Here is a 57671-nt window from a genome sequence, read left to right as displayed (position 1 = left end):
TAATAAAGTACCAGCGCAACTGGAGATACTCAGTACAGAATTTCGTTAAGAAGCCAGCAGTGTTGCGTTCTTTTTTTAGCGCAGCTGCGGTATTATTGGCCGGCTTTTTTGTTACTAGCCGGCACCGGCCGAAGCCATATTTGTCAGGAGAATAACCATTATTACGCGAGTGTTAGATTTTTGCCGCCGCACCTTTGGTGGTAAAGCCAAGCCCAGCACAGCCCGTAAGGCTAAAACGGTGAAACCGCAGCAACAAGATGCGGCGCCAGACAAACGTAACCAACCCGTTCCTGGCGCCAGCCAGTTGCCGGACGTCGTGCGCATTGGCCGTGACAAGCATGGTATTTCACGCAAAGATATCAGCCCTAACGCTTTAAAGGTGCTGTACCGCTTAAAAGATGCCGGTTTCGACGCCTACCTGGTTGGTGGTTGCATCCGCGATTTACTCATGGGCATTCAGCCAAAAGATTTCGATGTGGTAACCAATGCCAAACCGGAGCAGGTCAAACAGGTTTTTCGCAACTGCCGCCTGATTGGCCGGCGCTTTCGCCTGGCACACGTGGTATTTGGCCGTGAAGTGATTGAAGTCGCCACCTTTCGTGGCCATCACAGTGGCAGCGAAGATGAAGACGATACCGCACCTAAGCTAAAAACCGCCAGCCTAAGCGACCACGGCCAGATATTACGTGACAATGTCTACGGCACTATAGATGAAGACGCCGAGCGTCGTGATTTTACCCTCAATGCGCTGTATTACTCAGTCAGCGATTTTGCCGTGTATGATTTTGCCAACGGCATGCAAGCCATCAGCGAGCGTAAAATTGAACTGATTGGCGATCCGGAAACTCGCTACCGGGAAGATCCGGTCCGCATTTTACGCGCCATTCGTTTTGCTACCAAACTGAATATGCAAATCGCGCCGGCTGCAGCAGAGCCGATACCGCAACTGGCGGTGTTGCTGAAAAATGTACCGGCACCACGGCTATTTGATGAGCTGGTTAAGATGCTGCTGGCGGGCAAAGGCTTTGACAACTTTATGCTGATGCGCGACACCAAGGTGCTAAAGCAACTGCTGCCTCAACTAGACAAACTGTTAAAACAAGAGCCCGAAGGCAAAGCTTTTACCCTGGCAACCCAGGCTTTACAAAATACCGATGAGCGCGTAGCGGCCGATAAGCCGGTGACGCCGGCATTTATTTTCGCCGCCCTGTTGTGGTATCCGGTAGAAGTACGGGCGCAAGCCCTGATGACAGACGGGTTAAGCGACATAGATGCGATGAATATTGCCATGACAGAAGTGCTGGACGATATACAGCGTACTATCGCGATCCCGAAGCGTTTTACCCTGGCCATGCGCGATATTTGGGCACTGCAAAGCCGCTTAAACAAAAGGGCCGGCCGCCGTGCATTTAAATTGCTGGAGCAACCTAAATTTCGTGGTGCCTTTGATTTTCTACAGTTACGTGCCCGGGCCGAAGGCGGCAGCCTGATTGAACTGGCGCAGTGGTGGGAACGCTTCCAATTTGCTGATGAACCAAGCCGGCTGCAGTTAATCAACCAACTGGGCAAAGACGGCATTGACAAAGGCCCGCGCCGCCGGCGTAGCTATAAACGCAAACCGACGGCTGAATAATGGCATCACAGCGCTGTTACATTGGCTTAGGTGCCAACCTGCAACAACCCATGGCACAGCTGCAAAGTGCTGTACAGGCACTTTCGCAGTTAGCCCACTGCAAGCTGGTCGCCGTTTCCGATTTTTACGGCTCAAAGCCGATGGGGCCGCAAGACCAACCCGATTATGTTAATGCGGTAGCCGCTATCGACACCACACTGACAGCAGAGCAGTTATTGGATGCGCTGCAACAGATAGAACAACAACAAGGCCGTCAACGTAAGGCCGAGCGCTGGGGCCCGCGTGCACTGGATTTGGATATTCTGCTGTATGGTAAGCAGATTATAAATACCGAGCGTCTGACCATACCGCATTATGGCCTGCGCGTACGTGAATTTGTGCTGTATCCGCTTCACGATATTGCACCGCAACTTAGCCTGCCGGACGGTACTGTATTATCCTCTTTACTGGCGCAGGTGCCGTTAAATGGCCTGCAAAAACTTCACAGCAGTTGCAGCTAATCGCACTTTGTGCGATCTTGCGCGTCCTGCGTTAATGGTCGGATGAGAAGATTATGGCTAAGATCACCACTGCCGTATTACAGAAAATGAAGCAGCAAAGTGACAAGATCACCATGCTGACGGCCTATGATGCCAGCTTCGCGAAGTTATTTGCCGAACAAGGCGTCGACGTACTGCTGATTGGCGATTCCTTAGGTATGGTGCTGCAAGGCCACGGCGACACCCTGCCGGTAACCATTACTGATATTGCCTACCATACCCGGGCTGTGCGCGCCGGTGCACCCGAAGCGTTTGTCATCGCCGATATGCCGTTTATGAGCTACGGCACCTTAGAGCAGACACTGCAAAGTGTGGTGCCGCTGATGCAAGCCGGCGCCAATATGGTAAAACTGGAAGGAGGCGACTTTTTACTGCCTACCGTAAAAGCCTTAACCGAGCGCGGCGTACCGGTATGCGGCCATTTAGGTTTAACCCCCCAGTCTGTGCATATTTTTGGTGGCTATAAAGTGCAGGGTAAAACTGACGCGGCTGCCGATGCGATGGTTGCTCAGGCCAAAGCCTTACAAGATGCCGGCGCCCAGCTGCTGGTTCTGGAATGCATTCCAACCAAGCTGGCAAAACGGATCACCGACACGCTAAGCATACCGGTTATCGGTATTGGCGCCGGCAACGTTACCGACGGACAGGTACTGGTAATGCATGATTTACTCGGTATCAGTAGCGGTTATATTCCAAAGTTTTCGAAAAACTATCTGGCGCAAACCGGCGAGATCAGAAGCGCGATCGCGGCCTATGTCAGCGAAGTTAAAAGCCAGACCTTCCCTGCCAGCGAGCACAGTTTTTAAAGCCGATGAAAATACTCAACTCTATTGCTGCGCTGCGGGCACAAATCAGTGCCTGGCGGCAAAACGGCGAACGTATCGCCTTCGTACCCACCATGGGCAACCTGCATAACGGCCATTTAAAACTGGTTGATGTGGCCAAAGGCCGTGCTGATCGGGTAATTGTAAGCATCTTTGTAAACCCAATGCAATTTGGCAAAAACGAAGATCTCGACAGCTACCCGCGCACGCTGGAGGCTGATTGCGCCGGGCTGACCGCCCATGGCGCCGATGCGGTATTTACCCCAACGCCAGCGATGATGTACCCGCGTGGTCTGGAGGTACAAAGCTTTGTTGAAGTGCCATTGCTGGGCGATTTACACTGCGGTGCCAGCCGCGCCGGCCATTTTCGCGGCGTATCCACCATAGTGTGTAAGTTGTTTAACCTGGTACAGCCGGATATTGCCTGCTTTGGTCAGAAGGATTATCAGCAACTGGCGATTATCCGTCAGATGGTAACTGATTTGTCCATGCCGATTGAGATTATCGGCGTGCCGACCGAGCGCGCAGCCGATGGTCTGGCGCTGAGTTCACGCAATGGCTATCTTAATGCTGAACAGCGTGCGCTAGCACCCAAGCTTTATCTGCTGTTGCAGCAGCTGCGTAGCAGCATTCTGGCTGGCAACCATGATTACCGGGCGCTGGAGCAACAGACGAAGCAACAGCTCAGTGCTGAGGGTTTTAAGCCGGATTATATTGATATCTCAGATCAAAACGATCTGACATTGGCCACCACCGCACAGCAGGCTAAAGTGATTTTGGCAGCGGCCTGGCTGGGCAGCACCCGTCTGATTGACAACCTGGAAATCTGACCGACAAGCGCCTGCCCGGCGTTTTCTTACGCCGGGTGTAACGGCCACACTAGCAGCAATACCGGTAAACTTACCGCTACTACTAATACATCCAGCGGCAAGCCCATGCGCCAGTAATCAGTGAAACGAAAACCGCCCGGCCCAAGAATTAAGGTATTGTTTTGATGGCCAATTGGCGTTAAAAACGCGCACGATGCGCCCACTGCCACCGCCATTAAAAAGGTGTCCGGATTAACACCAAGCTGATTAGCGGCGCCCAGTGCAATAGGTGCCATCACAGCTGCTGTCGCTGCGTTATTCATTAAATCAGTCAAAATAAGTGTGCTGATCAAAATAACCGCCAGCCCTACTACTGGATTGCCCTGAGCCAGCGTATCAAGCAACACTGCGGCAATCAGGCCCGCCGCACCGGTACTTTGCATAACGCCGGCAACGGGCAACAAACACGCCAGCAGCACTATTACCGGCCAATCTATAGCGTCATATACCAAACGCCAGGGTAAGGTGCGCAGAGCCATGGTGGCTAACACACCGGCAGCAAAAGATACTGCCGCCGGCAAAATCCCCGTTGCAGCCAGCACCACCGCCAACAGCATAATCACTGCCGACATTAAGGCATTGCGCTTGTTTGGTATCCTAAGCTCACGCTCGGCCAGCGGCACACAGCCCGTATTATTGGCAAAATCCTGTAATACATCCGGCGCACCCTGCATCAGCAACAAGTCACCGGCTCGCAATGGCAAAGAACGTAACCGTGCCATCGAGCGCTGACCATGGCGAGATACTGCCAGCAAGTTAATACTGTAGCGGGTGCGCAATAACATATCGGCGGCAGAGCGGTTAAGCAGGCTTGACGAGGGTAAAACGGCAAGTTCCAACAACACAATCTCGTCAGGTATACGTTCCTTTTCCGGCTCTTTTTCCACAGCTTGGTCCGCGCCCTCCGTCGTCAACTGTTCTGGATCGTCCACTGCTGCCGAGTGTTGTGCGGAGTCAGCCTGTTCAGTCTCCTCCTCAGCTGTGGGTTCGCGTTTTGCTTTCGCGTGTGCCAGCTCGAGCCCCAGCTCTGACAGCACTTTAGTCAGTGCGTCAGCTTCGGCTTCAATGATCAAAATATCCAGTGCACGCAAATAACGGCCCGAACTGGGTGCAGTTACCCGCACGTCATTACGGATCAATCCCACTACCTGTGCATCAGCCTGATCCAGCACCGCCTCGACTTCGCGCAATTTCATGCCATCGGCTTTACTGCCTTCAGCAATTCGCACTTCTGTAACATAGGCGCCAGTTTCGAAGCCTTCAGTGCCCGCTTGTTTGCGTTTTGGCACCAGGCGCCAGCCCAGCAGGATAATAAATGCCAAACCTACAGCCGTCACTGCGGCGCCAACAGCAGTAAAATCAAACATATTAAAGCCAGCCGAGCCCTCAGAAGCGCGTATACCAGAAATTATCAAATTCGGCGGAGTGCCGATTAATGTCATGGTACCGCCAAGAATTGAGGCAAACGCCAGCGGCATTAACACCTGGCCGGGAGAAAGCTGTAAGCGGTTTGCCAGTTGAATTGCCACCGGCATCAGCAAAGCCAGGGCACCAACATTATTCATAAAGCCCGACAGCAATGCAGCCAGCAGCGTTAGGGCCGCAATACTTAAGCTAGGGCCGGCTTTGGCGGGCAACACCAAACGGGTTAACACATCTACTGCGCCAGAACTTTGCAGCGCCCGGCTTAGCACCAACACACAGGCAACGGTTATCACCGCCGGGTGGCCGAAGCCATTGAAGGCGCTTTGCGCGTCAATAAGACCGCTAAAGACACACGCCAGCATAGCACCGAGCGCTACCATGTCATGGCGCCAGCGGCCCCATAAAAACATGCCAATAGTGACCAGTAAAATCAGCATAATAATGCTTTGCGCCGTGGTCATACTGCACTCCGGGAGTTAGTTAATTGATCGCAGCTGCATGTTGCTGGCCACGCTCATTCGAGCACTACGACATAACATCTAGACAGAAAAAATGTCACAGATCAAGCTATAAGGCTATAACTCTGATCTGCAGTGAGGACATTTAAAACAAAGGTGGGCAGAGCCTGGCAGTACATCAGTTTTGTATTTAGTGCCCAGCTCCTGGCTCAGAGCACTAAAACTAAAGCAACCTAACACAGTGGCATTGCAAGTAAGGTCTTTATACCACCAGCTCTTTCGCCAGCTGTAGCAGTTTCGGGTAAAACTCTTTATCGAGCTGGGCAATTTGATCCTGCTCTACCAGCACATCATGCAAAATTTGCTCGGTAGTGAGTGGGTTAGCCAGCACCACACGGAATACTATTGTTTCCTGGCGCTGGTAGCCTGCCGGCGTTAAGCGGGTACGGGAAACAAATGACTTACCCTCTTCACGCTGACGTTTCTGAATAAACTTAGTTAAGCCGTTTAACAGCTCGTTAAAGCGTTGCAGCTGCTCGGGATTGGCACCCGCCATGGCTTTTTGTACCTGCGCCGGCACATAACGGTAGGTAAGCAAACACAATTCTGGCTCGGTGATCAGTTCAAAATCAATGTTGTGCGCAATTAAAGTGGCAAAATAACGCGCTTTTTCCAGGCTGCGGTTGATCAAAATTTCATAACCGTCACGGCCAATCACCTGCAGGCAGGCATGCACCAGCATCGCCATACCGGGGCGTGAGCCCTCCAGCGTCTGACTGCCCAAATCTTTTGAGCCTTTACGCAAAATATACTCAGCGTGATGCTCAATAGCGTGCGCAGCGGACGGGTGTTTAAACACCACCATACCGGCACCCATCGGCACGTACATTTGTTTGTGCGCATCTATGGTTACCGAGTCGGCACGCTCTATGCCAGCCAGCAGATGGCGATACTTGTTGGACAACAGCGTAGCGCCGCCCCAGGCCGCATCGACATGAAAGTGGCATTGATACTGCTCGGCTAAATCGGCCAGCTGATTTAGCGGGTCCACATTACCGGTTTCGGTAGTGCCAGCCACGCCTACAATCGCCAGCACACGGATGTTAGCCGCTTTAAGCTGCGCCATTTTGTCAGCCAGTAAGGCAGTATCAATTTTGTTGTCGGCGTCGGTTTTCACCGCTATTAACGACTCGCGGCCAATACCCAACACGTCTGCAGCTTTACCCAACGAATAATGCCCGCGTTCGGATACCAATATTGCCAGACCGTCATAACCGTAATGTTTCATCGCCTTAAACAAGCCTTCACGGGCGATGCCTTTAAAATCACCGTCAGGTTTTAGCAACCGGTTACGGGCTATCCACAGTGCAGTAATATTGGCGATGGTACCGCCGGAGCAAAAGGCGCCCAGCGAATGGTTAGCGCTGTGCATCCATTTTTTATAGAAGCCGTCGCCCTCGCCATACACCAGATGGTGCATCATGCCCAGCACCTGACGCTCCATCGGCGTAAAAGCTTTGGAGGTTTCAATCTTCACCAGGTTCTGGTTTAGCCCTACCATCATTTTTGACAGTGACAACACAAAATAAGGCAAGGCCGACGTCATATGGCCGATAAAACTTGGCGCTGCAGTATGTACCGAGTGCGCTACCAGCTTTTGCATCAGGCTTTCAGCGTAATCGGAAACAAAGTTTGGCATTTGCGGAATATGGTGCGCCTGAAAATCGCGCTCAATTTGCCACAAAGGTTTTTCTACCGCGACGATACTTTCGCGCAAAAATCCGGCCAGATTCTGTGACAGATTCTGCTCAATAATGCTGAGGGTTGAATCGGGCGCTTCCGGCACCGTGAAGATGCGCCATAAGGCCTCTTCTGAAGCGGTTGCCTGGCGTTTACTGGATTCTGTCATGCGCTTGCTACTCTGCATACGGTTTCAGCGGTTACTAAAACAGCCGGAAAATGGCGCTCACTTTACTGCAAGCGCCGAAAAATGTCTGCAAAAAAGTGCTGTGCCTAACTACGCAGGCCAATGCCACGGTTAATCAGGTACATGGCATAACTAAACAGTACTACGATAAAGCCCACAACCACCGCCAGCGCCAACCACAGGCTGACATCGGTAACACCTAAAAAGCCGTAGCGAAATGCATTAACCATGTACACCACCGGATTAAGCGCCGCAACATGCTGCCAAAAGCCGGGCAACAGAGTTAACGAGTAAAACACACCACCCAAATAGGTCAACGGCGTCAGCACAAAGGTTGGAATAATGCTGATGTCATCGAAGGTCTTGGCATACACAGCGTTAATCAGGCCGCCGAGGGAGAACAGCATCGAGGTTAATGTCACCGTCAGCACTATTACCGCCAGATTGTGAATTTGAATAGTGACAAAAAACAATGATAACAGCGTCACGATCAGCCCTACCAGCATGCCACGCGCCATACCACCGCCAACGAAGCCCAACACAATAATGTAGTTGGGCACCGGTGCCACCAGCAGCTCTTCCACGTTGCGCTGAAACTTAGCACTGAAAAATGATGACGCCACATTGGCATAAGAGTTAGTGATCACCGACATCATAATCAGGCCGGGTACAATAAACTCCATATAGCTAAAACCACCCATATCGCCGATGCGGGAACCAATTAAGCTGCCAAAAATAACAAAGTACAACGTCATGGTAATAGCCGGTGGCACCAGCGTTTGTATCCAAATTCTTAAGAAACGGTTGGTTTCTTTATCGAGGATGCTTTTAAGAGCCACCATATAGTTAGCTTTAATCATTTTGCACCTCCGCGGCCATTTTCCACTAAGGATACAAACAGCTCTTCCAGCCGGTTAGCTTTATTACGCATTGATAACACCTTAACATCCTGCGCGCTGAGCTGAGCAAAAATGCCATTTAAGCCCTGCGCTTTTTCCACATCCACTTCAATACTGTGGTCATCCAATGCCCGCCAGTTAACGCCGTCCAACGTCAGTTGTGCCGGTGTTGTGGCTAAATCCAGCACAAAGGTTTCACGCGTCAGCTTAGCCAGTAATGCCTTCATGTTAGTGTTTTCAATAATCTGGCCTTTATCGATAATGGCGATATTACGGCACAGGCTTTCGGCTTCCTCCAGATAATGGGTAGTGAGAATAATCGTCACGCCCTGCTGGTTAATGGTGCGCAAAAACTCCCACATCGAGCGGCGCAGTTCTATATCTACCCCAGCGGTGGGTTCATCCAGAATCAGCAGTTTTGGTTCGTGCATTAAGGCGCGGGCAATCATTAAACGCCGCTTCATGCCACCGGATAGCTCTCGGGCGCGGGCCGTACGTTTTTCCCACAGGCCCAGTTGGCCCAGGTATTTTTCCGCCCGTTCCAGCGCCAGTTTTTTCGGCACACCATAATAGCCGGCCTGATTTACCACTATCTGCAACACGGTTTCAAACTGGTTAAAATTAAATTCCTGCGGTACCAGACCAAGCTGGCTTTTGGCTGCTTCCAGCTGGTTGTCGATATCATATTCAAATACCTTAACGCTACCGGCTGATTTATTGACTAACGAGCTGATAATGCCAATAGTGGTACTTTTACCGGCACCATTTGGCCCTAACAGCGCAAAAAAATCGCCCTGCTTTACCTGCAAGTCAATACCGCTTAATGCCACAGTGCCACTTTTGTATACCTTATGCAGGCCTTTAATATCTAAGGCTAAACTCAATGCTGCTCTCCTGTGTGTTCTGTACTGCCATAACCCCAACGGTTAAGTAACTGGTGCGGTAACCTAAGATGGTCAAGAATACGCGCCACCATAAAATCGACTAAATCACTGATCTGTTTCGGTTGATGATAAAAACCCGGTGCCGCCGGCATAATAGTCACACCGAGCTTGGCCAGCTTAAGTAGGTTTTCCAGGTGGATAGCGCTAAGCGGGCTTTCGCGTGGCACTAAAATTAACTGGCCGCCTTCTTTAATCACCACATCCGCCGCCCGCTCTATTAAGTTGTCACTGGCGCCGGTGGCAATTGCCGATACGGTGCCGGTAGAACAGGGGCAAATCACCATTTGTCGCGGAGCCGCTGAGCCGGAAGCTACCGGAGAGAACCAGTCATCTTTGCCGTAGACGTTAAGCAAGGCGGCATCGCAGCCAAAATGTGCCAGCAACATTTGTCTGCATTTGTCCGGTGCAGCCGGCAGTTTAATATCATGCTCTGTAGCAAAAACCACTCTGGCGGCGCTGGATACCAGCAAATGCACTTTGATGCCCTGCGCCAGCAGCAATTCTAATAAGCGCCAGCCATAGGGCGCACCTGATGCACCGCTAAAGGCCAGCGTGATCTCATTTGCAGTTTTCATCAGTGTTCCCATTTACGCTTTAGTGCACTAATCAGCTTGTCGTGAATACCACCAAAGCCGCCGTTACTCATAATCACAATACTGTCACCCTGCTCTGCCTGGTCGCTAAGCAGGCTAACCAGTGCATCAATGTCATGCGACAAAGCGGCTTTAGGTGCTAAGGCGCGCGTTAAGGCGTCCAGTGACCAGTTGGCATTGGCCGGCTCATACAAAAACACCTTATCGGCCAGCGCCAGCGCCAAAGGCAGTGCCGCCTGATGTACGCCCATGCGCATGGTATTAGAGCGTGGCTCCAGTACGGCTAATACCCGGCTTTGGCCTACTTTATTGCGAATGCCTTGTAAGGTAGTGCTGATAGCGGTGGGATGATGGGCAAAATCGTCATACACCTTTACTCCGGCGATGTCGGCTTTTAGCTCCATCCGCCGTTTGGGTGCAACAAAGCGCGTTAGTGCCTCCAGCGCAATGGCTACCGGTACGCCGGCATGGCGCGCCGCTGCAATCGCCATTACCGCATTATCGACATTGTGCTGGCCACTTAACTGCCAACTTAGCTCACCAAGCTGTTTATCCTGATAATACAAGGCAAAGTGGCTGCCATCGCTGCTTAGCAATTCGGCGCGCCAATCCGTACCATAGCTTTGCCGCTCGCTCCAGCAGCCCATATCCAGAGTATGTTTAACCGCTGGCGTATCTTCCGGTGCCAGCACCAGGCCATTGGCCGGTACCATACGCAGCAGATGATGAAACTGGCGCTGAATTGCCGCCAAATCAGGGAAAATATCAGCGTGATCGTATTCCAGGTTGTTTATTACCAGGGTTCGTGGCCGGTAATGCACGAATTTGGATCTTTTATCAAAAAAGGCCGTGTCGTATTCATCTGCCTCGATGACAAAAAAAGGTGACTCGCCAAGCCGGGCAGAACAATCAAAGTTTTGCGGAATGCCACCAATCAAAAATCCCGGCGCTAAGCCCGCACATTCTAAAATCCAGGCCAGCATAGTACTGGTGGTAGTCTTACCATGGGTGCCAGACACCGCCAGCACCCAACGGTCAAATAGCACCTGCTCTGCCAGCCACTGCGGGCCAGAGCTGTAACGCAAATTGGTATTTAATACATACTCTACTGCCGGGTTACCGCGGGATAACGCGTTGCCGATAATAACCAAGTCTGGTGCCGGCTCCAGCTGCTGCGGATCCCAGCCTTGCGTCAATTCAATGCCCAATTGCTCCAATTGCGTGCTCATTGGCGGATAAACATTGACATCAGCACCGGTAACTTTATGGCCCAATGATTTTGCGATAGCGGCGATGCCGCCCATGAAGGTGCCACAGATACCCAGAATATGAATATGCATACATTGTCCTGAAAATTAACCTGCGCCATTGTAACAAATAGCAACCGCAACGCAGTAACACCTGCAATTTGCGCAGAAATTCTTTAAAATACGCCAGCCTCTACCGCTTTAGCAAAAATAATTACTGAGAAGGAACCACCAGCATGCGCCGCATCTCGCCAGTACTGCAACAGGACGGAGTCGACAGCGACCTGATTTCACTGATTAAAACTATCCTCGCCGCCTGCCGGGAAATCTCGTTTCGTGTCAGCCAAGGCGAACTGGCTGGGGTATTAGGTTCTACCCTGGGCGAGAATATTCAAGGGGAGACCCAGAAAAAACTCGATATTATTGCTAATGAATTACTCAAAGAAGTGATTCTGGAAACCGGCGTAGTCAAAGCTATCAGCTCAGAAGAAGAAGACGACACCGTTGCCGGTAACCCGCATGGTAAATATTTGGTAACCTTTGACCCGCTGGATGGCTCCTCCAACACCGACATCAACAGCTTAATCGGCACCATTTTCTCTATATTACCGGCACAAGCAGATAAAGCAGCTGATGACGCCAGTCAGTTTTTGCAGCCCGGCAGCGCCCAGCTGGCCGCAGGCTACGTATTGTATGGCCCTTCTACCATGTTGGCGCTAACCACAGGTAAAGGTACCAGACTGTACACCTTAGATAAAACCTATGGCGGCTTCCTGCTTACTGAAGAGCAGGCTGCAATTCCGAAATACACTGCAGAGTTTGCCATCAACATGTCGAACCAACGTTATTGGCAACCGGCAATGCAGGCTTATATTGCTGATTTACTGCAGGGCAAAGAAGGTCCGCGCGGTAAAAACTACAATATGCGCTGGATAGCCGCCATGGTGGGTGATGTACACCGGGTACTGTGCCGCGGCGGTATTTTTGCTTACCCGCGTGACACTAAAGATGCCAGCAAGCCGGATAAACTGCGACTAATGTATGAAGCCAACCCGATGAGTTTTCTGGTAGAACAGGCCGGCGGTATCAGTTCTACCGGTTATGAGCGCATTATGGACATAGTACCGACCGATATTCACCAGCGCGTGGCGGTGATACTTGGCTCAAAGCACGAAGTAGAAAGCTGCATTGCCTATCATCAGCGATAGCCATTTTTATTACCGGCGCTATAATAAGCGCCACTTTCAACCAGGCTTTTAACATTTAAGGACCAGGCCATGAGCTTAAGCGATGTTGCAGCAGGTAAAAACCTGCCGGAAGAAATTAACGTTATTATTGAAATTCCGGCCAATGCCGACCCGATTAAATACGAAGTAGACAAAGATACCGGTACCGTATGGGTAGACCGTTTTATGGCTACACCGATGTTTTATCCGTGCAACTACGGCTTTGTAAACCAGACGCTGTCGCTGGATGGTGATCCGGTAGATGTTTTAGTACCAACCCCTTATCCGTTGGTACCAGGCGCAGTTATTAAATGTCGTCCGGTAGGCGTACTGTTTATGTCGGATGAATCTGGCGAAGATGCCAAGGTTATTGCAGTGCCGGTAAGCAAGCTTACCAAGCTGTATGACCACATTCAGGACATTAACGATGTCGATGAGCTGCTGAAAAAGCAAATTCAGCATTTCTTTGAGCGTTACAAAGAATTAGAAGCTGGCAAATGGGTAAAAGTAAATGGTTGGGGCGATGCAGCCGCTGCCAAAGCTGAAATTATGACCTCATTTGAACGGGCAAAAAAATAAGCTGCCCGCAGTTTAAGCAAGCCCGGCGAATGCCGGGCTTTTTTTTAAGCGCAATCAAAGCTAACAACAACAAGCATTTGCACAAATTAAGCACTATACTGCGGTTAAGCTACATCTAATAATAACGTTCCAATATCACAGAGGCCTGCAGTATGGATGTGTTACGACGTCTGTCTATCGCAAAGAAGATCTACTTAATTCCACTCATCGGTACCTTAAGTTTTATTATTTATCTGGTTCTGGCCAGTAATACCGCTCTGAACAACGTTCATACGCTGGAGCAAACCCGTGACGTGCAGTTTCCGGTGTTACAGGCAGCACAAAGCTCGCTGGTATTGCTGGAGCGGGTTAAAGACTCGCTCGCCAGTGCTGTCACCACCGGCGATGAAGAAGCGCTGGGTGGCGCGGCCAATTTCAGTAAGCAGTTCAGCCAGGATTTAGGCCGCATTGCCGAGTTAAACCGCGACTATGCCGGGGCGGTCAGCAATGTTAAGCAAAGCTACGACGCTTACTATCAGGTAGCGTATAAAGTGTCACAAGAGATGATCAACAACACGGCAGATTTCTCTACGCTGGGTCAACGTTCAGAGAAAATGAACGCTGATTACGACACTACAGCGCGCTTGCTTAGCCAATTCCGTGACCAGCGCTTACAACAATTTACCGCCAGTATTGATGATGCCAGCGAGCAAGCCGGCACCCTAATTACAGTTGGTATTATTATGGGCGTGATCACCACATTGGTGTTGTTTGGTACCGCTTTTCCGGTCGCTCAAGGTATTCACAACAGCCTGGGCAATATGATTAGCTCGTTGCAAAGCCTGGCAAAAGAAGATGGCGACCTAACCGCTCGCATTAACAGCAATAGTAAAGATGAACTGGGCGATTTAGCGCACTGGTTTAATACTTTTATGCAAAAGCTGCAGCATGTGGTGAAGGATATCGTCAATACCGCAGTGCCACTATCTGCCCTGGCAAAAGACTTACGAGAACTAACCGACGATACCAATAAAACCATTGCCCAGCAGCGTCGCGCCGCCGATCAGGCCAAACATGCGGTTGATGATATGAGTGCCAGCGTGGTGGCTGAAGTTAACAGCGCCAACGAAGCCGCTGCTGCTGCCACGCAATCCAATGATGCCGCCGGTCAGGGCCAACAAACGGTAATCTCCACTGTACAAAATATCCAGCAACTGGCCGGCAATGTACAAGAAGCTTCTGATGTCATTATGCAGCTGGAGAAAGATGCCAATCAGGTTGGTACTGTGCTTAGCGTAATTAAAGGTATCGCCGAACAAACCAACTTACTGGCGCTAAACGCGGCAATTGAAGCCGCCCGTGCCGGTGAACAAGGCCGCGGCTTTGCTGTGGTCGCCGATGAAGTACGTACCCTGGCATCGCGCACGCAAAAATCCACTGAAGAAATTCAGCGTACCATTGAGCAGCTGCAAAGTGCGGCGCGTCTGGCCGTACAAAAGATGCAACAAAGTACCGCCCAGGCCGATCACAGTGTGCAATCAGCCAATCAGGCCGGTGATGCATTGCAACTGATCACAAAAAGCATTGCGCAAATCCGCCTGATGAACCAGCAAATCGCCGATGCTACTGACGATCAGCAAAAAATGGCCAGTAATATCGTGCACCATGTCGATGAAATTTTTACCAACACAGAGCACAGCTCTGAAAGCGCAGGCAATATCGCTAAAGCCAGCAGTGAACTGGCTGCGCTGGCACAAAATCTGGAAAACATTACTAAACTGTTCCGGGTCTAACCAGCAGCGATATCAGCAACATAAAAAAGCCGGCATTTTAGCCGGCTTTTTCAATTTCAGGTTTTAAGCTGTTAGCAATAATAATTATCCGGTAAAGCAATACGCGCCACACCTGAGGCTACAGCTGCATCGGCTACCGCCCGGGCCACTCTGGGAAGCAGGCGTGGGTCCATTGGCTTAGGAATAATATAAGACTTACCAAAGCTAAGCTCAGCTACCTTAGCTGCTGTAAGCACCTCCTCTGGTACCGGCTCTTTGGCAATAGCGCGGATAGCATTAACCGCCGCCAGCTTCATTGCATCGTTAATCACACTGGCACGCACATCCAGCGCACCCCGGAAAATAAACGGGAAACACAATACATTGTTAACCTGATTCGGATAATCAGAACGGCCGGTGGCCATAATAATGTCATTGCGCGCTGCGTGTGCCAGTTCAGGTTTAATTTCCGGATCAGGGTTCGAGCAGGCAAAAATTACCGGCTTGTCTGCCATTAACTGCAGCGCTTGCGGTGGCAACACATCCGGGCCGGACACACCAACAAACACATCGGCTCCGGTTAGCGCATCTTCCAGCGTACGTTTGTCGGTATTGTTAGCAAACAGCAGCTTGTATTGGTTTAAATCGTTGCGCCGGGTATGAATGACGCCTTTGGTATCCAGCATATAAATATGCTCGCGCTGGGCACCGCATTTAATTAGCAGCTCCATACAGGCAATGGCGGCAGCACCGGCGCCCATACAAACAATAATGGCACTTTTAATATCTTTGCCCTGAATTTCCAGCGCATTTAACATGCCAGCCGCAGTAACGATGGCAGTGCCATGCTGATCATCGTGAAATACCGGAATTTTACAACGCTTAATCAGCTCTTTTTCAATTTCAAAGCACTCAGGCGCTTTAATATCTTCCAGGTTAATGCCGCCAAAGGTATCGGCGATATTGGCAACAGTGTTAATAAACTCTTCTGTCGTGCGATGCGACACTTCAATATCAATGGAATCAAGATTAGCAAAACGTTTAAACAACAAAGCCTTACCTTCCATTACCGGCTTAGATGCCATAGGGCCTAAATTACCTAAACCTAAAATGGCGGTACCATTGCTGATAACGGCAACCAAATTGCCTTTAGCGGTGTACTTGTACACATTGTCGATATCAGCGGCAATTTCGCGCACCGGCTCGGCGACGCCCGGGCTATATGCTAACGCCAGATCAGTCACCGTTTCGGCCGGCTTGCTGATCTCGATACTAATTTTTCCGGGTCTGGGCTCTGCATGGTAACGCAGCGCCTGCTGTTTGAAATCTGCCATGGGTATTTTCCTGCTGTCTGTAGGGCTAAGCGTATAGTTATTGTCGTGTCGTTACGCTGTGGGAGGCTTATTCTAAAGAGCGCAGGCACAGAAGAGAAACAGAATCAGTCTGATCGTACCAGCGCAAAAACCATCTGGACACCATACCACTTTAGTCGTAACTGTAACTGTTATAACAATAAAACCACTCAGCGCCAAGAGACGTCCGGCCATCTAAATTCCAAATGTGGCACAGTGCTGCATACAGATGTTAGTGCGGCCGCATAATCATGCGACTACGGCCGGACTGTAGTGGCCAAACAAGGATAGGTATTGGCCAGTCAAGTTTTTCTATCTATATGATAGTAAACAGTTATTGGCTTGTTTATGCGGGTTATGTTGTTGCAGGCAAAGGCACAGCTCAACAAATAAAAATATTTTTTCGGTCAATACTGATTATTTGCGTAAAAAACAGCCGGAAAGCAGGCATAAAAAAAGCACCCGCAGGTGCTTTTTTCCGTTTCGCTGACGCTATACCGATTAACGGTTGCCCAGTACAGAGAAACGCTTTTTGAAACGGTCAACACGGCCGCCTACGTCTAACACTTTCTGCTTACCAGTGTAGAACGGGTGACAAGCTGAGCAAACGTCCAAGTGGATGTCTTTGCACAGTGCTGATTTAGTTTTGAAACTGTTACCGCAAGTACAGGTTGCAGTAATTTCTTTATATTCAGGGTGAATACCTGGCTTCATGGCTTACCTCGTTAGGCCGTATCGCAATCTGGTCAAAAATTTGCCAAACACCATACGTAATTACAGTTAATTTAGGGCGCGTAGCTTAATGGATAGCGTGCTAAGTTGCAACTGCTTAAACACTGCGCGACAGTAATTTTGTTTTACTTGGCATTTCAGCACGCTGTCCTTACACTGAGCGCTTCGATAAAACGGGGGCCCATTGTGACCACAGTACGAGTGGCATTGCCAGTACCACTAAGGCAACTATTTGATTATAAAATAGAACCTAACCATAACGCGCAGATTGGCTGCCGGGTACTGGTGCCCTTTGGGTCGCGTAAACTGGTCGGCATTGTCTGGCAACTGGCGCCAGAAGACAGTTTTACCGCCAGCCGCCTGAAAACAATATTACAGGTACTGGATAGCCAACCTGTACTGCCGCCACAGCTGTGTCAGTTACTTAGTTTTGCCGCCGATTATTATCACTATCCATTGGGTGAAGTGCTAATCAGTGCCTTGCCGGCTTTACTGCGTGAAGGCCGCGAACTGACATCGTTTCAGCCAAAAGCCTGGCAGCTGACAGAAGCTGGCCGTCAGCTCGACGCTGCGACATTAAAGCGCGCACCGAAACAGTTAGCCTTATGGCAAGCGTTAGCACAGCACCGCCTGAGCGAGTCGTTAATGTTGCAACAGTTCGGCCGGCCTGCGGCTAAGCAATTGTTGGATAAAGGCCTGGCAGAGGAAGTTTGCGTGCCGGCCACGCCTTTTACCCCGCCTGAGGCAACCGCAACCGGTTTAAAACTGACCGCAGACCAGGCAATGGCCGTGGCGGCAGTCAATCAGGCGTGTGGCCGGTTTGAACGTCTGCTGCTTGAGGGGGTTACCGGCTCGGGTAAAACTGAGGTGTACCTGCAAAGCATTGCTGGCCTGCTCAATGCCGGTAAGCAGGTGTTACTGATAGTACCTGAAATCGGTTTAACACCACAGACACTGGCACGGTTTCAGGCCAGGTTTGACGTGCCGGTACTGTGCTGGCATTCGGCACTAAGCGATGGCGAACGCCTGCATTGCTGGCTGCAAGCCAGCAGCGGTGCGGCTGCTATTGTCATTGGCACCCGTTCAGCATTGTTTTTACCCTTTTATCAACTCGGGCTGGTGATCATTGATGAAGAACATGATCAGTCGTTAAAACAGCAGGACGGCTTTCGCTATCACGCCCGCGATCTGGCAATAAAACGCTGCGCCATCCAGCATTGTCCAATCTTACTGGGTTCAGCAACACCCAGTCTGGAGAGTTTGCACAACGCTCTGAGCAAAAAATTTATTCATTTACCCCTGCCCGACCGCGCTGCCGGCCAGGCGCTGCCAAGCTTTACCCTGGTAGATTTAAAGCAACAAGTGCTGCAATTTGGCCTGGCCGGGCAAACGCTGACGCAGATACGGGCTGAATTAGCTAAAGGCCTGCAAGTTATGCTGTTTTTAAACCGGCGCGGCTTTGCCCCGGCGCTGAGCTGTCAGGAGTGTGGCTGGCTTACCGAGTGTCACCGCTGCAGTGCTTTTACCACTTACCATAAACAAAGCCGGCAGTTGGTATGTCACCACTGTGGTGCCAGCAAAGCCATACCACGCCAGTGTGGCGGTTGCGGCAGCACCCAGTTAAAACCGCTGGGCCAGGGCACAGAGCAGTTAGAAGAAAGCCTGCAACAGCTGTTCCCTGATACCGCCATTACCCGGCTCGACCGTGACAGCACAAGACGCAAAGGCGCGCTTAACGAGGCATTAAGCGATATTCATCAACATGGTGCCCGGCTTATTGTCGGCACCCAGATGCTGGCCAAAGGTCACCATTTTCCTAACGTCAGTCTTGTGGTAATCGTCGATGTCGATGGCGCTCTGTACAGCAGTGATTTTCGTGCGCCAGAACAACTGGGGCAATTACTAACCCAGGTTGCCGGCCGTGCCGGGCGTGGCAGCAGTGGCGGTAAAGTGCTATTGCAAACCCACTATCCACAGCATAGTTTGTTGCAGGATATTATTCAGAATGGTTATGCCGCCTTCGCCCGCACTGCACTGCAAGAACGTGAAATGACACGGCTGCCACCTTATCAGTTTCTGGCTATGTTTAGTGCCGAAGCACACCAGTCAGAATTGTGCCAGAGTTGGCTGCAACAACTGGCAACCATTGCCGCTGATAACACTGCCCTGCAAATACTTGGCCCTATACCGGCCCCGCTGGAACGCCGGGCCGGCAAGTATCGCTGGCAGTTACAACTGTACAGCCCAAATCGCCCGGCGCTGCATCAGATGCTGGATATTATGCTGGCGCAACTGACACTGTGGCCACACAGCCGCAAAGTTAAATGGCAACTGGATGTCGATCCAACAGACCTTAGCTGACAATAGCCGGGCTTATGTTTCTTTTTTCGCTTAACCTTGTAGAATAACGCCAGTTGCCAGCAGTCAGAGCCTCAAGCACCTTATGCCGCAAAAAGATTATGTAAAAGCCAGCCGCCCCAAAGCCAGAACCAGCAAACCGCGCCAATCCGGCGCCGGAAGAGCGGCGGCTAAAACTGCCCCCACAGCAAAGCCCTGGTTATTGCTGGCTATTACCAGCCTGTTGATTGGCGGTTTTATTTATTTTCTATGGTTTTTAAACCAGCAGCCTGCCGTTGAAGTAACGGCCGCACCAGCGCCACCGAAAACAGTTAAAAAAGATGACTTACCGGTAAAACCCACCGAAGAGCCGTACCAGTACATTAAAGAACTGGAAAACAAAGAAGTAAAAGTCGAAGTCACTGAACAGCAAGCTGCCGGACCTTATCAGATGCAATGTGGCTCCTTTAGGGTGCAAACCCAGGCCGAGACGATGAAAGCCCAGATTGCTTTTGTCGGTTTTAGTTCTGAAATCCGCCGCACCGACGGTAACAATGGCGTTTGGTATCGGGTGGTGCTGGGGCCTTACGAGTCTAAACGCCAGGCCACCGCCGATCGAAACCGGTTACGCCAGCAAGGTATAAATACCTGCCAGATCTGGAACTGGTCTTGAAATCCAGCAGTCTCAGCCACACTTAAGCCCTAAGTTAATCACGCCACAGGGCTTATTCATGACCACTATTGTTTCTGTACGCCGCGATGGCCACGTTGCCATCGGCGGTGACGGCCAGGTTTCACTCGGCAACACTGTAATGAAGGGCAACGCCCGCAAAGTTCGCCGCCTTTATAACAACAAAGTCATTGCCGGCTTTGCCGGTGGCACCGCCGATGCTTTTACCTTATTTGAACGTTTTGAAGCCAAACTGGAATTGCATCAGGGCCATTTAATGCGCGCTGCAGTAGAACTAGCCAAAGACTGGCGCACCGATCGCATGCTGCGCAAGCTCGAAGCGCTGTTAGCGGTGGCCGACGCCAATACCTCGCTGATCATTACCGGTAACGGCGATGTGGTGCAACCCGAACACGATCTGATCGCTATTGGCAGTGGCGGCCCTTACGCCCAGGCTGCTGCAACCGCCCTATTACAAAATACTGAGCTGAGTGCGCGGGATATCGTAACAAAAAGTCTGACCATCGCCGGTGACATTTGTGTGTACACCAACCAGCATCAGACCATTGAAGAATTATAAGCAGGTAGATTATGTCTGACATGACCCCAAGAGAAATAGTGCACGAACTGGACCGGCATATTATCGGCCAGAATAAAGCCAAACGCGCCGTCGCCATAGCACTGCGTAACCGCTGGCGCCGTATGCAGCTAGACCCGGCTCTGCGCCAGGAAGTCACACCCAAAAACATTCTGATGATAGGCCCAACTGGCGTAGGTAAAACAGAAATTGCCCGCCGCCTGGCAAAACTTGCCAATGCGCCTTTTATCAAGGTCGAAGCAACCAAGTTCACCGAGGTGGGCTATGTCGGCAAAGAAGTCGAAAGTATTATCCGCGACCTGACTGACAGTGCAGTAAAGATGTTTCGCGAGCAGGCGATTGAGAAAAACCGTTTTCGCGCCGAAGAAGCGGCCGAAGAGCGCATTTTGGATGTGTTGCTGCCACCGGCTAAAGAAGCCTGGGGTGACAGCGACAATAAGCCGGCTACCGACAGCAGCACCCGTCAGGTATTTCGCAAAAAACTGCGTGAAGGCCAGCTCGATGACAAAGAAATTGAGCTGGATTTAGCCCAGCCAAATATTGGTGTAGAAATAATGGCACCGCCGGGCATGGAAGAGATGACATCTCAGCTGCAAAGCATGTTTCAAAGCCTTGGCAGTGAAAAAAAGAAAAAGCGCAAACTGAAAATTAAAGACGCCTTTAAGCAACTGATTGAAGAAGAAGCCGCCAAACTGGTTAACCCGGAAGAGCTTAAAACTCAGGCACTGGAAGCGGTAGAGCAAAACGGCATCGTGTTTCTGGATGAAATAGACAAAATTTGCAAACGCGGCGAAACCAGCGGCCCCGACGTGTCGCGCGAAGGTGTTCAACGTGATTTGCTGCCACTTATTGAAGGCTGCACGGTAAACACTAAACACGGTATGGTTAAAACCGACCATATACTGTTTATTGCCTCCGGTGCTTTCCAGATGAGCAAACCCTCTGATTTAGTGCCAGAGTTGCAAGGCCGGCTGCCTATTCGGGTTGAACTTGAAGCCTTAAGCGCTGCCGATTTTGAGCGTATCCTGACCGAACCTAAAGCCTCGCTTACTGAACAATCTATTGCCATGCTGGCCACTGAGGGCGTTAACCTGAGCTTTAGCGCTGACGGCATTACCAGCCTGGCAGCAGCGGCCTGGCAAGTAAACGAAACCACTGAAAATATTGGTGCGCGCCGGTTATACACAGTAATGGAACGCCTGCTGGAAGAAATTTCCTATGACGCCGCTGATCATGCCGGCGAACATATTCAGGTTGATGCCGCCTATGTGGAAAAACACCTGGGAGCCCTGGTTAAAGATGATGACTTAAGCCGGTTTATTTTGTGATAAACAATGCCATCGCAGTACAGGTGAGCAAGTTGCACTATCACCAACAACGCCGTGTGCTGGACGTTACGTTCAGCAGCGGCGATTGTGTCAGCTTTAGCGCTGAATTTCTGCGGGTCTATTCGCCATCAGCTGAGGTTCGCGGCCATGGCAAGCCCAAACTGGTAAGCAATAAAAAGCAGGTAGCAATACAAAAATTGCTACCTGCCGGCCATTATGCGGTAAAACTACTGTTTGATGACGGCCACGATACCGGCCTGTACAGCTGGCAATATTTGTGGCAACTGGCACAGCAAAAAGACAGCCTGTGGCAACAGTATTTGCAACAACTTGCCAGTGCCAACGCTACCCGCGATGCTGCCATCACGGTGCGTGTGCAATACTAACAACGGCTCAGGCCTGAAACCGCTCGACGGTCTGGCGTAACCGTGCCGCTTGCTGCGCCACCTCTTCACTGATGGCGGCATTATGTCTGGCATGTCCAAAGGTTTCATCCGACAAGTCACGGATCTTCACCACGTTTTTGTTTACTTCGGCAGCCACATGGCTTTGCTCTTCAATTGCAGCAGCAATCTGGGTGGTCATATCCATAATGTTGGTAACGTCAGAAGTGATTTCGCTAAGCAAAGTCATGGCAATGCCGGCCTGTTCAGCACTCTCACTACCTTGCTGGCGGCAACCTTGCATGACTTGTACTATGTCGTTGGTACGGCCCTGTAAGCCATTAACTATGGTCTCAATTTGCCGGGTTGATTCCTGCGTACGCATTGCCAGGCTGCGCACCTCATCGGCAACCACAGCAAAACCACGGCCCTGATCACCAGCCCGGGCGGCCTCAATGGCAGCATTTAGCGCCAGCAAATTGGTTTGCTCGGCAATAGCTCGAATAACATCCAGCACCGAGCCAATGGTTTTACTGTCTTTTTCCAGCTCAGCTACCACTGCTGTAGCATCCTGTAACCGCGTTGATAAGCTGGTGATCCTATCTACCGTTTGCTGCACTTCACTGCGGCCACTTTGCGCATTCTGGTTCATCGCTTCGGCTTTAGCTGCAGTGGTTTCGGTATTACTGGCAATTTCATTGATGGTAGCGCCCATTTCCGTCACCGCTGTTGCTACCATGTCTGTTTCGTTTTGCTGCATTTGCATGCCACTACTGGTGTCAGAGGTCGATTTAGCCAGTTCATTGGTGGCAATATCCAGCATTTCCAGCGCCTGGTTTACCGTTTTAATCAGATCCTGAAAATCGCTCAGCATGCTGTTAAAGTCAGTTGCCAGTGCAGTCATCTCATCTTTACCTGCGACATCAACCCGCATGCGAAAATCATTCTGTGCGCGGATCAGGCCAATGGTTTTGCATACTTCCAGCACTGGCCGCAAAATGCTGCGACTGGTCATCGCCACCAGTACTAATACCGCTGCCAGCACTACGGCAAACACTAATAACGCCAGTTGCTGAGTGCTGTTTACTGCTGCACTTACAGCCTCACTGCTTTGGGCCTGCAGCGCTTTAAGACTTTCTTCTGTGCTTTGAATAGCGCTGCGCATCTTGCCGGTAACGCCTTGCGTTTCATCCAGCCCCATCTGCTGGTAAGCACTAACCACAGCGTCAAAGCTGCGCTGATACTGTTGCGCAAAGCGGCTGCTGTCGCTGTCAGCGGCTATTTTTGGCGTTAACTGCTGCATAGTACCGGCAAACTGCTGCTGGTAAGCCAGGTCTTTGCGTATTAAGAAGTCCTTTTCAGCCCGGCGCAATTGCAATAACAACACCATCAGATCATCCCGCGCCAGGCCGTCAAAACGCTGTTCTAATTGATGCACCGCAGCGCGCAGTTCGCCCATGACGCCATCCTGCGGCGTCAGCCCCAACTGTTGCTGCTGACTCACCAACTCATTAAAGCTTTGCTGATACGTTTGGGTTAGCTGCGAAAAACGCATTAATGGCGCATCATCTATCGCATGTTGTTGCAACAATGCCTGTAATGACGAAACCCGGCTTAACATACTCTGCAAATGATCAGCATGGCGCTGTTGGTATTTCAGCTCAGTGCGCATGACAAAGTCTTTTTCATGCCGGCGCAACATCAATACGTCAGCCGCAATTTGCTCGACCAATTGCTGGGTCGACGCCAGGCTGGTCAATTTGCTGCTTTGATAAAATAAGATCAGCAACATCACTACCATTGCGGCTACCAGGGCTATGCCATTGATAAATAACCGCTGCTTTATCGACAATCGCCGTAATCCGTTCATATACTGCTACCTGTTTTTGTTAACATCCAGTATTGATGATAGAACACGCACGGCAATCTGCAGCCTAATTTTTGCAATGATTTCAGTGTTTATCGCTTAGTTGAGCAAAAAAAGCCCAATCGTCGCCGCAGCCGTTCCCAGCACTGCACCAGCTAACACGTCCAGCGGAAAATGCACGCCAAGCAAAATACGCGAAAGGCCTATGCCGCCTCCCCACAACAGCGCCAGCGGCAACCACAACGGATAACAACACGCCACGGCAACTACTATGACAAAGGCCCCGGCCGTATGGCCAGAGGGTAAACTAAATTGATCGGAAGGGGTAATATGCGGTTGGGTAAATGCCGTCAGCACCTGTGCCGGCCGGGCACGGCGTATACTGTTTTTCAGCAATAAGTACAGCGGTAATTCAAGCGAAAATGCTACCAGCAGCAGCAAGCCAAAGCGGGCAGCGTCAGCCACATCCGCCGCCAGCAAACTGAGTACCAGCAGTAAATATAAAGGCCCATCAGCCGTTTTTGACAGCCAATAGCTACCGCTACTGCAAAACTTTGACGAACTGCGGCTAAACAAGCGGCAAAATGAAATATGGTCCCAGTGTTCCAGTCTTTTCAGTAACATCACTGCACCCCGCCATTACATGCACTTGATTTAGCCTAGCGCGCTGTTATGACGTTACTGTGACAAGCTGGCTTGTTGCTTTTGAAAATACATCAGCGCCTCTGCCTCTGCCAGAGGTTTGGCAATGTAGTAGCCTTGTACTGCATCGCAGGACATGTTTTTTAGCAGTTCCTGCTGTATTGCTGTTTCTACCCCTTCGGCCAGAATACGTTTACCCAGGCCATGCGCCAGTGTGATCATGGTTTTTACGATCATCATATCAGAGTCATTACCGGCCATATCCATCACAAAACTGCGATCAATTTTAATTTTATCAATTGGCATACGCCGTAGGTACGCTAATGAAGAGTAGCCGGTGCCGAAATCATCAATTGATACCCGGATCCCCATCTGCTGCAACTCAACAATATGGTTGGAGCCTTTTTCCATATCGTGCATAGCGGCATTTTCGGTGATTTCCAGCTCCAGCATTTCCGGCGAGATCTGGTATTGCAGCAACAGCTGCTGAATATGCTGCTTTAACCCTTCCTGCTGAAAATGCAACGGCGACATATTCACTGCCAGCGGCAACTGTACCTTAAGCTGCCGCCAGCGGCTGATGGTGTCAACGGCTTGCTGCAGGATCCAAAAATCCAGTTTCCGGCTTAAACCCAGTTGCTCAACAAAAGGCAAAAACTGGCCTGGCATCAAAAAACCTTTCTGCGGATGTTGCCAGCGAACCAGCACTTCAAAAGCATCCAGCGTATTGTCGCGTAAATTCAGCTGCGGCTGAAAATACAGCAGTAATTCATTGTGCTGCATGGCATGCAGCAATTCCGTTTCCCAGCTAATTAGCCGCGCGGTCTCATCTTCCATCCCGGCCTGATAAGCCAGGCTCTGACGCTGAATGCGTTTAGCCTGATGAAAAGCAATATTGGCTTTTTGCAGTAAGCCTTCAGCACTGTTACTGTCACTGACAGAGCAGGCGATGCCTATGGTGCAGGTCAGTTGTAGCTGGCCAACGGCTAGTTCAAAGTTTTTCTCTACCAGTTGCTGCAAATGACGTACCGCAAATTGCAATTGGGTCTCAGTGTGCATATCACTAAGCACCAACGCAAAAATATCACCACCGGTTCTGGCTACCAGGGCCGGCTTTAAAATGCTCGACTCAAACCGTTTGGTAAGTTGTATCAGCACCTGATCACCTTGTTTTAGCCCGACAGATTCGTTAACGGTTTTAAATTTGTCTAAGCCCAGCATCAGCAGATACACCGGTGTGCTGTCAGACGCTGCCATGCGTTCCTGCAATTGCAGCAGCAACGCATCGCGATTTAACGCGCCGGTAAGCTGATCGTAACGATTAAGATAGCGGGTTTTAGCTGCCAGTTGCAGGTTGGTGGTGCGCTCGTGCTCTTGCTGCCAGATCAGCAGCGCCAGGCCAAGGCCAAACAGCGAAAACAGTTCAGCACTTTTAAAAATAAGGATCGCTCGGATACCGGCCTGTTGCTGCGCGCTAACCAGATACCAGACCACAAACACTATATACACGCCGGCCCAAACCGCCATCATAATAGCCGCTAAACGCTGGCCTACCGAATTACCAATCCGGTACAGCACTATGACAGTAGCCGTAAGTAACAACAGCGCAATAACCAGCAAGCGCAGGTGTGTTTGAAAATATTCCTGCCACTGCGCCATATTGTTGCCAAACACAAAAGCCAGCACACTGACCACAGCCAGCATGCAGCCTAGCAATGTCAAACGCCGGCCAGACCAAAGGCGCAACATTGCCGCATCGCTAACCCGGGTTTCCAGCATGCCGCGCAGTAAATACAGCGCGAATAAATAACTGGTCAGCAGAATGCCGAACTGCAATAGCGTATCGGCCACTACAGGTGCCGCCAACGCCCATTTGGCAATAACTAACAGCTGATACAAAGCAAACATCAGTAGCGACAAAAACCAGAAACGGATATAGGGTTGCTGGTACACCCGACTGAAATGAAACAGCAAATAACTGAGCAACAACGCCACGCCGGCTTCGGTTATATATACAATCAGACGGCTAAACAATTCAGAGGTCACAGCCAGTATCCTCAGTTGTGGTTGCAGACACCATAGCAAATTTAGCATTAACACAGACAACACGCTGTAGCGGAAATCTCAATAATAATAAGTGTTTGAGCTTAGTACGGAGCCAGCTATACTGTCAGCTTAGATGCCGTAACTGCCGGAGCACACCATGGAATACAATACCTCAGAATTATGCGACCTTTATGCCGATCAGGTAGATGTGGTTGAACCACTGTTCGCCAGCTATGGTGGCAGACGCTCTTTTGGTGGCCAAATCCATACCGTTAAGTGTTTTGAAGACAATGGCCTGGTACGGCAGCTGTTAAATGATCCCGGCGTAGGCAAAGTACTGCTGATTGACGCCGGTGGCTCGGCCAGGCGGGCAATAATTGATGCGGAGCTGGCGTCGCTGGCTGCGGGTAATGGCTGGGAAGGTATAGTGTGTTATGGCAGCGTACGTGATCTGGACCTGCTGGAAGATTTTGACATCGGTATTCATGCCGTCAACGCCATTCCGGTAGGTGCAGACGATAAAGGCTTTGGCGAAACTGAGGTGCCGGTTAACTTTGCCGGTGTTACTTTTTTACCCGGCGATCATCTGTATGCCGACAGCACCGGCATTATCATTTCGCCGGACGCGCTGGATATCGAATAACAATGCTGACACGTTTTAGCGCTGCCAAAATGCAGCACTTTGTAGCGCCACGCCCCGGTGAATTGCGACTGGGGCAGCAAGTTAAATTACCCGATGCTACTGCGCCACTACAGACGCTACTACAACAGGCCGCAGCAGATGGCTGTAAATATGTGCTGTTAGGCGTGCCGGAGGACATTGGCCCCCGGGCCAATCTTGGCCAGGCCGGAGCAGTAGATGCCTGGCCAGCCTTTCTCAGCAAGTTCATGAATTTGCAGGCTAATCAGTTTATTGATGCCTCACAGCTGCTGTTATTAGGTGAAATTGATTGTGACGATTTGCAGCAGCAAGCTGCTAACTTATCCGTGCAGGAGCCTGAACAACTTAACCAGTTGCGTCAGCTAGTCAGCCTGCTGGACCAACGGCTACAACCTGTTGTTGCGGCGGTATTTGCCGCCGGGCTATATCCGCTGGTTATCGGTGGTGGCCATAACAACAGTTACCCGCTGCTGGCAGCCCTTAAGCAAAGTAGCGGCAAAACACCAAACAGTGCCAATCTTGACCCGCACTCGGATTTCAGACCGCTTGAAGGCCGCCACAGTGGCAATGGCTTTAGCTATGCGCATCAGGCTGGCTGTTTAGCGCAGTATTATGTCCTTGGTCTGCATGAGTTAAAAAATTCAGCGACAACCTTGCAGCAACTGCAACAAGCCGGTGCTGAGTTCAGTAGCTATCAGCAGATCTTTGTCCGCCAGCAGCTCAGTTATCAGCAAGCGTTGGATCAGTGCATAGATACGGTCATTAAAGGTGACGGCGATATAGGCATTGAACTGGACACCGACAGCATCAGCCTGATGCCGGTTAGTGCCTTTACCAACTGCGGAATCAGTGTACAAGCGGCAGAGCAGTTTGTTTATCAGCTGGCAAAATTACCGCGCAGCCGCTACCTGCACCTGGCAGAAGCCGCACCGGCGCAACATCCGGCCGGTAAAACAGCCGGTATGAACGAAGCCGGACAAGTGCTGTCAGCCTTAGTGTTTGCCTTTATGCAGGGTAAACAGGATCAGCCGCAGGCTATTTAGCATTTTGCTGATACCATTGCTTTAACCAGACAGCAAAACCGCTAAGCTCAAATGGCCGTGAATACAAAAAACCCTGGCCGCGCTGGCAGCCCATACGCAGCAATTTTTGCTCTACTTCCAGTTCCTCTACACCTTCGGCAATAACCCCCAGTTCCAGATTCCGCGCCATATCAATAATGGCGCCGGTAATGGCTGAATGCATGTCCGAGCGGTGCAAATCGCCAATAAACGAGCAATCAACCTTTACATGCTGAATAGGTAACTTGCGTAAATACGCTAAAGAAGAAAATCCGGTACCAAAATCATCCAGCGCCAACTCGACTCCTAAACGGTGCAGACGCTGCATCATACTCATAGCCCGGGCAGGCTCGGCCACTAACGCTTGCTCTTTTAATTCCAGCATCAGTTGCTGTGGTTTTACTTTGTATTTATCAAACAGCATTTCCAGAGTGTCTATCAGCTCATCGTGTAACAAATCCTTGCTGGATATATTGACGGCAATCTTGCTGACTTGTTGCGATTGCGCTAACTGGGCAATCATCGCGACCGCTTCTTTTAATACCCATTGCGTTAGTGGATAAATAACGCCGGTCTCTTCTGCCAGTGCCAGAAAGCTGTCCGGCGTCATTAAACCACGGCTGGGATGCCGCCAACGCACATAGACTTCTCCCGCCAAAACTTCGCGGCTTTGCATGTCAATTTGCGGCTGTACATACAGTGCCAGCTGGCCCTCGCCAATGGCCTGGCGCAATTCTGCCATTAACGACAGTTTATCACTGGTAAAGTGCAACATTTCCGGACTAAACACCTGGCTTTTACCTTGCAACCAGCTGTGATGCTGCAGTGCCAGATAAGCGCGTTCAAGTAATTCACTTAGCTGAGTACCGTGCTGTGGATAGTGAGCAATACCAGAATGCAACTGATACTCAACGGCACAGCCGTGCACCAGCATGGGCTCCGGCACATTCTTCTCCAGCTCATCGGCGACAAACTCAGCCAGATGCTGTTTATCGGTACTGTCGAGCCAGACTGCAAAATCAACGCCGCCCAAATGACACAAACGGATAGCTGACTGCTGGCGGAATTCAAAGGTCAAAGCCGTGTCCGTCAACTTTAATTGTTCATTAATCCGTTGGGCAATTTGCGCCAGGATCACATTGCTGTTGCTGTGGCCTAGCAGCTGGTTTACTTGGTCAAACTGGCTGATTTTAATCAGCAGTAAAGAGTAGGATTGTTCGGGCGCGCGCTTGAGTAACTCGTCGAGTTGCTGCTGTAAAAAAAACTTGTTGGGAAAGCCACTTATATCATCGTGTAATGAATAAAAGCCCAATTGATTATTTTTTTTCGTCGCCAGTTTCTGCTGCAGCTTATGTACGTCAAACCTGAGTTTAAACAGATAGATAAACGCCAGCAGCAATAAGCCCGATAACAGGCTAATTAGCTGCAACGACGAGACAGGCTGCTGCGCTTGCGCTGCAGTGCAGAAAAACAACAGGCCCAAACATAGATAGCGCACGGCAGTACTCCAATAAAGACGCTCTGCTAATAGCTTAATGCAAAAGCGCGCCTTGTAAAGCTTATACGCTGGCTACTCTTACCTCTTTACCATTGATTATCAGTTGCTTAAGCGAATTAACACCAAACTGATAGCACAGCTCCGCCGGCTGGCTGATGGCATAGCAGCCAAAATCAGCCCGCTGCCCTGCGACCAGACAACCACGATCAAACAGCCCCAATGCCTTAGCTGCATGTCGGGTTACACCCAGTAGTGCTTCCTGAGGCGTTAAGCGAAACAGGGTACAAGCCATATTCAGCATCAGCGGCAATGAGCACAACGGCGAAGTGCCGGGATTTAAATCCGTCGCCACCGCCATAGGTACACCGTATTGCCGCAACAAAGCGATAGGTGGTAACTGGGTTTCACGCAGAAAATAAAAGGCCCCCGGCAACAACACCGCCACGGTGCCGGCCTGCGCCATTGCCGCCACACCGGCCTCATCAAGAAACTCAATGTGATCTGCTGACAAGCCGGCAAACTCAGCCACCAGGGCACTGCCTCCTAAGTTTGACAGCTGCTCGGCATGGGCTTTAACCGGCAAGCCCAGTGCCTGAGCCGCGGTAAATAATTTACGTGTTTGCGCTACGCTAAAACCAATGCCCTCACAAAATACGTCCACCGCATCAATTAGCTTAAGTTTATTTAGCTCAGGCAGCATCTGACACACGGCTTCGATATAGCCATCGGCATCATTACTAAATTCTGCCGGCAAGGCATGCGCGCCCAAAAAGGTTTTTTGCACACTAACCGGATGATGCAAATCCAGTTGCGCCGCAACCTGCAGAATTTTCTGCTCGGTCGCCAGATCGAGACCATAGCCAGACTTAATCTCTACCGTTGTCACGCCTTGTGCCAGCAAGGTGTTCAGACGATCTTTCGCCAGTACAAACAAGTCTTCTTCACTGGCCGCCCGTGTTGCCGCTACTGTCGCTTTGATGCCACCGCCGGCCGCAGCGATGTCCTGATAACTGGCGCCATTTAGCCGCATTTCAAATTCGTTGGCACGGTTGCCGCCATATACCAGATGAGTATGGCAATCAATAAAGCCCGGTAACAGCCATTGCCCAGCAGCGTCATACAAAGGCGTGGCCAGAGCGTCAAAGGAGGGTAATTCGCTGCGCGCACCTACAAAAGCAATCAGGCCGTCTTTCACTGCCAGTACGCCGTTTTCAATAGCGCCATAAGGCTGGCCATTGTCAGCCATAGTGGCGATGTTGGCATTAATCCAGATGGCATCAAACTGCTGCATGGGAGCTCTCCTGTGTCGGCTAATGCGATAATTTTACACCAACAACTTGTATATACAATTAAGCTGCAGTATTTTTTGCTTAGCCGCAGTCTTTTTTAAGTTGCACGAGGGAAAGTGTTATGGCACTGGCTAAGTTTGCTGAAATAAAAGAGTACATGTTAAGCCAGATTGAGATTGGTGCCTGGCCCGAACATAGCCGGGTGGCGTCCGAAAACCAGTTAGCCGAACAATTTAGCGTTAGCCGCATGACGGCACGGCGGGCGGTACAGGAACTGACTGAACAGGGCATTTTATACCGTACTCAGGGCGTTGGCAGCTTTGTTGCTGCGTTGAAGTCACAATCATCTCTGTTAGAGATCCGTAATATTGCCGATGAAATTCACAGCCGCGGTCATGCATACAGTGCCAGCCTGCTGCAACTGACCGCACTGCCCTGCCCGGCGGTTATTGCCGGTGCGTTAGGACTGCAGCGCAACGAGCCGGTATATTTTTCTCTTATTGTGCATTTGGAGAACATGCAACCACTGCAGCTTGAAGCGCGTTATGTTAGCCCTAAGCTGGTGCCGGAGTATGTGAAGCAGGACTTTAATCAGCAAACGCCACATCAGTATTTAAGCTTTATTGCGCCATTAACTGAGGCAGAACATACCGTCGAGGCAATCTGGCCGGATGATTTTACCTGCAAGCATTTAATGCTAAAAAAGGCTGAACCCTGCCTGCGTCTGACCCGCCGCACTTTTAGCCGTGAAGGGGCGGTCAGTCTGGCCTATTTAACCTCACCGGGTAGCCGCTACCGTTTAGGCGGTCATCTTAATTTTTCCTTACCCGGCAAAGGCACAACTGCCTGAAAACGCAGAGCCAGCGGAAGAATTGGCCGTGACACAATTGTTATACTGCCATCAGGGCAACGGCAGCAGCCCCGCCGCCTAAGCAGTCAGACGAGAATGGCAGCACCAAAATGGTGCTACTGCCCTTTTTTCGTTCAGGTTCCCTTTTTTCTGGCTGGACCAGTACCAGATTCTTTGTTAACTTCAGCTTGTTTATCAAACAGCTGCTGTCTATGGTTAAGACACAGCAACAGTCTGGAGTTTGCCTCAGTGGTCACCTTAAAAGTTGCGCATAAAATCATTATTGGCTTTGGTTTTATTGCTCTGTTGCTGTTGCTCTCCAGTGGCTCGGCACTTCTGAGTTTTGCTGCTATTACCCAATCCAGTGATCAGGTAAATCAATTAGCGGTACCGGTGCAGCAGCAAAGTAATGCTGCGCAAATCCAGTTGCTAAAATTAGCCAAACTGTCTGCTCTGGGCTACACCGCTGAAAGCGCTACTGAGATCAGCAACTACCAGCAACAATTTAACAGCGGCAGCACGACCTTGCGTACACAACTGGCCAGTCTGACGCAACTAACTTCACAAGAGACGGCCTTTACCGCAACGTTGGCCGATATCGACAAACGCTATCAGCAATATGCCGACGCTGTTGCAGCTATGTTCGACGCGCGTCAGCAAAGTATCCTGCAACAGCAAAATGCCAGTACTGAATTTACGACGCTGGAGCAGCTGATTGACAATATAGGCGCCAATCTACTCGACATTTCCTATCTGGAATTCCCCGGTGGTGAACAGCAGATGGAATTGATTGCCGGTAGCGCCAACCGCATAGATGGCCAGCTGCTGGGCTTACTGAATACGCTGAAAGAAGTCACTGCCAACAGTGAACTGGCTGCTGCGGAAGCCGCCCAGGAAAATGTTGGCTTTGCGCTTAGTGATATGCAGGTCAATATCGACTACATGGCAAACCAGCTTAGTGGCCAGGAAACCGATGGGCTATGGCAAGCTGTCACCGAACAATTAGCCCAACTAACAAGCCGGTTGCAGGCAGACAACAGCCTGGCGAATATTAAACTACAGCAGGTCACCAGATTGCTGGCCGCGCGCAGCCAGCTAAATTTATCAGAACAGCGGGTTGAACAAGTTATCATGGCGCTGGACAGCCTGCTGTCGGCCGCCGACAGTCAATTTACCACCCTGCAGCAACGGGTATCAGATTCTGTCAGCTCTGGTAACACCCGTACATTAGTGTTAATGCTGGTGCTGATTGTTCTGGCCGTCACCACTGCCTACCTGACCATTAACACTATGCTAAAACCACTGGCGGGTATCAACAAGGTACTCAGCGATATCGCCAAAGGCGACTTATCACGTAAATTACAGATAAAAACAGAAGACGAGTTTGGCGTCTTGTCTGCCAAGGTAAACAGTTTAACCGCTTCATTAAGCAGCCTGATCATCAACATTCAGCAAAACGCTGTGCAACTTAATGAAAACGCCCGTCAATCCACGTTTGAAGTCGGCGAAATAAACGACTCGCTACAACATCAGCAACAGCAAATTGCTGACGTTAATCAGGTGACACATCAGTTAGCCGACAGCACCCGCGATATAGCGGCACAATCGAATGAAACCACCAATGCGATGCAACAAGCACTGGCACAGAGCAAACAAATTGACAGCATAGCGGCACAAAACAGCAAACTCATTAATAACCTGGCAGAAAAGCTGGCAGCAACCAGTGATGTAATGAGCCGGGTTAATGATGAAGCCAATAATATTGGCAGCATTTTAACAACCATCCGCAGCATCGCCGAACAAACCAACTTGCTGGCTTTAAATGCCGCTATTGAAGCGGCCCGCGCCGGCGAGCAGGGCCGCGGTTTTGCTGTGGTGGCCGATGAAGTTCGCTCACTGGCCGGTCGGACACAACAGGCGACCGACGAAATTCGTCAGATGATCGAAACACTGCAACAGCAAAGCCACCAGGCTGTGCAAGCCGTAACGGACGGCCAAAGTGATGCAGACAGTTGTGTGGCGCAAATGCAGGAGCTGGTGTCATCATTAAGCCTGGTTAACCAGGCTATTGCGCACACTCAGCAAATTAGCAGCAGTGTTACGGCCGCAACCGAGCAACAACTGCATTTGGGCACCAGCATCGGCGACAATATGCAGCAAATGATTGAAGTGGCACATGTCAGCAGTGAAAAAGCCGAGCGTACGCTGCAGCACAGTGACGGAGTGTCTAAACTGGCATTGGAGTTAAAACAGGCAGCCAGCGCGTTTAAAGTGATGTAGCTAAAACTCAGATTATTGCCAGGCAACCTTGCAGGCAAATAAAAAGGCTGGACGAGTCCAGCCAGGCAGGAAGTATTTTATCCATCTGTTTTTATTGATTCCTTTCGCGAACCAGTTTGCCAAAACAGTGATAAAAAACCCGATGAAAAAGTGATATCACGCCTAAACTAATGCAAACTGTTGCTCGCGGATACGTTTTTGCTGCTTTTTCAAACTTTTTGCGTCCAGTAAATCAATATTTGCTTCCTGCGCAAATATCCAGGCTTGATTACTAAAACCGTGATAACTGACTACCAAACCGTGTGGCAGATCAGCCGCCAACATCTGCTGGAATAATGCCCGCACCTGACTAATATCAACCTGTCGTTTGTTCTGTTGGATCAAAACCAGTTTATCGGTATCGCCATGCAGGCAGTGATATTCTGCACCTACCCGGTTTGAATGGCTAAGCTTGCCCTGCGTCTGCAGTAAGCGCTCCGCATCCTGAATAAACTGCTGTTGTTTATCCGCAGCTGATAGCATGTTTTTAAACGGCGACACTATACCAAACAGTTGATGCTGCTCATCCAGTTCAAAAAACGCCAGTACGTTAAAAATCAGCGCTACGACAAACATCAACACAAAGGTCCACAACATAAAAGCTGACCAGAACGCCGACAGTACCCAGCTGTTATCACTAAGCAGCAATGAATGCTCGGCAAACAGTAAATACACCGCACCGGCAACAATACCTAGTGCAGTACTGACAGAAGAAATTAATAACCATTTATTGTTCATAACAGCCTCAGCGCCATCCGTTGAGTGCAGAGTATTAGGCCGGCGCGGCAGAATTTCCTGATAAGAAGCTGATAAATGCGTTATAAAAGCTTGGTTTGATTATTTCTTCATCAATCACAATAGGTTAGTGCATCAACTGCATTGGCAAAACGATATTGAAAAGCAAAATGCTGCGTAAATTGCTCTGCCAATGCACGATGCGATATCAGCTTATCATCAGAAAAACTGACCTGGGCCTGCAGGCTATCGCAGGCCGCCTGATAAAACTGCCGTCGTGTTACGGCAAGCGGGCAGCTCAGATTGTAGCGTGCAGACTGCAGAGTCTGGCTATTAAGCAACTGCTGTACTGCACGGCAGGCGTCGTCTGCATGCAGCATATTGATAAAGCCCTCTGGATTAGCCACCTCTTTACCGGCAACAAAACGACCAGGATGACGTCCAGGCCCAATCAAGCCCGCCAGCCGTAATGTAATGCACAGCGGTATGCCTTGCTGCAGGATCTGCTCACCGTTCGCCAAAAGTGCAACCCGCTCAATATCCATGCACAAAGCAGCCGTTTCATCGACATCGCCGCTTAGCCCCTGATAAATACCTGATGAACTGAAATGGATTGCCGCCAAACTGCCCGCTCGCTGCATTAATAGCGTCAACCGGCTTAAGGCATCGGCATAATGACCGGTAGCACCGCTGCGACTACCAGCCGGAATAGCACAGATTACTATTGCGCCTTCCAGCGCCGCATAAACCTGCGACGTTGTATTGTCGGCCGATAAATCCAGCAGCAGAGGCCGGACAGCGTCGGGTAAATTAACCAGGTTTTGTGCCTGGCGCCGACTGGCATAAACCTGATGACCAGCTGCAGACAACGCTCCCGCCAGCTGGGTTCCCAACCAGCCACAGCCAACTATGACTATTTTCATTGTTTTGCCTTAACCGGTAAAACCGCATAACGTCCCGAGAACTCTGCCGCCAGTGTATCGCCCGAGTAAATCTCCACCTTAATTTGTTGCACCACTTTTTTACCCTGCGTTAAAGCGGACAAGTCACCAATGCAATGACGTAACGAGCAACGGGCACTGGGAAGTTGCTCTACCGGACGGCGGTACTTAATACTGGCATCGGCCAGTACCTGATCGCCGGTTAAACCAAGCTGCTTCAACTGCAGATATAACATGCCCCAACCGGTTAACGTCGCCAGTGCATAAATACTGCCGGCAAACATAGTGCGATGCAGGTTAATGTTCGGCGCCAGCGGCGCACTGCACAACAGACTCGCACCATCAAACTGGCTGATATCCAGTTGCATATAAGCTGTTAGCGGTATGGTCTGCTGCCAGGTGGTGTTCAGCTCATTGCACCAATGCTGAAATTGTTGCTCTGTACCCTCTAAGCGTAGCGATTTCTGCATCAACCAATGAGGGATACCAAACATAGGCGCTGCAGCTGCTTGCTGTTGATAACCCGCGCGCTGATAAAAACCTTTGGCACTATCGCGGGCATTCAGTTTAAGCCTGTGACAGCCCCAGTCCACAGCCTGCTGCTCCAGCGCATCCAGTACATGCGCGCCAGCGCCCTGGCCACGAAAAGCTTCAGCTACCGCCATGTAGCGCACCTGAGCTGTACGGTCATCCAGCCGGTGCAGTCGCCCGACCGCGGCCAGTTCACCTTGTGGACTTAGCAGCATCAGATGATAAGCCTGCGCTTCCAATTCATCCCGTTCAGAGCCCGGTGCTTGTTGCCAGGGGGCGCGCAGTATCTGATAACGCAACTGAAAGTATTGCTGCCATTCGGCATCATTGGCCGGACTACGTATTTGCCAGTGCCGCATAGGGGAATTCCTCATTAACTTTGCAATAAAAACGTGACAGGGCCATCATTGACCAGGCTAACCTGCATATCGGCGGCAAAACGTCCGCTGGCAACATTGAGGCCAAGCGCCTGACATTGGACAATAAACTGCTGATAATATTCCAACGCCTTGTCGGGGCTTGCCGCCGGCGTAAAGCTGGGGCGTAAACCAGACTGCGTGTCAGCTGCCAGGGTAAACTGAGACACCACCAGCAAACTGCCCGATGCCTGTTGCACATTTAAATTCATTTTACCGCCGGTATCGGCAAACACCCGGTAATGGCACACCTTGTGCGCCAGTTTAACGATATCAGCTGGCGTGTCAGTGGCTTCAACACCAAGCAAAATCAACAAACCGTGCTCAATTTGCCCTAGCGTCTCACCGGCCACGGCAACCGATGCGCTACTCACGCGTTGTATTAGTGCTTTCATATTACAGCTTTGTCTCTGAACTATCGTCATCCGGATTGTTTTGGTCCGGGTCGTCAATATCTGCTTGTTCAGTATCGGCGGCGATTTGCTGCAACAAAGCGGTTAGCTCTGCGCCAAGCAACACCACCAGCCAACACAGATAAATCCAGACAAACAGTATTGGTACCAATGCTAAGGCACCGTAAATAGTGTCGTATGCCGGGAAATGAGTTATGTAAAGTGCAAAGCCGCGTTTAGATAACTCAAACAGCAACATGGCCAGTAAGGCGCCACAAAGGGCGTGCCGGGCACGTACTTTTATATTCGGCACGACCAAATACAAAATAAAAAATGCCGCCAACGACATCAGGTACGGCACTATGCCAAGCAATAGTGTCGACAAACCCGGCGTATAATCATCGGCAAAGCGGGTTAAACCAATCAGGTAAGAACTCAGCGCTATTGAAGAACCAAACAAAATCGGGCCCAGCGTTAAAATCATCCAGTAAATAGAAAATGAGATGATAGGCCTCGGTCTTTTACTGACCCGCCAGATTTTGTTTAAAGATTTATCTATATTGTGGATCAACAACAAGGCCACACACACCAGTGCGGAAATGCCGACAGCCGTCATACCGCCGGTATTACCAATAAACTGGCTAACATATGTCTGAATTTCTTCGCCGCGAGATGGGATCACGTTGGCATAGACAAAGGCTTCAATATTTTGCCGAAACTGATTAAACATCGGAAAGGCTTTCAGCATAGAAAACATTACCGCAATCAATGGTACCAGCGACAGCAGCGAAATATACGCCAGATAACCGCCGATCATGCCAATTTGGTCTTGCTGGCAGCGCTGCAAGTAAAGCCGGATAAATCGCAGGCCGGATTGCCAGTAAGTAAGCCATGTACGCTGCATAAGGTCTCCGTGTCAGCTGATAACGCCAGAGGATACAAGAAATTCCGGCTTGCAACCAGTACTGCCCGTCGGCTTACAGCCAATAAAAAAGCCGGCAAATTGCCGGCTCTGTTAAACAAAAACGCTATTAATCAGCACTGCGGCTGGCACGTTTCCGATCATTTTCTGTCAGGTGACGCTTACGGATACGGATAGACTTAGGTGTAACTTCTACCAGTTCATCGTCATCAATAAACTCCAGTGCCTGCTCCAGCGTGTAACGGATAGGTGGTACCAGGTTTATTGCTTCATCAGTACCTGAAGCACGTACGTTGGTTAACTGCTTACCTTTTAAACAGTTAACTGTTAAGTCATTGCTACGGCTATGAATACCGATAACCTGACCTTCGTACACTTCTTCGGCATGGCTGATAAACATCCGGCCACGTTCTTGCAACGAGAAAATGGCATAACCGGCGGCTTTGCCCATGGCGTTAGAGATCATCACACCATTAGTGCGCTGACCGATAGTGCCACCTTTATGCGTACCGTAGTGGTCAAAGCTGTGGTACATCAAACCGGTACCAGAGGTAATCGTCATAAACTCAGTACGGAAACCGATTAAACCACGGCTTGGCATCTGGAAATCCATGCGGATACGGCCTTTACCATCTGGCTGCATGTTGGTCATTTCAGCTTTACGCTCGCCCATACGCTCCATGATAGAACCCTGGTTTTGCTCTTCACAGTCGATGGTAACGTTTTCCATCGGCTCCATCCGCACACCATCAACGGTCTTCATAATAACTTCTGGCCGTGATACCGCTAATTCAAAACCTTCGCGGCGCATGTTTTCAATTAATACCCCCAGGTGTAATTCACCACGACCTGACACTTTGAATTTATCGCCGTCAGCGGTTTCTTCAACCCGCAATGCCACGTTATGTTTCAGCTCGTGCGTTAAACGCTCTAAAATTTGACGCGAAGTAACAAACTTACCTTCTTTACCAGCGAAAGGTGAAGTGTTTACCTGGAATGTCATGGTAACAGTAGGCTCATCTACCTGCAGTGCCGGCAGTGCTTCTACTTTAGTGGTAGCACAGATAGTGTCAGAGATTTTCAGCTCGCCCAGACCAGTAAAGGCCACAATGTCACCAGCAGAAGCTTCTGTGGTTTCAACCCGTTCTAACCCGAGGTAACCAAACACCTGACCAACTTTGCCATTACGCTTAGTGCCATCGGCGCCTATAATGGTAACCTGCTGGTTTGGCTTCAGGCTGCCGCGTTTAATGCGGCCGATACCGATAATACCTAAGTAACTTGAATAATCCAGTTGCGATACCTGCAGCTGGGTTTCACCGTCCAGTTCAACCGCTGGAGGTGCGACATGCTTAACAATGGCTTCAAACAGATCAGTAATATCAGTTTTCGGCTCGTTGTAATCCAGCGTAGCCCAGCCGTTTAAAGCAGATGCATAAACAATAGGGAAATCCAGCTGCTCGTCGGTTGCACCTAAGTTATCGAATAAATCGAACACCTGGTCGATAACCCAATCTGGCCGTGCGCCCGGACGGTCAATTTTATTCACGACTACGATAGGCTTTAAACCGTGGGCAAAGGCTTTTTGCGTTACAAAGCGCGTTTGCGGCATCGGGCCGTCAACCGCGTCAACCAGTAACAGTACTGAGTCAGCCATCGACAATACGCGTTCTACTTCACCGCCGAAATCGGCGTGACCGGGGGTATCAAGAATGTTGATGTGGTAACCGTTCCAGCGCACCGAGGTGTTTTTTGCCAGGATAGTTATACCGCGCTCAGATTCCTGCGCATTCGAATCCATAACGCGCTCCTGTAATTTGGCGCGGGCGTCGAAAGTGCCAGACTGCTGTAGCAGTTTGTCAACCAAAGTAGTTTTACCATGGTCAACGTGCGCAATAATGGCAACATTGCGCAGCTTGTCTAAGTAGGTCGCGGTAACGCTCATGTAAATATATCCTCTGTGGCACTAGATGACCGTAATGACCACCAGGCAAAACTAACTAAAACGAAAGGGCGCATATTCTACTCTGTTTTTAACAGGAAAGAAAAACAGCAACTGCAGTTTTAGCGATTTTTTTTCCCAACAGCAAATTCAGCATCTACACTTAGCCCTGCCGTAACGCACCATAACAGCACAGCAATGCACCATAATCGTGCAATACGCCAAATCCTAAGCGTCGCGCAATAATGCATGTTATTTTAAATCAACAACTTAAATGATTGGCATATATCTGGCATTTAATGGCGCAACACCGCTTAAATAGTTCAAAACAGGTCAATTTGGAGGAATGCATGTCTGCATCATCTGTACTGAGTTTAATTAAAGAAAATGAAGTAAAGTTTGTCGATTTACGTTTTACTGACACTAAAGGTAAAGAGCAGCATGTTACCGTTCCGGTTAATCAGATCACCGACGACTTTTTTGAAGACGGTAAGATGTTTGATGGCTCTTCTATTCTGGGTTGGAAAGGCATCAACGATTCCGACATGATCCTGTTACCAGATGCCAGCAGCGCTGTACTGGACCCGTTTTTTGAAGAAACCACATTAAACATTACCTGTGATGTTATTGAACCAAGCACCATGCAGGGTTATGACCGTGACCCACGCTCTATCGCCAAACGTGCTGAAGAATACCTGAAGTCAACCGGCATTGCTGACACCGTGCTGTTTGGCCCGGAACCAGAATTCTTTATGTTTGATGATATCCGTTTTGAAACCACAATGTCGGGCTCGTTCTTCAAAATTAACTCAACTGAAGCAGCCTGGAACTCAGGTACCAGCTACGAAGAAGGCAACAAAGGCCACCGTCCTGGAGTAAAAGGCGGTTACTTTCCATTACCACCGGTAGATTCAGGTCACGATATTCGTAGCGCCATGTGTATGGTACTGGAAGAGATGGGCCAGACCGTTGAAGCGCATCACCACGAAGTGGCAACAGCCGGCCAAAACGAAATTGCGACCCGTTTTAATACCTTAACGAAGAAAGCGGATGAAGTGCAGCAACTGAAGTACGTTATCCACAACGTTGCCCACTTATACGGCAAAACCGTTACCTTTATGCCAAAACCATTGGTAGGCGATAACGGTTCAGGTATGCACTGCCACCAGTCACTGGCTAAAGACGGTGTTAACCTGTTTGCCGGCGATAAATATGCCGGTTTGTCAGAGCTGGCGCTGTATTACATTGGCGGTATTATCAAGCATGCTAAAGCACTGAACGCGTTCACCAACCCATCAACTAACTCGTACAAGCGTTTAGTACCACACTACGAAGCGCCAGTTATGTTGGCATACTCTGCCCGTAACCGTTCAGCGTCAATACGTATTCCATTGGTGCCTAGCGCCAAAGCACGCCGTATTGAATGCCGCTTCCCGGATCCGGCAGCAAACCCGTATCTGGCATTCACTGCTCAGCTGATGGCTGGCTTAGATGGCATTCAGAATAAAATCCATCCTGGCGATGCGATGGACAAAGATTTATACGATCTGCCAGCAGAAGAAGCCGCGAATATCCCACAAGTTGCCTCCTCACTGGAAGAAGCACTAAATGAACTGGATAAAAACCGCGCTATCTTTACCAAAGGCGGCGTAATGTCTGATGCGATGATTGATGCCTATATTGACATCAAACGCGCTGAAGCACGCAAAGTTGCAGTCGCAGTACATCCACTTGAATTTGAACTGTACTACAGCGTATAAAGCTTCTAATGCTGTTAAAAAGCTCACTTAGGTGGGCTTTTTTTTTGTAGAATTATCAGCTAAAGCAAGCTAGAGTAATCCGATGGAACTACAATAATAACAATGACCGGATGCTGTACAACACATGAAAAAAATACTGTTTTTTATTGCCGTCTTCTTATTTGCTGTCACGCCATTACAGGCACAGCAATCGAAAAAAGTTTTTGTTACCCGCGATGCTAACGGCGTACTGGTGTTTTCTGACAGCCCGCAACCAGGTGCCGAAGAAGTAAACCTTAGCCAGAGAGCAAATATTATGGCGGCTACTGACGCCACCTTACCAAACACGCGCAAAGAAGAAATTGAAGCCTTTAACGTTGAAATAGTACAACCGGAAGAACAAGGTACCGTGCGCGACAATACCGGATCGGTTTACGTATCAGGCAAAGTGAATCCGATGTTTGAACGGGGCTTGCGTTTACGTTTACTGTTAGACGGTAAGCCGCAGGGCCAACCACAAAACTCTGCGGTTTTTATTCTGCGTGAAGTTGATCGTGGCGAACACAAACTACAAATGGAATTATTCGACCAAAACGGCAAGCTTATTGCAACAAGTCCTGTAACAACCTTCTATTTACATAGAGCTTCGGTAATTTCACCAAATTAGTGCAGGCGCTGTGCAATTCAGGTAAATCTGAATTACACTGCCATCCAGCTGCACCATTTGAGTGCAAAGGATGGAACAGTGACGCCACAAGAAATCAGCACAGCGCAGTTAGCGGCCCAGATCACCGCCCAGCTGACCACAGCAATAATGCTGCTGGACAGTCAGTTACATATCCGTTATTTCAATACAGCCTGTTGTGCGGTGTTGGGCCTGGGCGAAAAACGTCTGTCTGAACAGTATTTTCCTGAGCTATTTCAGCATATTGATATCAGCACTGAGCATTTTGCCGGTGCCATTGCCGCCAAGCAGGGTTTTAGTGTCAGTGATGTACAGGCTGTGCTGGCTGACGGCCGCCATTTATTGCTGGATATCAGTGTCACCATCAGCGAACGGCCAGCCGGTTATTTACTGCTTGAGTTACGCCAGGTAGATCAGCAACGTAAGATTAGCCTGGAAAGCCTGCAACAACATCAGCATTTAGCCGCGCGGGAGTTAATCCGTGGCCTGGCGCATGAAATAAAAAACCCGCTGGGTGGCTTAAGGGGCGCTGCACAATTACTGGAAGAATCGCTGTCCGATGATTTAAAGGAATACACCCAGCTGATTATTGCCCAGGCCGACCGGTTACGTAATTTAGTCGATCGGCTGCTGGGTCCCTATCGGGCGGCACAGCGGATCAACAGCAACCTGCACCAGATGATAGAACAGGTGCGGCAGCTGGCCCTGATGGACAACCCTTCCGCTGTACAATTCAGCCGCGATTACGACCCCAGCATCCCTGATTTTGCTTTCGACCCGGAATTATTGCAGCAGGCGTTGCTTAATATAGTACGCAATGCCCAACAAGCGCTGGAGCACACGTCAGAGCCGGCAATCTGCCTGCAAAGCCGTGTACTGTATCAACATACCCTGCATGGTAAGCGCTACAAACTGGTTGCCATGATCAGAGTGACTGACAATGGTCCCGGTATCCCTGCCGGGATCCGCGATACCTTATTTTACCCTATGGTTAGTGGTAAAGCCGGCGGCACCGGCCTTGGTCTCTCCATTGCCCAAACCCTGATCCATCAACACGGTGGCTGGATCGACTGCGACAGTTGGCCAGGCCACACCGAATTTACGTTGTACCTGCCTATTGCCGACACTGAGGATTGAATACATGAGTCATACTGTGTGGATTATTGATGACGATAATTCTATCCGTTGGGTGCTGGAAAAAGCACTGGCCCGAGCGGATATATTATGTGAAAGCTATGCTTCTGCCGATTTAATGTTACAACGGCTCGAATATGACCAACCCGCGGTAGTGGTATCGGATATTCGTATGCCGGGCACTGACGGCATGGCGCTGTTAAGTAAGTTGCAGCAGCTGGCACCAGAGCTGCCGGTAATTATCATGACTGCGCATTCCGACCTCGACAGCGCCGTCAACGCTTTTAAACGCGGTGCTTTTGAGTATCTGCCAAAACCTTTTGATATTAATGATGCCGTAGCCCTTATCAGCCGGGCATTGGAGCATGCTAACTCACGCCGGCCGACCGCAAAATCACAGGCCCCCGCCCTGTCGCCGGAAATTATTGGTGAAGCGCCTGCTATGCAGGAGGTGTTCCGCGCTATTGGCCGCTTAGCTCGATCCAGCATCAGTGTATTGATCAATGGCCAGTCTGGCACCGGTAAAGAACTGGTTGCCGGCGCGCTGCACAAGCACAGCCCACGCTCAGAGCAACCTTTTATCGCGTTAAATATGGCCGCGATCCCGAAAGATCTCATTGAGTCTGAACTGTTTGGCCATGAAAAAGGCGCTTTTACCGGCGCCAACAACTTACGTAAAGGTCGCTTTGAACAAGCCGATGGCGGCACCCTGTTTCTGGATGAAATAGGCGATATGCCGCTGGATGTGCAAACACGGTTGCTACGGGTATTGGCCGACGGCCAGTTTTATCGCGTTGGCGGTCATCAGGCTATTGGTGTTGATGTGCGCATTATTGCCGCTACCCATCAAAACCTGGAACAGCTGGTGCGCGAAGGTAAGTTTCGTGAAGATTTATTTCACCGTTTAAACGTGATCCGCATTCATTTACCCATGCTAAAAGAGCGCAAACAGGACATAGCCAAACTGGCGCAACATTTTTTACTGCAGGCAGCACAAGAGTTGAATGTTGAGGCAAAAACCCTGACAAAGGACGCCGAGCAACTGCTGACACAGCTGGACTGGCCCGGCAATGTACGCCAGTTAGAAAACACCTGCCGCTGGTTAACGGTAATGGCCAGTGGCAAACAAATTGTGCCAGCGGATATGCCGCCCGAGCTGATGACACCCGCGAAAAGCCCGTCTTTACTAAGCAATGGCATGGCAAGCAGCTGGCAGGAATTGCTGGCCAACTGGATTAGCCAGCAACTTAATGCTGGTGCAGAAAACATTCTGGCTGAAGCTGGGCCGGAGTTTGAACGCACTGTATTGCAGCAGGCATTGCAATACACTCATGGCCATAAGCAAGAGGCGGCCAGACGCCTGGGCTGGGGCCGCAACACGCTGACGCGCAAACTTAAAGAGCTGAATATAGAATAGCGGGCACAACACCCGCTACTGTTATTTTTGTTAACTGCTGTGGCGGGCCGCAGCTTTGTTTTGCCAGCGTTTGGCAGCATTCGTTTTAACCTGTTGCCGCTGTTCATCGTTGAGTATTTGCAGGATTTGGTGTCGCAATTTGATCCGGCTTAACTGCCGCTCAACTCTGTTGTCTTGTTGTTGCTGTAATAACAGACGCGCCTGCTGTTCATCAAAATTGTCAGCCTGCATCAGCGTTTGCATTTGCTCGCGGCTGGCTGTTTTTGCCGCCCGCATCTCTGCACGATACTGCTGCATCAGCTGTTTAATCTGCGATTTTTGTTCAGGCTGTAAGTCAATATCTGCCAGCAAATGTTGCAGTGGCCCTTGCCGGCCAGCGTGCATTGCTTTACCGGCATGTTGTTTATCTGCATGGCGCCCGGTATCGGCAATAACCGGCGCACTAGCTGTAGCGGCAGCCACTACGGCTGCAGTGAACATCAGGGTAGATAATTTCATTAGGCAAACTCCTCTGTTTGGACATTGACAGCTTAAACCCTGGATTGCAAAGCAACGCAAAGGCCGGGTAAAGATTCTGTAAAGCAGTGTTGCCCAGCGCTGACATTGGGTAAACTCGGCATAAAGAAGGAGACACTATGCCTGCAATTCTGATGATTGATGACGACACCGGTTTGTGTGAACTGGTAGCGCAATATCTGGCACTGGACGGTTATGAATTCAAAGCGGCACATGATGGCCGCCAGGGCTTGGAAATGGCCACACAAGGCAATTATCAGCTTATTCTACTCGACATTATGCTACCTGGCATGGACGGCCTAACCGTACTGAAGCATTTACGCGCCGACGCTCACTATTGCCCTGTACTGATGCTGACAGCCCGCGGAGACGACGTCGATCGTATTGTCGGCTTAGAATTAGGTGCCGATGATTATCTGGCCAAGCCGTTTAACCCGCGTGAATTGGTTGCCCGCATTAAAGCCATATTGCGCCGGGTAGAGCTAACCAGGGCCCCCGCTGGCGAACAAACAGTATTTAATTTAAACAGTGTTGTACTTAACACAGCTAACCGTCAACTAAGCTGCAATGGTCAACCTGTTGCTCTTACGGCAACTGAATTCCAGCTACTGGAGCAACTGATGCGCCGCTCCGGCGAAGTTGTGACGAAAGATGAGTTAAGCCTTGAGGTGCTGGGTAAACGGTTGCAGATGTATGACCGCAGTCTGGATATGCATATTAGCAATATCCGTAAAAAGCTGGCGCAGTTTAGTACCGATGAAAAAATCCAGACGCTACGTGGTAGCGGCTACTTATTCATAGCAGGTGATTAATGCACTGGTTAGCCCACCTTAATCCATTTCGTTATCTGGCCGGCCGCATTTTCATCTGGTTTTGGCTGGTGTTGCTCAGTGCGGTGTTTGTAACCCTGGCAATGTCACGTGCGCTGACAGAGCGCACTGAAATACGTCGACTGCCGGCATCGATAGTTGCACAGGTGCAGCAACAACTGCAAGGCTTTAGCAACAGCAAAAATGCCAATCAGCTGATAGCTCGCTTACAGCGCGCCAGGCCCGATCACTGGTTAGTCGTAGATGCCCAAACCAATACGGTTCTTACTCCCGGCTTGCTGCCAGCGGCCTTCGATCAGCATTGGCTTACCGAACTTTCACGGCTGGAAAAACCACGTTGGCTGCGCCATGACAACATCTCGCTGGCCGGCCCATTTTTACTAAACCTGGATGGACACACTCTGGCGTTGTACCAAAAGCGCGAGCGCCCCGCCAGGCCCTGGTGGCATTTAACCCAGGTTCCGCAGCAAGTATTGTTGCTGTTTACCTTGCTGATTTCTGCGGTGGCCAGTTTTGTGCTGGCAATATCAATTTCCAGACCGCTGCGCGAACTGCTGCAGCGTAATTTGCAGTTTGCTGACGGCCAACTCAACAGCCGGGTTACCGGGCTGATAAAACGTAAAGATGAACTGGGTTTACTCGGCCACAGCTTTAACACTATGGCCGAGCGAATCAGTGGTTTACTGACCAATCAGCAACGACTCATACGCGATATTTCGCATGAATTGCGCTCACCACTGGCCAGAGCCCAGCTGGCATTGGGTTTGACAGAACGCACAGGCACCTTGCAACAGATCCCAAGGATCAGCCAGGAGCTGGAGCGGCTTGATAGCATGCTGGATGAACTGCTGACATACAGCAAACTGGATGCCGGCCAATATCAACTGAATAAAACAGCGGTTAATCTGAACGAGCTAATGCAGGAACTAACAGAGCTGAACCAGGTAGAAGCCGATGCCAAACAGCAACAGATTAACATCCTGACAAGCGGGCCACTGAGCCTTATCGCCGATCAGCGCTTACTGGGGCGTGCCATTGAGAATGTGCTGCGTAATGCCATTAAATACAGCCCGCAGGGCGGTGAAATACGCTGTCAGTTGCAGCAACAACCCGGCCGGGTTTTGCTTCAGATTTGTGATCAGGGGCCTGGCATTGCCAACGATAAACTGCAGGCCATTTTTGAACCTTTTTATCGCGTATCCGACAGCCGTGACAACCAAAGTGGCGGCACAGGTCTGGGCCTGGCTATCGTGGCACAAATTATCCGCCAACATGGTGGCAGCGTCAGTGCGGCCAATCGTAGCGAAGGCGGCCTTTGTATCAGTCTTCAGTTGCCGTTAAACTAGCAGACTGATCAGTAACACAAGGTGTGGTATTTTGACGACAGTTGCCTTCCTGCCGCTGGAAACTTTGGGTACAGCCCAAGCTATATCTGCCAACTGGCGCGACAGATATCTGCCGCTGTGGCAGTCTATGCAAAGTGGAGTACTAACCACGGCAGATAAACTGCAACTGCGCTATTACTGCCACCGTTCAGAGCATGCACAACAGGCCATAGTTATAAGCCCAGGACGAATGGAGCTGGCGCTAAAATACGCCGAACTGAGTTTTGAACTGGTTCAGTCCGGTTACAGTGTCTATATACTTGACCACCGCGGTCAGGGGTTGTCGCAGCGTGAGCTGCGCAATCCGCACAAAGGCTATGTCAGTAGCTTTCAGCAATACCAGCAAGACCTGGCACACTTTATTGACCATGTCGTTGTGCCGGCCGGGCATAAGCGTCATATCGCCTTAGGCCACTCGATGGGCTGCGCGATATTGGCCGGCTATATGCAATCACATCCGCACCCGTTCAACGCGGCCATTCTCGCGTCGCCGATGCTGGGTATTTATACCGGCCTGGTACCTTACCGGCTGGCGTTGTCGCTGGCAGTGGCATTTGGCGCCATTAACCGTACTTGCAGTGCTGAACCCTGGTATTTCCCCGGCCAGGGTAACTATGCAGAAAAAGCATTTGAGCACAATCCGCTAACCAGTTGCGCAGAGCGCTTTCAATGGCTGATGCAACTATACCGTGACAACCCTGAGGCACAGCTAGGCGGAGTTACCACCAGTTGGATAAACGCGGCCATCCACGCTATGGCGCATATACAATCGCAGGCGCAACACTGGCAGACGCCGCTGTTACTGCTGCAGGCAAGCGCCGACAAGGTCGTTAGTAATCATGCGCAAAACCTGTGGTTTGCAAGGCTCCCAGACTCGGTGTTAAAGCAAAAAGTCGCATTAGCTGAGGCCCGGCATGAAATTTTTATGGAATCAGACAATATCCGTCAGCAAGCTTTTAATGCTATTAATCAGTTTTTACAGCAGCTGCCAACATAACTCTGATTTTGCTACACTAGCGCCCTGCCATTATGGAGTCAGTCATGTTAGATGTAGTATTGTTTGAACCTGAGATCCCACCTAATACCGGCAATATTATCCGCCTTTGTGCCAACACCGGCTTTAAGCTGCATTTAATTGAGCCTCTGGGGTTTGCCTGGGACGACAAGCGCATCCGCCGCGCCGGGCTGGATTACCACGAATTTGCTGAAGTGCAACGCCATGCTAATTTTGCTGAATTTATTGCCAGCGTAGCCCCGAAACGGCTGTTTGCCTGCACCACTAAAGGCAATACCCGGCACAGCGACGTTAGCTACCAGGCCGGTGATGCTTTACTTTTCGGCCCAGAAAGCCGCGGTTTGCCCGCAGAGGTACTGCAACAGTTACCTGTTGCCCATTGGTTGCGGATCCCAATGACAGCAAACAGCCGCTCGATGAATTTATCCAATGCTGTTGCGGTATTTGTTTACGAATCCTGGCGCCAACTCGATTATCCGGGTGCCCGTAACCTGTAAATGCGGTTTGCAATACCTGATACAGTGCAGCTATAGTTATTGCTGTTGAGCTCGATAACAAGGATGTCGAAACTATGCCACCTCTGCGCTGGTTGTCTTGTACTGCCTGCTTGTCAGTGCCTAAGGCACTGGCAAATCAGACAATTCAGGACAATATTGTATTGACCGCCGGTTCCTCTGCGGCCATTCTGACTGGCGTCGCTTTAGCGTTATTGCTATTTGGCATTGTTTCTTTATCCATCTTTAATCAGAAACTACGGCGCCAAAACCGTAGTCTGCTAAGCAAAAACCGGTTACACAACGCTTTTTTACAGCAATCAGAAGACTTTATTGCCATCCTGGCGTCAGATCGCAGTAGCCGCTTTATTAACCCGGCTTTGGCTGCCCGCTTAGATAGCACTACAACAGCATTGAACTCTGACTTACCGTTGTACGTTAAAAACGACAGTGCGGTGCTACTGTTATCAGATCTTGACCTGAGCAATGGCTGGCACGGCGAAGCCTGGCTGCAAACCAACAGTGGCAGAATACCGCTGTCAGTGGCAATAACAGCCCCGCTGCAGCCAGACGCTAAGCACCTGCTGCTTGGCCGTGATATCAGCAACTTGTTGCAGCAGCAACAACAAAACAACAGCAATGTGCTGTACGACAACGCTACCGGTTTATACAGTCCGGTATTAATGACCGAGTATTTACATACGTTAGTTCAGATCAGCAATACGTCGCATCTGCCTTTTGCGGTGATGCTGGTCAGACTCAACAAATTACTGCAACCGGCGGCGGTTGCCCCGGTGTTTGATTTACAAAAAGCGCTGGTGCAGCTGGCCAACCGCATGTCAGATGTGGTGAGCCAGGGTTGTATCGTTGCCCGCTACAGTGTTGATACCCTAGCCATTTTGGTTCCGCAGCACCTGTGCCAGGATAATACAGAGTTACAGCTAAACCGGTTAGGCCACAAAATCTTAAAACTGGCAGAGCTCACCGCAACTGCGTCCGGCGGACCAGTACAAACCACCATAGGTATCAGCGTATTTTCGACAGATTCTGATTCCGCCACTGAATTAGTGCTTGCCGCTTCAGCCGCTTTGGTTGAAGCAGCCAAAGCCGGCCACAGTCGCATGGCGTTTGCAGATGCGCCCTTTGCCCATCGCGGCAGCGAATATCAGGCGTTAGAATCTGAGTTACAAAAAGCGATCACGCAAGATGAATTTGAACTGTACTATCAACCACGGATCAGTATCGGCAGCAACCGGGTGGTAGGCTACGAGGCGCTGTTACGCTGGCACAATCCACGGCGCGGTATATTGTTACCGCAGCACTTTTTGGCTATTACAGATGAAAGTGGCCTGACAATACAACTGGAGCGGCTGGCATTTAGCAAATGCTGCAGCCAGTTGCAGCTGTGGCGTAAAACAGATATCAACCGTGGCCGCATGGCTTTAAATATTTCGGCGTTAAGCCTGCAACAATCCGACTTTGTCAGTTACCTCAACGAGCAACTGGCTGCCTTTGCCCTAACCGCAGACATGTTTGAGTTTGAACTGGATGAAGACACGCTGCTGCAGGCCGATGAGCAAGTACAGGCAACCTTACAGCAACTGGCGCAGCTCGGGTTTTATCTGACCCTGGATAACTTTGGTGAGGGCATGTCGTCACTGTCAGTATTGCGCCAACAGCCGCTACACAGCGTAAAAATTGCGCCGGCGTACATCAAAGAAATGGAGCATAACGAGCAACAACGTAACATCACCGCCAGCTTGATCCGGCTGGCGTCGTATTTGCATCTTGATGTAGTGGCCAGTGGCATAGAAAATGAAATGCAGGCTTACCTGTTACATGTAATGGGTTGCGATATTCTGCAAGGCCATTTATTTAGCAAAGCTATTCCTGCATCAGACATACCGGCGGTGCTGGCAAAAGAGAACCGCCTGGTGCGCAAGGTACTAAATTAATTTAACTGACTTCGTCACGTTTCTCGCGGCCCAGCAAATCTACTGCCGCCAACTTAACGTCTTTGTTTTGATACAACACCTGGTATATTTGCTCGGTGATCGGCATTTCTACCCCCACGCGTTGCGCCAGATTATATACTTCGCGGGCGTTACGGTAGCCTTCTACCACCTGACCAATTTGCGCCATCGCTTCATCAACGGCAGTGCCCTGCCCCAGCAGCAAACCAAAACGCCGATTGCGCGACTGGTTATCGGTACAGGTTAACACCAAGTCACCCAGCCCTGCCATGCCCATAAAGGTGTCTTTTTTGGCACCCAAGGCACAGCCCAGCCGGCACATTTCTGTCAGGCCGCGGGTGATCAATGCGGTACGAGCATTGGCACCAAAACCAATACCATCGGCCATACCGGCACCGATAGCAATAACATTTTTTACCGCACCACCAAGTTGCACACCGATAAAATCGGGGTTGGTATAAACGCGAAAACTTTTGGCACAATGCAGTAAGTCTGACAATTCCTGAATAAAGGCGTTGTCGGTAGAGCTAAGTGAAATGGCTGTTGGCATTCCCATGGCCATTTCTTTGGCAAAAGTCGGGCCGGAAAACACCGCTAATGATACCTTGTCGCCGAGGATATCATGCGCGACATCCTGCAACAGTCGGCCGGTCTCTGGCTCCAGCCCTTTGGTTGCCCAGGCAACACGGGCGTCGGCACGCAAAAAAGGCTTAATTTGTTGCAGCGTTTCGGCAAAAGCATGGCTGGGAACGACCAGCAATATATCCCTGCTACTGGCCACCGCTGCGGCTAAATCAGCGGTCAGCTGCAATGTGTCAGGTAATGTGATATTCGGCAGGTATTTTTGATTCAGCCGTTGCCGGGCCATATCAGCCATATCCTGCGCATTGCGGCCCCACAGCGTAATGCTATTACCATTACGTGCCAGGCAAATAGCCAGGGCAGTGCCATAAGACCCTGCCCCCAGTACTGCTATCGCGGCAGCTTGCATGCGTTAAGCGTCTGCTTTAACAGCTTGAGCTTCGGTCTGACGGCGCTGCACATATTGTGCAAACAGCGCATCAAAGTTTACCGGCGCCAGGTTCAGTTGTGGGAAGGTGCCACGGTTAACCAGGTTTGACACGGCTTCACGTGCATACGGGAACAGTACGTTAGGGCAAAATGATGCCAACATATGTGCCATTTGCGCATCTTCTAATTGACCAATAGAGAAGATACCGGCTTGTTGTACTTCACAAAGAAAGGCTACTTCGTTTTCAACAGTAGTGGTAACCGTTAGTGACAACACCACCTGAAACGTATTGTCTTCCAGTCTTTCGCTGCGGGTGTCTAAATCCAGCTTCACTTCCGGCTTCCATTCTTTGCGGAAAATAGCTGGCGCATTTGGCGCTTCAAACGAAATATCTTTAACAAAAATACGCTGAATTGCGAATTGTACACCTTGCTGCTCAGTTGCAACGCCGTTTGCTTGTTGTTCGGCCATGATAATACCTGTAATAAAATTATGAATTTAATAACGGATCGAGTTTCCCGCTGACATCTAACGCCAGCATGTCATCACATCCACCTATGTGGCGCTCACCAATAAAAATTTGTGGCACTGTGGTTCTGCCACCGGCACGCTCGATCATCTCGGGGCGCAGCTCTGGCTGCTCATCAATACGGATTTCCTGATAGCTGACGCCTTTATTATCCAGTACGGATTTGGCGCGAACACAATAAGGACAATACGCTTTGGTGTAAATAGTCACATGCGACATCATTACCTCTTCGATTTCACTACCGGCAAACTGGCACCGGTCCAGCTGCCCATGCCGCCCTGTAACACTGATACAGTGGTAAAGCCTTGCTTTAACAAACTGGCCGCAGCTTTTTGTGCATTGATACCAGCCTGGCATACCAGAATAATGGGCTCAGCTTTGTGTTTTTCAAGCCCTGCCAGCTGTTGTTTTTCAATATCTGCCAGGCTGATGTTACGCGCCGCGGTAATATGGCCTTTGTTATAGTCGGCTTCGGGGCGAATATCGACGACCTGGGCATTGTGCCGGTTAACCTGTAGCGTAAGCTCGGTTGGGGTAATTTGTTTTACCGCGGAAAATAGTGATTTTATCCAGCTGGCAATCAGCATGATAAACAACACCACCCAAATAGCGCTTAAAATAGGATGATTACTGAAAAACTCAATGTACTGCTGCATAGCGTCTCTGCTTATTATCGAAGTAAAAACCAGCGCAGAGTATACTCAGTTTAATGGCTAAAAGCAGCATTGTAATGGCAGGCGAATATTGTTCAGGGCTGGAGAATTGTACAAATTGCGGTAAGATAGTCGCCGTTTTCGCCTTCTTTTATTCTGATATGGAGTTCTCATGAGCAGTCGCAAAAAACCTTTGGTGTTATTAATTCTTGATGGCTGGGGCTATCGTGAAGAAAGCAGTAATAATGCCATTGCGCAGGCCAATACCCCGATCATGGATAGCCTGTGGCGCGACTACCCGCACAGTTTAATTTCAGGCTCGGGCCTGGATGTCGGTTTGCCAGATGGCCAGATGGGCAACTCTGAGGTTGGCCATGTAAACCTTGGCTCTGGCCGCGTGGTGTATCAGGATTTTACCCGCATTACCAAGGCGATTAGTGACGGCGATTTTTATACTAACCCTGTACTGCAGGGTGCGGTACAGCAAGCCAAACAGCAAGGAAAAGCGGTACATCTGATGGGCTTGTTATCGCCAGGTGGCGTACACAGCCATGAAGATCACTTACTGGCGATGATAGAGTTAGCCGAGCGTGAAGGCGCAGGCCCGATTTACCTGCATGCATTTTTGGATGGCCGTGACACGCCGCCGCGCAGCGCCAAAGCGTCGCTGGAAAAAATACAGGCGCATTTTGCCCGTACCGGCAGTGGTCAAATTGCCTCGGTTATTGGCCGCTACTATGCGATGGACCGTGATAAACGTTGGGACAGAGTACAGCAGGCCTATGATCTGTTAACCCAGGGCAAAGCAGAGTTTCATGCCGACAATGCGCTGCAGGCGTTAGACATGGCCTATCAACGCGACGAAAATGATGAGTTTGTAAAAGCTACGGCCATAATACCTGCTGGCGCCAGCCCGGTGCAGATGCAGGATGGCGATGCGTTAATCTTTATGAATTTTCGTGCCGACCGGGCCCGCCAGTTTAGCCGGGCCTTTACCGATGACAACTTTAGCGGTTTTAACCGCCAGCACCGTCCTGCTCTTGGCAGCTTTGTTATGCTTACCGAGTATGCCGCCGATATAAAAGCTCAGTGTGCTTATCCGCCACAAAGCCTGAACAATGTACTGGGTGAATGGTTAGCCAAATTCGGCAAAACCCAGTTACGGATTTCCGAAACCGAAAAATATGCTCATGTTACCTTTTTCTTCAGTGGTGGCCGCGAAGATTTATTCGACGGTGAGCAGCGCATTTTAATCGACTCACCTAAGGTGGCTACCTATGATTTGCAACCGGAAATGAGCTCTGCCGAGTTAACGGACAAGCTGGTTGGCGCCATTCACAGCGGTGATTTTGACGTGATTATTTGCAACTACCCGAACGGTGATATGGTTGGCCATACCGGTGTAATGTCGGCTGCAATTAAGGCAGTTGAGGCTGTTGACAGCTGTATTGGCCGGGTTGTAGCTGCATTGCGGGAAGTGGGTGGCGAGTGTCTGATCACCGCAGATCATGGCAATGCCGAAATGATGCTGGATACCGATTCAGGTCAGGCGCACACGGCTCACACCAGCGGCCCGGTACCTTTAATATATGTTGGCCGCGACGCGACGGTAACCGAAGGCGGCATTTTAAGCGATATAGCGCCGACTATGCTGCACCTGATGGGCTTAGCTATCCCGGAAGAAATGACCGGCAAAATACTGTTGCAGCCTAAGTAATGCCCACTAATTTGTTTTCACTGCTGTGCTGTAGCCTGCTGGCTGCACTGGCGCTAAGCCCGGCGCTGGCACAGCAGCAACAAGAGCAGGAACTGGCCAAGCTGCAGCAGCAAATTCAGCTGACAGAACGTCAGCTAAAACAGCAGCAGCAACAACTGGAGCAGGCCGAGCAGCAATTGCAGCAGTCCGATCGCGCCCTGGCGAAAGCGTCAGCCGCAATGCACAGCACTGAGCAGCAACGGCAGCAACTGATCGGGCAGGAACAAAAGCTCAACCAGCAAAAAACCGAACTGCAGCAACGCTTGGCACAGCAGCAGCAGTTATTGGCTTCGCAGTTAAAAAGTGCCTACAGTCTGGGCCAGCACGACTACAGCCGCATGCTGTTAAATCAACAAGATGCCGGCAAACTGGAACGGGTGTTAAGTTATTACCAGTATTTCAACAGCGCCCGTTTGGCGCAACTTAAGCAGCTCAACGAAACCATCGCCGAACTGCAGCAGGTGCTGGCGGAACTTGCCGACAAACAGCAACAACTCGCCGATACGCTGCGTACCTTGCAACAGCAGCAACAACAACTGCAGAGTGCCAAAGCCAGCCAACAGCAAGCGTTAGCCGCATTACAAACAACCTTAACGCAACAAGGCCGCCAGTTGGATTATCTGCGCCAAAACGAAGCCAGCTTGCAGGCCACACTGGAAGAGCTGCGTAAACGGGCGCAACAAAGTCTCGAACTGGCTGGCCTGAGTGGCCAAAAAGGCACGTTAAATTGGCCGCTTAAAGGCACTTTACTGCAACGATTTGGTGAAAGTCGCCAGGGCGGTATGTCATCGCGTGGTATTCTGATCCAAAGCAGTGAAGGCGCAACGGTGCATGCCATTGCCGATGGCCAGGTCATTTATGCCGACTGGCTAAAAGGCTATGGCTGGGTGATAGTGCTGGATCATGGCAATGGCTACATGAGTTTGTATGGCCACAACCAGAACCTGCTAAAACAACCCGGTGCCCGCATCAGCGCCGGCGAAGGCATTGCATTGGCCGGTATGAGTGGCGGCCAGGCCAGTGCTGGCTTGTATTTTGAAATACGCAATAAAGGCGAAGCGGTTAACCCTTTGCAATGGTTAAACAAATCAAGATAAAAAACATAATGCCATCACCAAGGCTTGCACTTATACTGATGACAATGGATTTCAACACAAGCGCCGGACGCAACTGAGAATAATAATATCGTGCGACTATTTACTGCTTTAGCAATTAGCCTGCTGAGCTTTGCCAGCCCCAGCTTTGCTGACACACCGAAAATTGCCATCATCATTGATGATATCGGCTATCAGAAAGCCGATTTAAAACTGATAGATCTGCCGTTTCCGTTAACTTTTGCGGTACTGCCACACACGCCTTATGGCAATAAAGCGGCAAAACATGCTTTTATGCAGCAAAAAGATATTATGCTGCATATGCCAATGCAGGCAAGTAACGGCAAAGCGCCAGGCCCCGGCGCCCTGACCGGCGAAATGAGTAAGCAACAAGTACAACAAACGCTGCAAGCCGCTCTGGCCGACATTCCCTATGCTATTGGGATAAATAACCATATGGGCAGCCACTACACGGAGTTAGCCGAGCCAATGGCCTGGACCATGGAGTATTTGCGCAAGCGACATTTGTTTTTTGTAGACAGCCTGACCACAGCAAAAAGCCAGGCCGGAAAATACGCCCGCCAGTACGGTGTGACAAACTTAAGCCGGCAAGTGTTTTTGGACAACGATCAGAACGAAGCGGCCATTGCCAGACAGTTTGAAACCTTGCTGCGTATTGCCCGTAAACGCAACAGCGCTATCGCCATTGCGCATCCGTACCCTGAAACCTATAGCTTTTTGCGTAAACAACTGCCTAAATTGCAACAACAAGGCATACAGCTGGTTAGTATTTCTCAGTTGTTACCGCAGCACCACGATGTTATTGCAGCCGGCTTTACAGCACCGGCGGTGTCGGCGCCGCAGTAAGCCGCTATTGTCTGCCGCTAGCTGCAGCAAAAAAACACCCGGCAAAGGCCGTAATGCCGATCAGATAAAAATTTTTCAGATCAGTTGACCGATCCAGAGGCTGGTATATAAAGGCCTACAGAATAACTTCTGTAGGCCTTTTTTAT

General features: G+C 50.3%; 53 protein-coding genes (1 of these 53 running past the window's edge). 29 read left to right on the top strand and 24 right to left on the bottom strand.

Annotated features, from left to right (window positions below):
• The 5 genes from gluQRS to panC form a co-directional block, all read left to right on the top strand.
• Positions 1 to 49 carry the 3' end of a tRNA glutamyl-Q(34) synthetase GluQRS gene (gluQRS, locus tag MN202_RS02405; RefSeq protein WP_335734495.1) on the top strand. 845 nt of this gene lie to the left of the window's left edge, so only the last 49 of its 894 coding nucleotides appear in the window; its start codon lies beyond the left edge, outside the window; it ends in the stop codon at positions 47 to 49.
• Between the two features lie 120 nt (positions 50 to 169).
• Positions 170 to 1633 carry a polynucleotide adenylyltransferase PcnB gene (pcnB, locus tag MN202_RS02400; protein WP_335734494.1) on the top strand — a complete coding sequence of 488 codons (1464 nt, stop codon included), beginning with the start codon at positions 170 to 172 and terminating at the stop codon, positions 1631 to 1633.
• Positions 1633 to 2133 carry a 2-amino-4-hydroxy-6-hydroxymethyldihydropteridine diphosphokinase gene (gene folK / locus MN202_RS02395; protein ID WP_335734493.1) on the top strand — a complete coding sequence of 167 codons (501 nt, stop codon included), beginning with the start codon at positions 1633 to 1635 and terminating at the stop codon, positions 2131 to 2133. The genes pcnB and folK overlap by 1 nt, the downstream gene beginning before the upstream one ends.
• Positions 2134 to 2186: 53 nt before the next feature.
• Entirely contained in the window at positions 2187 to 2978 is a 792-nt protein-coding gene (gene panB, locus MN202_RS02390; RefSeq protein ID WP_335734492.1) for a 3-methyl-2-oxobutanoate hydroxymethyltransferase, read from the top strand.
• Between the two features lie 5 nt (positions 2979 to 2983).
• The gene (gene panC, locus MN202_RS02385; RefSeq protein ID WP_335734491.1) at positions 2984 to 3826 is read left to right on the top strand and encodes a pantoate--beta-alanine ligase; all 843 of its coding nucleotides are present in this window, start codon (positions 2984 to 2986) and stop codon (positions 3824 to 3826) included.
• A gap of 26 nt (positions 3827 to 3852) precedes the next feature.
• Here panC and MN202_RS02380 read toward each other — a convergent pair whose 3' ends face one another.
• The 6 genes from MN202_RS02380 to mpl form a co-directional block, all read right to left on the bottom strand.
• Positions 3853 to 5751: an SLC13 family permease gene (locus MN202_RS02380; protein ID WP_335734490.1), complete on the bottom strand. Its 1899-nt coding sequence runs from the start codon at positions 5749 to 5751 to the stop codon at positions 3853 to 3855.
• A gap of 259 nt (positions 5752 to 6010) precedes the next feature.
• On the bottom strand, positions 6011 to 7657 hold the full coding sequence (panP, locus tag MN202_RS02375; RefSeq protein WP_335734489.1) for a pyridoxal-dependent aspartate 1-decarboxylase PanP: 1647 nt from the start codon (positions 7655 to 7657) through the stop codon (positions 6011 to 6013).
• Positions 7658 to 7761: 104 nt separating this feature from the next.
• Positions 7762 to 8535, bottom strand: a complete 774-nt coding sequence (locus tag MN202_RS02370; RefSeq protein ID WP_335734488.1) for an ABC transporter permease — start codon at positions 8533 to 8535, stop codon at positions 7762 to 7764.
• On the bottom strand, positions 8532 to 9458 hold the full coding sequence (locus tag MN202_RS02365; RefSeq protein ID WP_335734487.1) for an ABC transporter ATP-binding protein: 927 nt from the start codon (positions 9456 to 9458) through the stop codon (positions 8532 to 8534). Before MN202_RS02365 ends, MN202_RS02370 begins: the two co-directional genes overlap by 4 nt.
• Positions 9455 to 10093, bottom strand: a complete 639-nt coding sequence (locus tag MN202_RS02360; protein WP_335734486.1) for a flavin prenyltransferase UbiX — start codon at positions 10091 to 10093, stop codon at positions 9455 to 9457. Before MN202_RS02360 ends, MN202_RS02365 begins: the two co-directional genes overlap by 4 nt.
• Positions 10093 to 11451, bottom strand: a complete 1359-nt coding sequence (mpl, locus tag MN202_RS02355; RefSeq protein ID WP_335734485.1) for a UDP-N-acetylmuramate:L-alanyl-gamma-D-glutamyl-meso-diaminopimelate ligase — start codon at positions 11449 to 11451, stop codon at positions 10093 to 10095. Before mpl ends, MN202_RS02360 begins: the two co-directional genes overlap by 1 nt.
• A gap of 143 nt (positions 11452 to 11594) precedes the next feature.
• Between mpl and MN202_RS02350 the strand changes: the two genes are divergently transcribed.
• From MN202_RS02350 to MN202_RS02340, 3 genes are all read left to right on the top strand, one after another.
• Positions 11595 to 12566, top strand: coding sequence for a class 1 fructose-bisphosphatase (locus tag MN202_RS02350; protein WP_335734484.1), 972 nt, complete (start codon positions 11595 to 11597; stop codon positions 12564 to 12566).
• A gap of 69 nt (positions 12567 to 12635) precedes the next feature.
• Positions 12636 to 13163, top strand: coding sequence for an inorganic diphosphatase (gene ppa / locus MN202_RS02345; RefSeq protein WP_335734483.1), 528 nt, complete (start codon positions 12636 to 12638; stop codon positions 13161 to 13163).
• Between the two features lie 152 nt (positions 13164 to 13315).
• The gene (locus MN202_RS02340; protein WP_335734482.1) at positions 13316 to 14935 is read left to right on the top strand and encodes a methyl-accepting chemotaxis protein; all 1620 of its coding nucleotides are present in this window, start codon (positions 13316 to 13318) and stop codon (positions 14933 to 14935) included.
• A gap of 71 nt (positions 14936 to 15006) precedes the next feature.
• On the opposite strand, the gene MN202_RS02335 is transcribed toward MN202_RS02340, so the two are convergent.
• Together MN202_RS02335 and rpmE are read right to left on the bottom strand one after the other, a co-directional pair.
• Positions 15007 to 16248: a malic enzyme-like NAD(P)-binding protein gene (locus MN202_RS02335; protein ID WP_335734481.1), complete on the bottom strand. Its 1242-nt coding sequence runs from the start codon at positions 16246 to 16248 to the stop codon at positions 15007 to 15009.
• Between the two features lie 519 nt (positions 16249 to 16767).
• Positions 16768 to 16980, bottom strand: a complete 213-nt coding sequence (rpmE, locus tag MN202_RS02330; RefSeq protein WP_092792296.1) for a 50S ribosomal protein L31 — start codon at positions 16978 to 16980, stop codon at positions 16768 to 16770.
• A 204-nt stretch (positions 16981 to 17184) separates the two neighbouring features.
• Between rpmE and priA the strand changes: the two genes are divergently transcribed.
• The 5 genes from priA to MN202_RS02305 all read left to right on the top strand — a co-directional run bounded on the left by priA (position 17185) and on the right by MN202_RS02305 (position 22317).
• The gene (gene priA, locus MN202_RS02325; protein ID WP_335734480.1) at positions 17185 to 19359 is read left to right on the top strand and encodes a primosomal protein N'; all 2175 of its coding nucleotides are present in this window, start codon (positions 17185 to 17187) and stop codon (positions 19357 to 19359) included.
• Between the two features lie 82 nt (positions 19360 to 19441).
• Positions 19442 to 20008: an SPOR domain-containing protein gene (locus tag MN202_RS02320; RefSeq protein WP_335734479.1), complete on the top strand. Its 567-nt coding sequence runs from the start codon at positions 19442 to 19444 to the stop codon at positions 20006 to 20008.
• A 58-nt stretch (positions 20009 to 20066) separates the two neighbouring features.
• Positions 20067 to 20585 carry an ATP-dependent protease subunit HslV gene (gene hslV / locus MN202_RS02315; protein WP_335734478.1) on the top strand — a complete coding sequence of 173 codons (519 nt, stop codon included), beginning with the start codon at positions 20067 to 20069 and terminating at the stop codon, positions 20583 to 20585.
• A gap of 11 nt (positions 20586 to 20596) precedes the next feature.
• Complete coding sequence (hslU, locus tag MN202_RS02310) at positions 20597 to 21931, top strand: HslU--HslV peptidase ATPase subunit (protein WP_335734477.1); 1335 nt, start codon at positions 20597 to 20599, stop codon at positions 21929 to 21931.
• The gene (locus tag MN202_RS02305; RefSeq protein ID WP_335734476.1) at positions 21928 to 22317 is read left to right on the top strand and encodes a gamma-butyrobetaine hydroxylase family protein; all 390 of its coding nucleotides are present in this window, start codon (positions 21928 to 21930) and stop codon (positions 22315 to 22317) included. Before hslU ends, MN202_RS02305 begins: the two co-directional genes overlap by 4 nt.
• Positions 22318 to 22324: 7 nt before the next feature.
• Here the strand turns inward: MN202_RS02305 and MN202_RS02300 are convergent, their stop codons facing one another.
• The 3 genes from MN202_RS02300 to MN202_RS02290 form a co-directional block, all read right to left on the bottom strand.
• Positions 22325 to 24184, bottom strand: coding sequence for a methyl-accepting chemotaxis protein (locus MN202_RS02300; protein ID WP_335734475.1), 1860 nt, complete (start codon positions 24182 to 24184; stop codon positions 22325 to 22327).
• Between the two features lie 96 nt (positions 24185 to 24280).
• Positions 24281 to 24805, bottom strand: a complete 525-nt coding sequence (locus MN202_RS02295) for a phosphatase PAP2 family protein (RefSeq protein WP_335734474.1) — start codon at positions 24803 to 24805, stop codon at positions 24281 to 24283.
• Between the two features lie 54 nt (positions 24806 to 24859).
• Positions 24860 to 26869 (bottom strand): putative bifunctional diguanylate cyclase/phosphodiesterase, encoded by a 2010-nt coding sequence (locus MN202_RS02290; RefSeq protein WP_335734473.1) that lies wholly within the window; start codon positions 26867 to 26869, stop codon positions 24860 to 24862.
• 157 nt (positions 26870 to 27026) lie between these two features.
• Here MN202_RS02290 and rraA point away from each other — a divergent pair, with 157 nt between their 5' ends.
• A complete protein-coding gene (rraA, locus tag MN202_RS02285) occupies positions 27027 to 27512 on the top strand; it encodes a ribonuclease E activity regulator RraA (protein WP_335734472.1) in 486 nt (161 codons plus the stop codon).
• Positions 27513 to 27514: 2 nt separating this feature from the next.
• Entirely contained in the window at positions 27515 to 28573 is a 1059-nt protein-coding gene (locus MN202_RS02280; protein ID WP_335734471.1) for a formimidoylglutamase, read from the top strand.
• Here MN202_RS02280 and MN202_RS02275 read toward each other — a convergent pair.
• Together MN202_RS02275 and hutI are read right to left on the bottom strand one after the other, a co-directional pair.
• Positions 28566 to 30089, bottom strand: a complete 1524-nt coding sequence (locus MN202_RS02275; RefSeq protein ID WP_335734470.1) for a putative bifunctional diguanylate cyclase/phosphodiesterase — start codon at positions 30087 to 30089, stop codon at positions 28566 to 28568. The genes MN202_RS02280 and MN202_RS02275 overlap by 8 nt on opposite strands.
• Before the next feature lie 61 nt (positions 30090 to 30150).
• Complete coding sequence (gene hutI / locus MN202_RS02270) at positions 30151 to 31380, bottom strand: imidazolonepropionase (protein ID WP_335734469.1); 1230 nt, start codon at positions 31378 to 31380, stop codon at positions 30151 to 30153.
• Between the two features lie 119 nt (positions 31381 to 31499).
• Here hutI and hutC point away from each other — a divergent pair, with 119 nt between their 5' ends.
• Both hutC and MN202_RS02260 read left to right on the top strand, forming a co-directional pair.
• The gene (hutC, locus tag MN202_RS02265) at positions 31500 to 32228 is read left to right on the top strand and encodes a histidine utilization repressor (RefSeq protein WP_335734468.1); all 729 of its coding nucleotides are present in this window, start codon (positions 31500 to 31502) and stop codon (positions 32226 to 32228) included.
• Between the two features lie 249 nt (positions 32229 to 32477).
• Positions 32478 to 34508, top strand: coding sequence for a methyl-accepting chemotaxis protein (locus MN202_RS02260; protein ID WP_335734467.1), 2031 nt, complete (start codon positions 32478 to 32480; stop codon positions 34506 to 34508).
• Positions 34509 to 34670: 162 nt separating this feature from the next.
• On the opposite strand, the gene MN202_RS02255 is transcribed toward MN202_RS02260, so the two are convergent.
• The 6 genes from MN202_RS02255 to typA all read right to left on the bottom strand — a co-directional run bounded on the left by MN202_RS02255 (position 34671) and on the right by typA (position 40429).
• The gene (locus MN202_RS02255) at positions 34671 to 35285 is read right to left on the bottom strand and encodes a restriction endonuclease (RefSeq protein ID WP_335734466.1); all 615 of its coding nucleotides are present in this window, start codon (positions 35283 to 35285) and stop codon (positions 34671 to 34673) included.
• Positions 35286 to 35395: 110 nt separating this feature from the next.
• Positions 35396 to 36205, bottom strand: a complete 810-nt coding sequence (locus MN202_RS02250; RefSeq protein ID WP_335734465.1) for an NAD(P)-binding domain-containing protein — start codon at positions 36203 to 36205, stop codon at positions 35396 to 35398.
• On the bottom strand, positions 36202 to 37113 hold the full coding sequence (locus tag MN202_RS02245) for a bifunctional GNAT family N-acetyltransferase/hotdog fold thioesterase (RefSeq protein ID WP_335734464.1): 912 nt from the start codon (positions 37111 to 37113) through the stop codon (positions 36202 to 36204). The genes MN202_RS02250 and MN202_RS02245 overlap by 4 nt, the downstream gene beginning before the upstream one ends.
• A 14-nt stretch (positions 37114 to 37127) precedes the next feature.
• Positions 37128 to 37565, bottom strand: a complete 438-nt coding sequence (gene dtd / locus MN202_RS02240) for a D-aminoacyl-tRNA deacylase (protein WP_335734463.1) — start codon at positions 37563 to 37565, stop codon at positions 37128 to 37130.
• A 1-nt stretch (position 37566) separates the two neighbouring features.
• Positions 37567 to 38466, bottom strand: a complete 900-nt coding sequence (locus MN202_RS02235) for a virulence factor BrkB family protein (protein WP_335734462.1) — start codon at positions 38464 to 38466, stop codon at positions 37567 to 37569.
• A gap of 127 nt (positions 38467 to 38593) precedes the next feature.
• Entirely contained in the window at positions 38594 to 40429 is a 1836-nt protein-coding gene (gene typA, locus MN202_RS02230) for a translational GTPase TypA (protein ID WP_335734461.1), read from the bottom strand.
• A 347-nt stretch (positions 40430 to 40776) separates the two neighbouring features.
• On the opposite strand from typA, the gene glnA reads away from it, so the two are divergent.
• From glnA to glnG, 4 genes are all read left to right on the top strand, one after another.
• On the top strand, positions 40777 to 42186 hold the full coding sequence (gene glnA, locus MN202_RS02225) for a glutamate--ammonia ligase (protein WP_335734460.1): 1410 nt from the start codon (positions 40777 to 40779) through the stop codon (positions 42184 to 42186).
• Positions 42187 to 42310: 124 nt separating this feature from the next.
• Entirely contained in the window at positions 42311 to 42832 is a 522-nt protein-coding gene (locus MN202_RS02220) for a DUF4124 domain-containing protein (RefSeq protein ID WP_335734459.1), read from the top strand.
• A gap of 78 nt (positions 42833 to 42910) precedes the next feature.
• The gene (gene glnL / locus MN202_RS02215; protein ID WP_335734458.1) at positions 42911 to 43987 is read left to right on the top strand and encodes a nitrogen regulation protein NR(II); all 1077 of its coding nucleotides are present in this window, start codon (positions 42911 to 42913) and stop codon (positions 43985 to 43987) included.
• Between the two features lie 4 nt (positions 43988 to 43991).
• On the top strand, positions 43992 to 45401 hold the full coding sequence (gene glnG, locus MN202_RS02210; RefSeq protein WP_335734457.1) for a nitrogen regulation protein NR(I): 1410 nt from the start codon (positions 43992 to 43994) through the stop codon (positions 45399 to 45401).
• Between the two features lie 30 nt (positions 45402 to 45431).
• Here the strand turns inward: glnG and MN202_RS02205 are convergent, their stop codons facing one another.
• The gene (locus MN202_RS02205) at positions 45432 to 45899 is read right to left on the bottom strand and encodes a Spy/CpxP family protein refolding chaperone (RefSeq protein WP_335734456.1); all 468 of its coding nucleotides are present in this window, start codon (positions 45897 to 45899) and stop codon (positions 45432 to 45434) included.
• Positions 45900 to 46036: 137 nt separating this feature from the next.
• Here MN202_RS02205 and MN202_RS02200 point away from each other — a divergent pair, with 137 nt between their 5' ends.
• The 5 genes from MN202_RS02200 to MN202_RS02180 all read left to right on the top strand — a co-directional run bounded on the left by MN202_RS02200 (position 46037) and on the right by MN202_RS02180 (position 51596).
• Positions 46037 to 46729 (top strand): response regulator transcription factor, encoded by a 693-nt coding sequence (locus MN202_RS02200; protein WP_335734455.1) that lies wholly within the window; start codon positions 46037 to 46039, stop codon positions 46727 to 46729.
• Entirely contained in the window at positions 46729 to 48093 is a 1365-nt protein-coding gene (locus MN202_RS02195) for an ATP-binding protein (RefSeq protein WP_335734454.1), read from the top strand. The genes MN202_RS02200 and MN202_RS02195 overlap by 1 nt, the downstream gene beginning before the upstream one ends.
• A 31-nt stretch (positions 48094 to 48124) precedes the next feature.
• Positions 48125 to 49129, top strand: a complete 1005-nt coding sequence (locus MN202_RS02190; RefSeq protein ID WP_335734453.1) for an alpha/beta fold hydrolase — start codon at positions 48125 to 48127, stop codon at positions 49127 to 49129.
• A 44-nt stretch (positions 49130 to 49173) separates the two neighbouring features.
• Positions 49174 to 49644, top strand: a complete 471-nt coding sequence (trmL, locus tag MN202_RS02185) for a tRNA (uridine(34)/cytosine(34)/5-carboxymethylaminomethyluridine(34)-2'-O)-methyltransferase TrmL (RefSeq protein ID WP_335734452.1) — start codon at positions 49174 to 49176, stop codon at positions 49642 to 49644.
• Between the two features lie 74 nt (positions 49645 to 49718).
• Complete coding sequence (locus tag MN202_RS02180; protein ID WP_335734451.1) at positions 49719 to 51596, top strand: GGDEF domain-containing phosphodiesterase; 1878 nt, start codon at positions 49719 to 49721, stop codon at positions 51594 to 51596.
• A gap of 1 nt (position 51597) precedes the next feature.
• On the opposite strand, the gene gpsA is transcribed toward MN202_RS02180, so the two are convergent.
• Genes gpsA through MN202_RS02160 form a run of 4 tightly spaced genes read right to left on the bottom strand, consistent with a single transcriptional unit; the run spans position 51598 to position 53811 of the window.
• Positions 51598 to 52605, bottom strand: coding sequence for an NAD(P)H-dependent glycerol-3-phosphate dehydrogenase (gpsA, locus tag MN202_RS02175; protein ID WP_335734450.1), 1008 nt, complete (start codon positions 52603 to 52605; stop codon positions 51598 to 51600).
• A 3-nt stretch (positions 52606 to 52608) separates the two neighbouring features.
• Entirely contained in the window at positions 52609 to 53097 is a 489-nt protein-coding gene (secB, locus tag MN202_RS02170) for a protein-export chaperone SecB (RefSeq protein ID WP_335734449.1), read from the bottom strand.
• Positions 53098 to 53116: 19 nt separating this feature from the next.
• On the bottom strand, positions 53117 to 53374 hold the full coding sequence (gene grxC / locus MN202_RS02165) for a glutaredoxin 3 (protein ID WP_335734448.1): 258 nt from the start codon (positions 53372 to 53374) through the stop codon (positions 53117 to 53119).
• A gap of 2 nt (positions 53375 to 53376) precedes the next feature.
• Complete coding sequence (locus tag MN202_RS02160) at positions 53377 to 53811, bottom strand: rhodanese-like domain-containing protein (RefSeq protein WP_335734447.1); 435 nt, start codon at positions 53809 to 53811, stop codon at positions 53377 to 53379.
• 169 nt (positions 53812 to 53980) lie between these two features.
• Here MN202_RS02160 and gpmM point away from each other — a divergent pair, with 169 nt between their 5' ends.
• The 3 genes from gpmM to MN202_RS02145 all read left to right on the top strand — a co-directional run bounded on the left by gpmM (position 53981) and on the right by MN202_RS02145 (position 57525).
• Complete coding sequence (gpmM, locus tag MN202_RS02155; RefSeq protein ID WP_335734446.1) at positions 53981 to 55525, top strand: 2,3-bisphosphoglycerate-independent phosphoglycerate mutase; 1545 nt, start codon at positions 53981 to 53983, stop codon at positions 55523 to 55525.
• Complete coding sequence (locus MN202_RS02150) at positions 55525 to 56661, top strand: murein hydrolase activator EnvC family protein (RefSeq protein ID WP_335734445.1); 1137 nt, start codon at positions 55525 to 55527, stop codon at positions 56659 to 56661. Before gpmM ends, MN202_RS02150 begins: the two co-directional genes overlap by 1 nt.
• A gap of 90 nt (positions 56662 to 56751) precedes the next feature.
• Entirely contained in the window at positions 56752 to 57525 is a 774-nt protein-coding gene (locus MN202_RS02145) for a divergent polysaccharide deacetylase family protein (RefSeq protein WP_335734444.1), read from the top strand.
• Positions 57526 to 57671 lie beyond the last annotated feature (146 nt).

The organism is Rheinheimera muenzenbergensis (assembly GCF_036984005.1).
GTDB classification, from domain to species: Bacteria; Pseudomonadota; Gammaproteobacteria; order Enterobacterales; family Alteromonadaceae; genus Alishewanella; species Alishewanella muenzenbergensis.
The sequence above is the reverse complement of the archived record's forward strand: the minus strand, read 5'-3'. Positions and strand labels throughout refer to the sequence as shown.

What these genes read in the sequence shown, in the direction of transcription:
- folK (WP_335734493.1), top strand. Translation starts at nt 1,633, where the DNA reads ATGGCATCACAGCGCTGTTACATTGGCTTAGGTGCCAACCTGCAACAA.
- panB (WP_335734492.1), top strand. Translation starts at nt 2,187, where the DNA reads ATGGCTAAGATCACCACTGCCGTATTACAGAAAATGAAGCAGCAAAGT.
- panC (WP_335734491.1), top strand. Translation starts at nt 2,984, where the DNA reads ATGAAAATACTCAACTCTATTGCTGCGCTGCGGGCACAAATCAGTGCC.
- MN202_RS02380 (WP_335734490.1), bottom strand. Translation starts at nt 5,751, where the DNA reads ATGACCACGGCGCAAAGCATTATTATGCTGATTTTACTGGTCACTATT.
- panP (WP_335734489.1), bottom strand. Translation starts at nt 7,657, where the DNA reads ATGACAGAATCCAGTAAACGCCAGGCAACCGCTTCAGAAGAGGCCTTA.
- MN202_RS02370 (WP_335734488.1), bottom strand. Translation starts at nt 8,535, where the DNA reads ATGATTAAAGCTAACTATATGGTGGCTCTTAAAAGCATCCTCGATAAA.
- MN202_RS02360 (WP_335734486.1), bottom strand. Translation starts at nt 10,093, where the DNA reads ATGAAAACTGCAAATGAGATCACGCTGGCCTTTAGCGGTGCATCAGGT.
- mpl (WP_335734485.1), bottom strand. Translation starts at nt 11,451, where the DNA reads ATGCATATTCATATTCTGGGTATCTGTGGCACCTTCATGGGCGGCATC.
- MN202_RS02350 (WP_335734484.1), top strand. Translation starts at nt 11,595, where the DNA reads ATGCGCCGCATCTCGCCAGTACTGCAACAGGACGGAGTCGACAGCGAC.
- ppa (WP_335734483.1), top strand. Translation starts at nt 12,636, where the DNA reads ATGAGCTTAAGCGATGTTGCAGCAGGTAAAAACCTGCCGGAAGAAATT.
- MN202_RS02340 (WP_335734482.1), top strand. Translation starts at nt 13,316, where the DNA reads ATGGATGTGTTACGACGTCTGTCTATCGCAAAGAAGATCTACTTAATT.
- MN202_RS02335 (WP_335734481.1), bottom strand. Translation starts at nt 16,248, where the DNA reads ATGGCAGATTTCAAACAGCAGGCGCTGCGTTACCATGCAGAGCCCAGA.
- rpmE (WP_092792296.1), bottom strand. Translation starts at nt 16,980, where the DNA reads ATGAAGCCAGGTATTCACCCTGAATATAAAGAAATTACTGCAACCTGT.
- MN202_RS02320 (WP_335734479.1), top strand. Translation starts at nt 19,442, where the DNA reads ATGCCGCAAAAAGATTATGTAAAAGCCAGCCGCCCCAAAGCCAGAACC.
- hslV (WP_335734478.1), top strand. Translation starts at nt 20,067, where the DNA reads ATGACCACTATTGTTTCTGTACGCCGCGATGGCCACGTTGCCATCGGC.
- hslU (WP_335734477.1), top strand. Translation starts at nt 20,597, where the DNA reads ATGTCTGACATGACCCCAAGAGAAATAGTGCACGAACTGGACCGGCAT.
- MN202_RS02300 (WP_335734475.1), bottom strand. Translation starts at nt 24,184, where the DNA reads ATGAACGGATTACGGCGATTGTCGATAAAGCAGCGGTTATTTATCAAT.
- MN202_RS02295 (WP_335734474.1), bottom strand. Translation starts at nt 24,805, where the DNA reads ATGTTACTGAAAAGACTGGAACACTGGGACCATATTTCATTTTGCCGC.
- rraA (WP_335734472.1), top strand. Translation starts at nt 27,027, where the DNA reads ATGGAATACAATACCTCAGAATTATGCGACCTTTATGCCGATCAGGTA.
- MN202_RS02280 (WP_335734471.1), top strand. Translation starts at nt 27,515, where the DNA reads ATGCTGACACGTTTTAGCGCTGCCAAAATGCAGCACTTTGTAGCGCCA.
- hutI (WP_335734469.1), bottom strand. Translation starts at nt 31,380, where the DNA reads ATGCAGCAGTTTGATGCCATCTGGATTAATGCCAACATCGCCACTATG.
- hutC (WP_335734468.1), top strand. Translation starts at nt 31,500, where the DNA reads ATGGCACTGGCTAAGTTTGCTGAAATAAAAGAGTACATGTTAAGCCAG.
- MN202_RS02255 (WP_335734466.1), bottom strand. Translation starts at nt 35,285, where the DNA reads ATGAACAATAAATGGTTATTAATTTCTTCTGTCAGTACTGCACTAGGT.
- MN202_RS02250 (WP_335734465.1), bottom strand. Translation starts at nt 36,205, where the DNA reads ATGAAAATAGTCATAGTTGGCTGTGGCTGGTTGGGAACCCAGCTGGCG.
- MN202_RS02245 (WP_335734464.1), bottom strand. Translation starts at nt 37,113, where the DNA reads ATGCGGCACTGGCAAATACGTAGTCCGGCCAATGATGCCGAATGGCAG.
- dtd (WP_335734463.1), bottom strand. Translation starts at nt 37,565, where the DNA reads ATGAAAGCACTAATACAACGCGTGAGTAGCGCATCGGTTGCCGTGGCC.
- MN202_RS02235 (WP_335734462.1), bottom strand. Translation starts at nt 38,466, where the DNA reads ATGCAGCGTACATGGCTTACTTACTGGCAATCCGGCCTGCGATTTATC.
- typA (WP_335734461.1), bottom strand. Translation starts at nt 40,429, where the DNA reads ATGAGCGTTACCGCGACCTACTTAGACAAGCTGCGCAATGTTGCCATT.
- glnA (WP_335734460.1), top strand. Translation starts at nt 40,777, where the DNA reads ATGTCTGCATCATCTGTACTGAGTTTAATTAAAGAAAATGAAGTAAAG.
- MN202_RS02220 (WP_335734459.1), top strand. Translation starts at nt 42,311, where the DNA reads ATGAAAAAAATACTGTTTTTTATTGCCGTCTTCTTATTTGCTGTCACG.
- glnG (WP_335734457.1), top strand. Translation starts at nt 43,992, where the DNA reads ATGAGTCATACTGTGTGGATTATTGATGACGATAATTCTATCCGTTGG.
- MN202_RS02205 (WP_335734456.1), bottom strand. Translation starts at nt 45,899, where the DNA reads ATGAAATTATCTACCCTGATGTTCACTGCAGCCGTAGTGGCTGCCGCT.
- MN202_RS02200 (WP_335734455.1), top strand. Translation starts at nt 46,037, where the DNA reads ATGCCTGCAATTCTGATGATTGATGACGACACCGGTTTGTGTGAACTG.
- MN202_RS02195 (WP_335734454.1), top strand. Translation starts at nt 46,729, where the DNA reads ATGCACTGGTTAGCCCACCTTAATCCATTTCGTTATCTGGCCGGCCGC.
- trmL (WP_335734452.1), top strand. Translation starts at nt 49,174, where the DNA reads ATGTTAGATGTAGTATTGTTTGAACCTGAGATCCCACCTAATACCGGC.
- MN202_RS02180 (WP_335734451.1), top strand. Translation starts at nt 49,719, where the DNA reads ATGCCACCTCTGCGCTGGTTGTCTTGTACTGCCTGCTTGTCAGTGCCT.
- gpsA (WP_335734450.1), bottom strand. Translation starts at nt 52,605, where the DNA reads ATGCAAGCTGCCGCGATAGCAGTACTGGGGGCAGGGTCTTATGGCACT.
- secB (WP_335734449.1), bottom strand. Translation starts at nt 53,097, where the DNA reads ATGGCCGAACAACAAGCAAACGGCGTTGCAACTGAGCAGCAAGGTGTA.
- grxC (WP_335734448.1), bottom strand. Translation starts at nt 53,374, where the DNA reads ATGTCGCATGTGACTATTTACACCAAAGCGTATTGTCCTTATTGTGTT.
- MN202_RS02160 (WP_335734447.1), bottom strand. Translation starts at nt 53,811, where the DNA reads ATGCAGCAGTACATTGAGTTTTTCAGTAATCATCCTATTTTAAGCGCT.
- gpmM (WP_335734446.1), top strand. Translation starts at nt 53,981, where the DNA reads ATGAGCAGTCGCAAAAAACCTTTGGTGTTATTAATTCTTGATGGCTGG.
- MN202_RS02150 (WP_335734445.1), top strand. Translation starts at nt 55,525, where the DNA reads ATGCCCACTAATTTGTTTTCACTGCTGTGCTGTAGCCTGCTGGCTGCA.